The following is a 57,671-nucleotide window of genomic DNA, read 5'->3' on the forward strand; positions in this document are numbered from 1 at the left end:
CGGCGCACCGATGGTCGATCGGGCCGAAGGCCCTTTACCGAACCGACGCGCTATTGACAATAGGCAGAGGTGAGGTAAATCGACCAAGCGGGGATGCCGGCGACAAAAAAAACAACTCTTGAATGACGAGCGGTATATAATCTGATCGGTTTTCAATGCAATATCTTGATCTAAAATAGCAGCTGCATCTGCTTTGTTGCATAATTCGATAAACTATCAGGTTATTGACCATAAGGACTTTAACAACCACAGAGAGCACAGAGAAAAATCAAGAAAATGCACATTCCGGTACCTCTGTGCTCTCTGTGGTAAAAACTAATAATGAGCATGTTAGATAAAAATGAATTATGCAACAACGCCAATTTGAGGTATTATCGGAGTCGAGATAATATATTAAAGTGAAGTATCCCGGCTTTGAACGATCATAATCTACCCACTCTTTATCACATCGCGCTGCAAGAAACTTCAATTTTAAAACAGCTGCAAATCGAAGAGGCGCTCCTTAGAACGTGCGATCAAAATTATATGATTACAAATACGGGCTCTTCTCCCGCTATTGTAATGGGCATTTCAGGTAAACCCGATGAGCTGATTGATCTCAAGGAGGCCCAAAACCTCCATATTCCGATCATCAAACGCTTTTCCGGCGGAGGAACTGTTGTCGTAGATGACAACACGCTATTTGTCAGCTTTATTTTTAATAGTGCCGCTCACCCCTTCAAACCCTTCCCCCAACCCATCATGGAATGGAGCTCAACCCTCTATCACTCTTTTATTCCCAATGCAATGCTTCGAGAAAATGATTACGTCATCGGCAATCGCAAATTTGGCGGCAATGCACAATACCTCAAAAAGGGGCGCTGGCTTCATCATTCCACTCTTCTTTGGGATTACAACCCCACTTTAATGAACCTCTTGCGACATCCCGCTAAAACCCCCGCCTACCGCCTCGCCCGCTCACACGAGGATTTTATTACCCCTCTAAAAGAATACCTGTGCGATCGCTCTTTTTTCTTTACGTCGGTTCTTAAAGCACTTTCACAAAACTTTACGATTGCGCCTCTCCCGCTTACCGCTATCCAATATCGGCTCGCAAATGAGCACCGCCAATCTACTCAACTCATTCCGATAAAAAAGATCTTTTTTTGAGCTTAAAATTTCTTTTTATGCATAATCCCGTTATGATCTTTTTTTTCATAATGAGGTTGTCATGACAACAAGCTCCACCCTGATCTCTCAAAGGTATATTTGGGCACGCGTCCATTCTCTGATGGGACTTGGTATTGTTTTATTTTTGATGGAACATCTCATCACCAATTCCCAAGCGGCGTTGATGATCGGACAAGATGGAGCGGGTTTTATCCGCATGGTCAATTGGCTCCATGATGTCCCTTACTTACATGTTGTCGAAATTCTTCTCATTGGCATCCCCATTTTGTTTCATGCCGGATTCGGAGTCTACTATGCTGTCTTAGGGCGTTTTAATTCGATGCGATCCAATGGATCCCGTCCTATCATGCAATATAAACGCAATCACGCATACACCTGGCAGCGACTAACTTCGTGGATTTTGCTCATCGGCATCGCTTTGCACGTGTTTTATATGCGTTTTCTCATTTATCCTATTGAATCAAAGGATAATAAACAGACCTATTACCTAACACGTATGAATATGGATGAAGGGCTCTATTCTCTTTGCGATCGCCTGAATGTGCGCCTCTTTAATATCAGCGCTATTTCAAATGAAAAAAATGCCCTTGCGGCTATGGCATCGAAAATGTCTCTTGTCGATCAAAAGCTTCAAGAGATAAAGCATAATAAACTAGAGGCCGACCACTTCTCCTTTGACCCCGAATCGGCTAGCATTTACGATAGCCTTCAGCGCTTTCAGGAAAAAAAAGAATGGGTTAGGTCTTTAGAAGAGCGGCCTATTGATCAATACCAAGTGATTGCCGCAGCAAATAGCTTTGGAACAGCGACTCTTCTCAATGTCAGAGAGTCATTTAAAAGCCCCATTAAAAGTAGTCTTTACACTGTTTTTGTCATTGCGGCCGTCTTTCATGCCTTTAATGGCTTTTGGACATTTTTAATGACCTGGGGCGCCATTTTAAAAATGGGAACTCAACACGTCTTTACTAAAATTGCCTTAGCGCTAATGATCCTATTCGGATTTTTAGGATTAGCAGCCATTTGGGGCAGTTACTGGATTAATCTTAGGAGTTAAGCGATCATGGTGCAAAATGTGAAAAAAGAAGTCATTGTCGTCGGTGGTGGCCTAGGGGGATTGTCAACAGCAATGAAACTCGCTGAACTCGGTTGCCATGTCAAAATCGTTTCCGTGACCCATGTTAAGCGCTCCCACTCCGTTTGTGCCCAAGGAGGAGTGAATGCCGCCATGAATATGCGCTCAGAACACGACTCTCCTCTTATTCACGCTTATGAGACCATTAAGGGAGGAGATTTTCTTGCAAATCAACCCCCGGTTGTTGAGATGTGCCTGACAGCACCCAAAATCATTCAAATGTTTGATCGATTTGGTTGTACATTCAATCGCTCGCCTGAAGGCGGACTTGATTTCCGACGCTTTGGCGGAACTTTTTATAACCGGACAGCTTTTGCAGGCAGTTCAACGGGCCAACAAATGCTCTACTCTCTTGACGAACAGGTGCGCCGTTTTGAAGCCTTAGGACAAATTGAAAAATTTGAACATCACGAATTTATGCGGCTGGTGATCGATGACGATGGCCTCTCAAGAGGCATTGTCATGATGAACTTATTTAATCTCGAACTCATGCTTCTCAAAGCCGATGCCGTTGTGATTGCAACAGGTGGTCTTGGCTATATGTTTAAAGCGACCACGAATTCCACATTTTGTACCGGAGCTGCGAATGCCAGGCTCTACATGCAAGGAATGAAATATGCCAATGGCGAATTTATTCAAATCCATCCAACCGCCATCCCGGGATATGACAAACTGCGCCTCATGACCGAAACATTGCGCGGTGGCGGTGGACGCATTTGGGTTTATGGCGATTCAAATAAAAAAGCGATCAACCCGGAAGGCAAAGAAGTCGTCTGTGGACAAACGGGCGAACCTTGGTATTTCTTAGAAGAATTCTATCCCGACATTGGAAATCTCGTCCCCCGCGATATCGCTGCACGAGAGATTGTAAAAATCGTCTCGCTTGGACTTGGCATTGACGGACAAAAACAGGTCTATTTAGATGTCCGCCATTTTTCTGATGAGCTGAAGGAAAAATATGCTTCCGTATTGGAAATCTATCGCAAGTTCACCGGAGAGGATCCTTCCAAAGTACCTATGAAAATTTTCCCCGGTGTCCATTATTCTATGGGAGGCGCTTGGGTTGATTGGCCTGCAGCCGATGACCCCGATCGCTTTGAGCGTTTCCGACAAATGACAAATATCCGCGGGTGTTTTGCCGTTGGCGAAGCCGATTATCAATACCATGGAGCCAATCGCCTCGGTGGCAACTCACTGATGTCTTGCGTCTATGGAGGTCTCGTCACGGGGATTGAAGTGAACCGCTATCTGGAAGAAGCCGTGACAAAGCACTATTCGGATCTCACAAAAGATTGTTTTGAAGCAGCTGTTGCCAAAGAACAAGCATTCAAACATGAAATCTTATCGAGAAATGGCGATGAAAACATCCACCTCTTGCACGATGAACTGGCCCATATTTTGGTACGAGATGTCACGGTGGTGCGCAATAATAAGAGCTTAGAAGAAGCCATCCAATCCATTAAAGAGATTAAAGAGCGCTATAAGCACATCACGCTCGATGACAAATCCACAACGCTTAATCAGACCTATGTCCTTGCAAATCAATTTAAAGCCATGCTCGAACTCTCTCTCATTATCACAAAAGGAGCCCTGCTCAGAAACGAATTTCGCGGCTCGCACTACAAACCCGAATTTCCTAACAGAGATGATGATAATTGGCTTAAAACAACGATCGCCGAATACGATCCAAAACAGGGGGAACCTAAAATCTCCTATGAGCCGGTTGACTTAAGACACGTTGAACCTGTAGAAAGAAAATATGTCAAAACACATCAAGGCATTCCTGAATTTAAGAATATGCCTATAAATATTGAATTACCCATATAACCGATTTGTAAGGCGGATCACATGAAGGGAAAATTTACTCTTAAGATCTTGAGAGGTGAATCGAAAAAACAATATTTCGAAGAATTTGAACTCGATAGAAAACCGCTTTATAACATGATTAGCGCCTTGATGGATATCCAGAAAAACCCCTACACTAAAACAGGGGAAAAAGTAGAGCCCATTGTTTGGGAAATGGGATGTTTAGAAGAAGTGTGCGGATCTTGCTCCATGCTGATCAATGGGAGACCAAGACAGGCATGTACTGCCATTATCGAAGATATTCTCAACGAAACAAACTCCGATACGATTACATTGGCCCCCCTATCAAAATTTTCCCTTGTACGCGATCTCTTTGTTAATCGAGAAGTGATGTTCGATCACTTAAAGAAAGTCAGAGCTTGGATCGATACGGAAGGCTCTGCAACAAACGGTTTCGGGCCTAAAATCAGCCAAGAAAAGCAGATGAAGATGTATACTCTTTCGACATGCATGACATGCGGCTGTTGCTCGGAAGCGTGCCCTCAAGTGAACCCCAAAACTCAATTTATGGGTCCGGCTCCTATCTCGCAAGTGCGCCTCTTTAATGATCATCCGACAGGACAGATGCAAAAGAGAGATCGCCTCCATGCCCTCATGCAAGAAGGGGGAATTGAAGGATGTGGTAATTCACAAAACTGCGTTCAAGTCTGTCCTAAACATATTCCATTGACCGAGTCAATCGCCGTCGCAGGACGAGATACCACCAAACAGCTCTTTTCCGATATTTTTTCTATTGAAGACCGCTCCGAATAGGGCGGGTTAAATATTGAAAAACTGAAGCGTGTTTTTCTCAGTGACCGATGCCATTTCCCCTAAACTACACCCTTTGATATCGGCTACGGCAATGAGCGTTTCCCTTAGAAAGGCCGGCTCGCACCGTTGCCCTCGCTTAGATTGTGGCGCAAGATAGGGGGCATCCGTTTCAATTAAAATATGTTCAGAGGGAACCATTTTCAAAACATTGCGTAGTGCTTCAGAACGTTTAAACGTCACAATCCCGCTAAAAGAAATCCTCCACCCCTTTTCTATTGCTCGCTTCGCTTCACTTTCCGTTCCGGTAAAGCAGTGCAGTAAAATTCTCGCTGTAGGATCGGTCGATGCGACAATCGAAAACAAATCATCAAAAGCTTCTCGACAATGAATAATAACGGGTAGGTGGAGTTCTTTTGCTAAAAGAAGATAGCGTTCTAAAAATTGTTGCTGGATTTTTTTAGGCGCATGCTCGTAATAATAATCGAGTCCCGTTTCTCCGATTGCAATGAGTTTCTCTTGCCGTGCTGCCTGTTCAAAGGCATCAAACTCTTTGTCTCCCAATGCTTCGACATCATGGGGCGTGGTCGCTCCGGCATTATAAATCATTGGGTAGCGCTCACTTAGCTTTAAACCGAGCTGTAGCGTGACAACATCCGTGCAAATATTAATGAGCCGGCTCACTCCGGCAGCTTTAGCCCGCTCAATCACCTGCTCGCTGTCATCAATGAATGCTTGCGATGAAAGGTGTAAATGGCTATCAATATAAGTGATCAAAAATAAACTCTTTTGTAAAACTTTATCGCTGACGGCGTAAAACCCCCGGCTTTAGCCATGGGGAGCTGTCAAAGGGTTTTAAACTCGACTTTGAACAAGACGAGCCTACGGCTTGGCCTCCGTTCAATGGTACTAAATTTGAACTGAATTGTCTAGGAGTCGTATGTCCTCTCTTTTTATCCTATTTGATGCCTTTACCCATTCCGACTCGATTGGAAAGTTTATTTTTATCATTTTATTTTCCCTCTCAATTGTCACATGGACCATCCTCGTGCAAAAACTCCTCCTTTTTTCCAAAGTGAGACGCACTTGCGCATTCATTTGGGAGAAACTACAACAACCATCCTCCAATCTTTTACAAATAGAGGCATTTCCAAATCAAATCCCCTATGGACACCTCATCCATATCTTAAAACAAAAAACAACGGAAGTATTAGAAAAGAGGCGATTTTTTTCTAAAGAAGACAAAGTTTTTCTCTCAAACCAAGATATTACACTGATTGAAAACCATCTCGAAATAACAACGGATATAGAACTCAAAAAACTAGGTAAAAATTTATATGTTTTACACACCATTGTCTCTCTTGCCCCCTTTGTCGGAATCTTAGGCACGGTTTGGGGGATTTTACTCTCACTCTTTGAGATGAAATCCAAACAAGGCGCCCTCTCCAATGAAGTGATCATCGGCGGACTCTCAACGGCCCTTGGAACAACCGTGATCGGATTGCTCATTGCGATCCCCGCACTCATTGCATATAACTTTTTAAAAAATGCACACCGCGGATTTTACTTGGACATGCAAGATTTTTCCCATTTTTTGCTATCTCAGCTGCGCATGCAATACCAAAAAGTAGAGTCATAGTATGAAGCGCCTCCCCTCTTCCCTTGAAACAGAGTCCGATCCCATTAATCTTACGCCCCTTCTCGATGTTCTATTTGTCGTTCTCATTTTATTCATGCTGGCTGCCCCTTTACTTCAAATCGACCATGTCAAACTCTCAAACGGCGCTCCTTCTAAAGAGAGTTTTTCCGATATCACCCCTCAAATGCTTAAAATCACAGTTTCGCGCGATAATCACATCCAATTAAATAACAAAGAAATCGCCATCCCCCTCCTCATACCCACCTTGAGAGCAATCAAAATGAAATTCCCTACATTTACCCCCATTGTCTATCACGATGAAGCGGCATCGTTTGGTACATACCAAATCCTCAAAAATGCTTTGGAGGAGGCCGGCTTTGATGAAATGGACATCATTCTTCAAGCAAAATAATTTTTGTGTTTTTCTTTTTGTTTTAACCATCCATATTGCCTTGCCCTTTGCGCTCATTTTTTTTTATCGTCCCCCCCTTAAGGTGCCGGAGCGCAAAAAAATTGTGGTTACAACCAAAGTATTACCCCCCCAACCTATCATCTACTCCCCACTACCTGCTCAAACTCAAATGATATCCATACAACCTAAGAAAAAAAAACATCCAACGCGCAAAGCCCGCGCAAAGCAGCGCTCAAAGAAATCACCATCGAGAGCCTCGATGGATCAGCTTTTTGCTAAAATTGAAGCACTTCAAACACCACAAGCTCAAAAAGAATCTCCCACCATAACAATTCAACCCGAAGAAATGACACTCCACGCCCCCCAAAATCAAAATCCTTTAGGCGAACAACTTCTCGATCTGCTTTATCGCTTAATTGAACTTCCCAAAAAAGGAAAAGTGCAAGTACAATTCACAATCATGGACAGCGGCGCATTATCACAGATTAAGATTCTCGAATCCGATGAAGATGAAAATGCTCGCTATATCTTGAAACTTTTAAACTCGCTTTGTTTACCTAAATCTTTATGCGAAGAACTATCGCTTAATCCTCCTATGACGGTGACGCTATATGGCATTGATTAAATCATGGATAGCCCTATGTTGCTTTATTTTCTCTTGTGCAAGTGCAGAAGACAATCTCATCCTATATGTCAAAGCAAAAACGGCTTTTTCAAGCGTGTATCTCTCAAAACTCATCACTCATACAACAGAGCTTCCCTCAGATTATCTCGAACAACTCTATCAAGTTTTGTATTTTGACTTTGACAATAACGGCTATTCTGAAATCAAAAAAGGCGATGCCGAGATCGACAAAATCATTACCTATAAGCCCCACGACATTGCAAATAACCCACCTGCAAAACACACGCTTCGCTTTGAGCTTGTCGGAAATATTTGGAAAACCACTCTTTTTTCTTTGATGATGAGTCTTGGTGAGGCAATGGATGATGTCTTTTTAACCGGGTCTTTGCATGACGATGTGCATCGCATCCATTTGCTCGCCGATGCCCTCCACCAAAAGATGTATAAAACACCGGGGATCGCTTCTCAAAAAATCTTATACTCTCATACCGATGAATCGAATTTAGATCTTGCTGAAGTTTTTTTAAAATACCCCGATCTTTTACCTGCTTCACAATTGACTCATGAAAAAACATTGTGCCTCAACCCCGTTATTTTACCCTCCGGAAGCCATTTTATTTTTTCTTGTTTTAAAAAGGGACAACCTAAGCTCCATGTGGCCAAATTTGATGGAAGTGAGAGCCGGCCATTTATTCAATTGCGGGGAAATCAATTACTCCCGTCGACCTCATCCCTTGGAAATTTAATCGCATTCATCTCCGATGCGAGCGGCCACCCCGATTTATTTATTCAACACCTTTCAAAAGATTTACAGGCCATTGGCAAACCTCAACAAATTTACTCGCATCCTACAGGCGTTCAATCTGCCTCCTCCTTTAGCCCCGATTCTTCTAAACTCGCTTTTGTCTCCGATCAATCAGGAACACCCCGCATTTATATCTTAAATCTCACAGAAACGCTCAAATCACGCAAATGCCCCCAAATTGAATGCATTTCCAATCTAAATCGAGAGAATACATCCCCTTCGTGGTCACCTGATGGAAAAAAATTAGCCTATAGTGCTAAAACAAATGGCATACGCCAAATTTGGATTTATGATTTAGCGGCGAAAGAAGAATACCAATTGACAACAGGTCCGGGTGATAAGGAAAATCCCGCTTGGGCAAATAATAGTTTGCATTTGGTCTATAACACAACATCGCCTAATTACGATTTATATATGATCAATTTAAACCAAATCAAAAGTGTTCAAATCACATTTGGCCCGGGGATTAAACATTACCCTTTTTGGGAACAAAGTAGTCACAGACATTTCATGAGGAATCTATGAAAAAATTATTTGGATCAACACTCCTTTCTCTGAGCCTTTTAACAGGTTGCAATACGACCTCTTCAACAGTGATGTGGGAGAACACAAAAGCATTTGGCAAATATCTCAATGATAAAACGCAATCGCTTTTTTCAAAACCATCCGATGAGCGGGCAATCGTTGTCACTCAGGACGATTTGATGCTACCCCAAGAAGATGACTTTATTCCCTTGCGCAATGAAGATCTAAAACCACAGTATTCTGAGATGATTGCACCTCAAGCAGCACCCGAACAAGAGCTGCATATTGAAAAATTTAGAACACCAACACACGATTTAGCAGCTATTTTTAGAATGGTTCATTTTAATACGGATGACCACAAACTCCGTTTAAAAGAATACTTCACAACCATTGCCCGCGTTTCCGACTATTTAAAAAAACATCCCGATCTATTCCTCTTTGTTGAAGGACATTGTGATCACAGGGGATCTGAATCTCATAACCAAGCCCTTGGCTCTCGCCGCGCAAACTACATTCGCAACCAACTCATTAAAGCAGGCATTAGCGGAGATCGCATTTTCACTATTTCCCGTGGCAAAGACCGCCTACTTATCCAAGGCAAGTCCCGCGTAGCCATGTCAAAAAACCGACGCGTTGAATTTAAAATTTATGACCCACATCAAGGATAACTTATGCGACGACTACCCTATCTCAACTTTGCATTACTCTCCCTTACGCCATTTTTATTTGCATCATGTGCATCAATCCACTCGACAAACCGCGGAGAAAAGCAACAAATTGAAATGAGCATGCACCGCATGCGGACTGAAATTGAGGAATTAAAACACGACCTCAATACGCAACAAATGCAACTTGGTATTTATGAAGGGAAGCTAGTGCGCATTGATGATCAAATTGACTCGCTCAAAGTTGAATCCAGTGAAAAGCAAAAATCGACGCTGGAAGAGCTACAATATCACATTGCCATGCTCGAAAAAAAACTCGATAAATTTGAAGGAAAGCAAAAAGAAATCCTCTCTGATTTGATGCAGCTTGAAACCCATGCCAACCAGACGATTAAAGCCCTCGGTCAATATAAGGATAAAATCAAAGATCTTGAGCAATCCATTGCCTTTCACAATGAGGTCATTGCAGAAATTGGGAAGCTAAAACGGCATTTTAAAGAAATTTCAGCTTTGCACCAAGAAGGGCATGGCTTGCGTGCTTATACTGTGAAATCAGGGGATTCTCTACAAAAAATTGCAAAAAATTATAACACGTCAATTGATGCCCTAAAAAAAATCAATGAACTGAATGATGATTTGATCCTTGTGGGTCAAGAACTCATGGTCCCAACTGCCAATTAAATTTTGTTGATTTTTCACATTTGGTATAATACCATTGATCAAAAATATGTTAATATAATCTTCATCTCGTTTGGGGTGATACTAGAGGATTAAAGCAATGACGCAAAAGAAAAGAATTTTATTGATTGAAGACGAAGAAGATATTGCAGCTCTTATTAAGCTTCATGCTGAAGCAGCAGGACATAAATTACATGTTGAAGTTGATGGAATTAATGGGTTTAGAGCCGTTGAACGAGAGAAACCCGATCTCGTCATTCTCGATATTATGCTCCCCGGTCAAAACGGTTTTGATGTTTGCCGCAAGATCAAGAGTCATTCCGAATTGCGCCATATCCCCGTCATTATCCTCACAGCAAAAGTAGAGGAACTCGATGTGGTCTTAGGCCTTGAGCTTGGGGCGGATGATTATATCTCTAAACCATTCTCGCCTAAAGTGTTATTTTCACGTATTAAAGCTGTTTTACGGCGCGGCTCAAAAGAGAGCGAAAAATCTAATAAAAATATCAGCTTTGGGGACTTCACATTAGAAGTCGACCGTTATCTCCTTAGAAAAAGGGATAAAGTCATTACCATTACACTCTCTGAATTCGGTATCTTGAAAAGACTCTTATCCAATCGCGGTAAAGTCTTAACCCGCAATCAACTCCTCGATGATATTCACAATGACGATGCCTTCGTTGTAGATCGCAATATCGATGTCCATATTGCAGCCCTCAGAAAAAAGCTAGGCCCCGACTTCAACTGGATCGATACGGTGAGGGGTGTCGGCTATCGTTTTAAAGAAGACGCCATGCTCTGATTTTAAGACCCCTCCCCTATTTCATAGGGGAGAGTGGCCCACTTAGCCTCTGTTCACTCGAGATTCTATTTTTTCAATTTTGCATTCTATTAGTTTTATGATAATTAAAAAATATTATAAAAACTTCGTTATAATTAGAGGCTTTATGAAAAAACTTATTCTATTATCCGGATTGGGAGCTACTCTCTTATTTTCCGGCTGCTCTACAAACGCGGGGACCGGAGCGCTTGTTGGGGCAGGACTTGGTATTGGTGCCGGTGCCCTTATCGATGGGGGAACAGGAGCGATCATCGGAGGCGCTATTGGGGCTGCTGCAGGTGGACTTATTGGGGCTTCAATAGATCAACAACAAAGGGAACGGCTTGAGCGCGATAACCCCCAAACATTAAGGCGTATAGATAATGAGCAACAACTCAGTGTAGATGACGTCATTGCAATGACACAAGCAGGGGTTGAGAGCAATACGATTATTGAGCTCATCAAACAATCCAACAGTAAATTCTATCTCACCTCTCCCCAAGTCATTAAATTGAAAAATGCAGGCGTTAGCAATAAAGTGATTGATTACATGATCAGCACCTAATCGAGGTCAGACGCTTCAGGGTAAGAAGTAGGCCCTTCCGGAAGGGGCCCACTTCTATTTTGAGAAGATGAATTTATTTCTTGCAAATGGTACGCTCTCAAATTTGTAATATGAAGGATTATGCATGAGCGCTAGCGTACATTTATCAAACGATCATTCGACGACCCTTTCGGAAGAAAGTTTTCCCCGGCAATTTGCATCTATTTTACGCCATTATGTCTATTTTCATTGGATGATGATGGGAACACTCGTCATTGAAATTCTAGCCCTTTTTTTTACGATGAATGTCAATCAGCGATCGTATTTCATCGCAATTGAACTCGCCCTTTTTTTAATTACCTTATTCACCTACTTTATTGTTAATTACTACCTGCAAACAAAAAAACCCGAACAGCTGCTCCTCCTTAAAAATCAATATCTATCCTATTTAAGAGAATCGGTTGGTGACATGCATGATCATTTAGCGATTGCAAAAGGCCTTCAAAAAATGATCCAATTACTTGATGAAAATCGCTTCCAACTCTTTGAAACGACCTCTGTTTTTAATGTTCTCAATCGATTGGGACAATATCTAGTGTGGAGAGATGAATTTTTTATTAAAGAGATCTTATTTTTCACTGCTCTAGAAGAATACCATGCCAAAATTATTCAACATCCCACCGATCTTAAAGTACACACTGCTCTTGCAAATTGTTATATGACATTTAGCAAATTGTATAGCCCATCCAATCAAAATTCATCAGATCTTCTCAACCGCATGCAATCCAAACCTGCAATGATCAAGAGCTATGAACGCGTGATTCGGCTTGCTATTGAAGAGTTAACGATATTAGATGATTATGCTCCAAATGATCCATGGATCCATGCTCATTTGGCTCATTGCTATCACTTGCTCGATCAACACGAAATGGAAATCAAAGAGTATGAACTTTTAAAAAACCTGTGCCCAAATGATCCCGAAGTGCTTTTTAAGCTTGGGAAGCTCTATTTTGCCCAAAATCTAAATGCAAAAGGAATGCGCCTTTATGAAAAGCTCAGACCAATCGATGAAAACCGCGCTAAAGCGCTAATCATATCTTATGACAACTCTGTTAAATCGCTCTTCAACATAAAAATATAATTTTTTCTTTTATTTTTTCCGCAAACAATACATAAAAGGAAATTTAGAACAATTTTGATGTTGAATGCAGATTATGCATTAACCAAATACTTGTGTACCGTGAGTGATTCAAGAGCGGTATATACAGAGATATAATTACAGCAAAGGTATTCATTATGCAATGGGTAAATGAAAGCAATAAGTTTCGTTTCTCAAAACTTCCAATTGTGATTTGTGTAGCTCTCTCGGCATATCAAGGCGGGCTTTTTTCTTTAGATAACCAAGAACTCCCAACAACCATGGAAGTTAAAAGTGAAGACGAAGCTTTTCTTGTTAGGCGAATTGCCGAATTTTGGAAGGATAGAGATTATGTTTTAGTGAAAAGACAGGTTCACTCATTCCTTGAAAAATATCCCTCATCGCCGATCAATGATCAGTTAAGAGGAATTTTAGGGGATTTGTATTTACAAGAAAAAGACTATACAGCTGCCCTTGCAGCCTATTCTCAGATTTCAGATCCTTATATTCAAGAAAAAGTCATTGTCAATACTTTGCAGTGCTATTATGAGCTCAACGAGTACGCATCTCTGGCAAAAGTAGGTAAACCTTACCTTCAAATTAACTCTAGCCGGATCGGAGATCGCAAAGAAGAACTCTACTTCTTAGTTGCAGAATCTCTATTTAGACAGGCGCTTGATACAAGTGATCCCTCTATGAAAGAGGATTTAGCATCACAGGCTCGCCCTCTTTATGAAGAAATTAAGGAAAGTGGATTTAGCAAACATTCTAAATTAGCTTTAGCCGAAATTTATAACATCACAAAAGATTATGAAAAAGCATCGGGATATTATTTAGAAGTTGCCCATGCTTATCCTGATCAAAGCGAAGAGTTGCTTTCACAGGCGGCCCTTTCACAAGCTGCCTATGATCCACAGCTCGCGATTCACACTTTCTCTCAAATCATCGATATGAAAGGGGAGAAAGCCAATGAAGCTTCAACTAACAGGCTCATCCTGTTCTTCCAAGAAGAAGAGTATGATAATGTCATTAAGTACTATCCTGAAGTTGTTCTATCAATGGGTAATGAGAAAAAATCAACGATTGATTATGTCGTGGGACGCAGCTATTTTGCCCTACATGACTACAAAAATGCCTCTGATTTTCTCAATAATTTCATCGATTCACAAACGATACCCACCCCCCATTTGAAAAATGCCTTGCTGATGCAACTCAATTGCACACAGCAAAATGGCAATGATAACCTCTGTGATAAAACCATCTCTCGATTTAAGCAACATTTCGCAGATGACAAAGAGTACAACCAAGCTCTTTTTATTCACGCAATGATGCTCAAGGGGCGCGGGGATTTAAGAGGAGCGGAAGATGAACTCGCTCAAATTATAAAAGATACTTCCTTTGAAGATAAAGAAAGCCTTTATCTCGAATACGGTCTTGTCTGCCACGAAAACAATAAATGGAAAGAGAGTTATAATACGCTCAAAACATATATTGCCTCTTACAAAGACGGCGAGCATAAAAATGTCGCTTGGAAATATTTCCTTTCATCGTCACTCAATCGATTGAAACACCTCGATGAAAATGAAGGCTATTCAAAAGCTCAATTTTATGATGATTTGGCTCTTGTCTTGAATGAACAATCCATGACAAAAGAAATCCTCAACCCCGAAGAGGAAAGGGATTGCCGCCTGCTTTCTGCTAAAACAGTATATGAACTCAAAAGATATCCTGTGGCAGCCATGCAACTCGAAGCCTATATTCAAGACTACCCCAATGACCAAAACTTAGGTGAAGCCCACCTCATTTTGGGAATTTCACACCAAAATCTCGATTCAGATCCTGAACTCTTCTATAGTAATATTGAAAAAGCTTTGGCTCTAAATCCCGATTTGACAGATCAATCATCGCTACATTTACAGCTGTATAATGCTTATCTTGCGAAAATTGATTTGCTATCACAAACCACTGCTAAAAACAGTATGAATCCTGAAACAACGGGAAAATTATATGATTTAGCGGCTGAACACCTCTATAAAGCTGTTCAACTTGATAATAATAAGATTAAGCATGAAAATAAATTATGGCTCGCCAACCACTATTATCTTAAAACCAAATTAGATGATCACACTGTGGCAAGTGCAGAGTATATCAAGCGCTCACACGATCTTTACCGATCTCTTCTCACAGAAAACAGCAACCGTCTCATTGTTCTCAATGACGGTAATATTTTCTTAGAAGCGGAAGTGCTCAAATTTGCTGAAATCCTTGAGATGAAGCAGGATCATTCCTTTAAAATGCATATGTTAAAATCTCTTGCCGAACAGCAAACTCGCAATCATGGTCTTTCTTGGAATTATCAATTGCAAACACTACTTGAGCTCGCTCAATCTTACGAAGTGTTAAGAGATAGAGAAAGCGCCCTTGATACGTATGTATTCATTCAAAATGCATCTAGAGGAGCACCTTCTTATATCAACGATTTTGCAACACTTCACGCTTCACGCTTGAAGTTCAATTTGATGGAGAACGATTTTAAAAATGAGAAGAACGAGCAAATCCTTAGCATGCTCAATCATCTCAAAGATCTACAGATCAAAAAATCCCCTGCATCAGAGCCTCTACATCTCGAGGCAGCTCTAGAGTATGCATACATTCGCTCTCATATTTGTGAGGCGCAAAATAAAGAAGAGCAATATCTCTTCTTCTTGAATCGCTTGAAGGAGGATTTCCTCTCTCAAGATGATGCCATGGTTCGCGAATACCATTCAAAACTGGCTCAAGATCCTAAGGCGCGCGCGCTTTACTCCACATATATGACTTATGTTGATGCAGAAATACTGCGCACAAAAGCCAAAATAGAATATAAGAAAAACCGTTTAGCCGTAGCTGAAGATCTCAATTCGCAAGCGTTGAGCAAACTCGCTGAGGTTAAAAATAGCGATGTAGCCACTCCTTATCTCAATGAAAAGGTACAGGAGAGCATCGGTCAAATCGACTATCTCAATCACTCCTAAGATTAAATCAGTCGATTTTTCATCAAAAAGCCCCCTCTACACAAAAGTGGATGGGGCTTTTTTTATACAGCTCATGATTAAAAAAAGAATATACTATAACGATAAGTCTTGTTGTTAAAATCTCAAATTATATATTGTCCGAAGATTAAGCTATATGATTAGGATGCTCTAACACCAACGCTCTCACATGTGAATTTTTCATAGAACTTATAAGGCTTTGATTGATATGAAATTGAGTGGCTCGCCCTTGATTCATGTGTTACTGGCTTTAGGCCTTAGCACACACTTTAGCATCTATTCTGAGGAATTGATTCAAATCGATCTCCCTCAGAATATCTCGCATAAGATCGCCTTAAAAATAAGGGATTCGATCGATACCGCCTTTGTCCAACAATCCTCCATTGAAACGGCTATCCTCCCTCTTAAAGATCTTTTTGATTTGATTGTACTCGCTCCTTCATCTCAGGAAATCAGCACACTTCTCCATAACGTCGAAGAAACATCTAAACATCTGCGGCTCATTCCCAATAATAAAATCACCATTTCATCCCCTATCGAGCTGATAAACATCGCCCTTTCCAAATCCCGTGTGAGCTTTTCTCAAGCAGATATTCCGAACCATTTGTCGGATAGCATCTATGAATGGCGCCTCGACTCTTTTAAAAATGAAGAAAAAATAGCGCCTCATCATGAAGAACAGGAATTTGTTCCGAATGTAGAAAATTTATACTCATCTTTGCCATTCAATTCCGCATCAAATATTGCGATTTTTCTCTATAACTTTATGAGAATCGATCCAAGCGCCTCAACAGATTTTGCCGTGATTCACGCCAATCAATTCCCCTCTCATGATGAATCCCCATCGATAACTCTTGCAAAACAAGTGAATGAACCTATTCTCACTTTTTCTTCTTCTAGTGTTAACCCCTTAAAAGATGTTTCTCAGGCGCAGATTAAAACCTACCCTTATCCCTCTCTTACATTTCAATCCCCTCTTACATCGGTAGACCCACAAAAACAAGAGGACTCTTTCAACGATCAAATGGAGTTCTCTCAACCATCTCATGCAGTCAATCCAAAACAGACCCTCAGTAGTGACGTCTCATTTCAAAGAACCAAACACCCTTTCTTCACTGTTTCTCTGTATGATGAAAATCTCGACCATATCGATCTTCCCTCCTCAATATCCCATGAAAAAGCTGCCGCCAACTCGAACTTCTCGCAGATTCAGGTTCATTCTCCCCGATTAAAAAGCCGCTTCCCAAAACATTACTATAATGCCTATGCTCTCTTAAATTCTCTTGATCCTGAAGAAGAGGAAGATCAAATCCATTCCATTCCCCTCACATATAATGCACAAATCAAAAACGAAACGCTTCCTGCACGCGCGCTCCATTTTGATTCTCTGACACAATCAGCCTTACCATCCGATTCTGATGTAGAAATTCAAAGTGATATCACTTTTCCTAAAAGTGACCACCTCATTGCAAGCCAAATAGATATACCACTCATTGCCCCCGCAATCAAACTTGCAGCTCAAAAAGGGAAAAAAGAGCTTAAGTCGCACTTTAAACCCAAAGAAGAAGAAAAAAATCCACAGAGTGAAATTTCTTCTCAGCGGAAACTTCTAATGCTCGAAGCACTTAAATATCTGCAACCACACCTTGCCGAGACAAGCGTTTTCTCGTTTGACCAAATTAAAGCCAATCCCCCTTTGCTCGTGAATAAAGAAGGGATCAATCAAAAAGTCGAACTTCCACCGGCGTCTTCACTCATTTTACCTACTGAATCGGTTCACAATGAAGCCCATATTGATCTTAAACCAATTGACTGGCGCAAACACTTCGCACTACAAGAAGAGATACGGGAAAACGGCGACTTCATAGTTGAGAATCACCCTCTGCAATTGTTTGTTGAATCCTTCTCTGAAAACCATATTCTCTTCCGCGAACCCTCTGAAGAATTCCCAATTTTTGGATTTGAAGAGCCTCTCTTTAATGCCGGGGATGTGAAAGAAGAAGTGAAGGAAGAGTGCAATCAAACTCATTTTGCACAGCAGTACGATCACCGTACACAAGCGCTAAACACCTATGCACCGACATTTCGCTTCCTATCTATCGAGAGATTTAACCTCCCCACTTATCACGTTGCAGTGAAGAGTGCCTCTAGCGAAAATGCCTTTCAAACCCTTTATGCAGATCAATACCGCAATGTCTCAGAAGATATTGCTCAATTGAAATTAGCCACTCATGGAGCGCTTCACATCTTCTCAGCCCACGATTTCAAGTATTTAGCAATGCCCGGGGAGCAACCGGATCTGCTCAGAGAGATTGAAGATTTGGTCCCTGACAAAGTCTCTCTTCAGATGCGCAATAATCCTGCCCATACCCTCTCGTTTATTCATAAAATCAATCTCCCTAAACACCGCAACTATGCACTGGAATTTAAAAAACCGTTGACTCACAAGTTTCATCTCTCAACAGAATCTCATCAACGCGATTTGATCCATTCAAGCCAAATTATCACGTCTCTTCCCTCCTACGGAATGCAAGAGAGCAACTTCATTGGCCTTTTGGATCAGAATGAAAATCAGTTTATTCCCGATGTGTCGGATGTCTTTATTTCCGGTCAATTCGATTTTAGCCCCCTATTCAAGCGGGTTTTCGATCTCGTACGCGATAAACAACAAAAGTATGCCCATAAATCAACGCTTCCATCGCTTTATGAACTCAATACACAAATCCTCTCAACCGAATTTAAAACAGATGTTGAAGTGATCGCTAAACCCAATAAAAAGGGCTATTTCTTCTCGCTCAAACTCTCTCCTTTCTTCCCCGAAGAATTACGGCGCATAAGACAGAATATTTTCTTTGTAATGGATCAATGCCGCAGCATCAATAAAGAACGCTTTATAGCCTTTAAAAAAGCGATTCTAAGAGCCTTGCCCTACCTAGATCCCGATGACACTTTTAATGTCATTGCATTTGACAACCATTTTGAGAAATTAAGCGGTGTCAATCTTTTCTACTCCTCCGATGCGCATGAAAAAACAAAACGCTTCCTTGAAAACGTCAGTTACGGATCTCTGGCTTCTCCACAGGACTACAGCAAAATCATTTCTTATCTCGCAGATACGTTCAACCCGGATCCTCAAGAAGTGAATGTCATTGTCCTTTTAACCGATGGAGCCGCTTATAAAACCCATCACTTGCAAAAAGATAAAGTCGATCATTTTACAAAAGTGAATCAAGACCGTTTTTCCATCTATACTATTTCAGCTTCTCAACATAACTATCTTAGCGCACTTGATTTAATGAGCTTTCTCAACCGCGGCTCAATGCTCCATAGCAAATCGCATGCCGCACTTCCAAGACAACTTGCGCTTATGATCAAAAAAATGCGCTATCCTATCGCCACAAATCTTCACTTAACATTGATCAATTCGACATCACCTAATGTGAAATTCTACCCCGGATCCGGCCATTTCGAAAATTTCTATGGGCATAAGCCTTTTGTCATCTACGGAGAAGCGGACAGCCTATGTGAATTTGATGTGATGATCCAAGGAAAAGCTGAAGATGAATGGATTAACATCACCCAATCAGTCAACTTGCAACAAGCCCTTCCGGGCGATCGCGAACTGCTCCGGGATGCCACCCTCGTAGAAAACAAAACCCACAATTTCTCAGAAAATCCTTCCGAGCCGGATAGCTACGACCTTCCAGAATACCAATAACTAAAATCGGCGTTGTTGCATAATTCATTTTTATCTAACATGCTCATTGTTAGTTTTTACCACAGAGAGCACAGAGCTCACAGAGGTGCCGGAATGTGCATTTTCTTGATTTTTCTCTGTGTACTCTGTCTCGACTTTAGGCTTTCTGAAAAAAAGAAAGCTTATTCAACAATTTTAGAATCTTTCCCTTTACTCTCAGATGAGATTAAGACTCGAATTATTGAGAGACACATTAATGACCTTACTCCTTATGAAGCAATTGCTGTAAATATGCTTTCTAGTGTATTGATAGTCACTGTTTCTTCTATAGCTCTTGATGCACTTGTTTGTATAGCCACTCAGGCAAAACTGATATATCAAAGGCCAGAAGCTTTCAAGCGCCTGCTTGCATTGTTCTATCCTATATTCACTAGCCGCTTGATTGATATAGCTAAAGTCAATGCTGTGGCAGCCGGGGTCTTAGCCACACTGACTTTATTTTTAGTAGAGGCATGTCATCGCCTCTCTGACCCTACTACTTATGAGGATATATTGAATCCATCTATTGCAGAAGAGCTGAGTCATAAATACAATACACTCACTCATCGAATAGAAGTTCTGCAGGAAAACATTGCTAATCTGCAGGCAGCCCTAATAACAATTTAACCCGCAATTTCTATAATTTGATACCGTGATTATAGGCGACTTCTGACTTAGATCCATCCCTGTCAAAGGTGATTTTTTTACCATGGATCTCATCATTCACAAAGGTTTGCACGAGCTTAGGTGCCCCATCATCATAGTATTTGTTAAATATCCCATCGCGCTTACCCTCTTTGTATTCTCCTTCAAAAATAAGAACACCTTGAGGATTCCAGTTTTTTGTAGGCCCATGTAACTTTCCTTCATTTAAATTGGAAAGCATTGCAAGCTGGCCATTTTCAAAAAAAACTTTTTCCTCACCGACCTGGACATCATCGACAAATTGTTGGATCTTATGCATTTTCCCATTAGGAAAGTATGACGTGGTTTTACCGCTGCGCTTATCATCTTTGAACGCTACTTCCATCATCACTTTTTCATGAGGGCCAAATAATTGAGAAATCCCTTCCTTTTTCCCATTAACATAATGCGTTAGAGAAACTTTATCTCCATTCTCATTATATTCTAGAACGTCCCCAAATAATTGATTGTTTTTATAAGTAGCTTCAATCGCCTTGACTTTTCCTAAGTGCTCATTTTCAGGGTAATAAACCTCATACGGCCCTTCTTTTTTATTATTTTCATAGAAGGTGATGATTTCTTTTCCCGATTGGTCTCTCTGGAAAAACCGCCCTTCTAATTTATCCTCTTCATACCAGGCCTCTTCGATTAAATCGCCCTGTTCGCTCCATAAGGCCTTCATCCCATGTAAAGCTCCGCTATGATAGGTTAAAAGGGTTTGAACAACTCCATTCTCATAATAGGTTTTCTGCTCACCATCGATTTGCCCCTGATCATCATAGTTCATTACTTTAGAGATCATCTTTTTATTTTTATCTTTTGAATCAAAATACTCTTCTTGTTGCCCAATAAAAACGCCTGATTTGTATTGGCGATGGAATGCAGGAGAGCCACTTTCATGCCATCCAAGCATCTCTTTATCGGGTTGATCATCCTTATAATTCATTTGGATTTGCAATTGCCCATTCGGATAATAAGCGCAATAAGGGCCTTCCTTTACGCCTTCTTTGAAGCAGATTTTTTCTTTGAGTGATCCGTCAGCATAATATGATTCGCATTCCTGATCGAGCTTCCCGGAAACATACTGCGCTTTCAAGATTAGTTTCCGCTCATCGTTATATTGTATATAATTGCCATTGAGCTCCCCATTGATATAGCAAGAAACCAGTTTTTCAGAGCCATCTTGAAACCATTCATAGTGGGATCCATTTAATCCCCCTTTTTCAAACGTCTTGAGTGATTTTTTTGACCCGTCTGCATAAAATTCTTTTACATCCCCATCAATCTGATCATCGACAAAATTAACTTCAAATGTGAGTTGGCCATTTTCCGCATATTCAGTGAAATGTCCATTTTTTTTATTGTTTTGATAGTAGGCTTCCCGTTTCAATTGACCATTCGAGAAGTATTCTCTTTGCACACCCTCAAATTGACCTTGTTGATAGACATAATCATTTTGAAGCGCCCCATCATCATACCAAGTTTGGAAAGAACCATCTCTTAAGTTATCTTTTGTCATCGTATAACGAGCGATCAATTGCCCTTTTTCATTATACTCAACAATGGGCTTTAATAATTGACCCTCTTGATCAAATTCAGCGAGATAAGCCATCTGTTTATTTTCGTGCATACGATAATGTTTGCCAACGGGATCCCCTTCAATATATTTGCCCTCACCAATCTTTTCTCCCTTAGAAGAGAAAATCTGACAAATTCCATGCATTTTGCCATCTTTAAATTCCGTTTTAGCCTTTTGCTGCCCATTATCATGGTATGTATAATGGGTTCCCACTGCCAACCCTTTATTGAAGTGTTTGATCTCTCGAATTGAATTATCCTCATCATAAACAATCACAGCAGGCGTTGAAGCTTCGGATTGAAGTTGATTGTGCACATAATTTTCAATCTGCTGAATATTACCGCCTTCAAACCAAGTTTGAACTTTACCTTCTATTTTTCCTTTCACGTAGGGAATTTCTCGCTTGCGATTCCCATTAGGATAATAATAGGTGATATCGCCGTTTGGCTCGTCATTTAAAAACTGCCCTTCTTCAGCTAACACCCCATCTTCGTAATAAACAAAGGCTTTTCCAAAGCGCTTTCCTTGATTAAAGGTCATTTTTTGTTGAATTTTTCCATTAGGATAATACTGAGTAAACGGTCCATGTAAGACGCCGTGATCATAGACGGCAACTTTTTCGATTTGACCACTCTCTCTGAAATAAACGCGAAGGCCATGGGGAACAACAGTTGAATTCCAATTTTTCTCGCTTTCGCTTCCCTCTTCAACTTGAGTGAGATCAATTTCCTCTTGAATTTTACCATCCGGGAAAAAATGGATTCTTTTCATTGCTAAAGATTGACCCTCTTCTCCTTCATCATATAGGACGGCAATTTTTGGAGCTCCATCCTGATATGATTCCAGTACTTTGGGCCTCCATTCGGGCTGTCTTAATTTCAATTGAGTTGCAACAGGTTGAACATCCTCATTGGGATAAGAATAAAAATGAACAGCCAATAGACAGATAAAAAGAGAAACCAATTTTTTCATAATGAACCTAAAATCTAAAAAAATTTTTTTTAGGGTTATATTAACACGAAAAAGATTTGATTTCCAACCAAGAAAAAAGGCCACCTCTGATGAGGTGGCCTCAAAAACAATTTAGCTTTTTTGCTCTCTAGCTTTATCCAAAGTATCCTAAGCAGACAAATGCCCATCCGAACGCAAATCGGAGAATTCCGATCATAATTCTGTTAACCATATTGCCCCAGAGTGATTGAAGCGCATCTCCTAAAAAGAGAAGTAATACGCCTTTAATAAAGCAAATCCAACCATAAAGTGGAAGGAGGGCTCCTAATCCACCATACCAAACAACTTGTGGCGCATTGATGATGGCTAGTCCAATAATCATTGAAACGACTGATTCCATCCAATATGCCCCATGTGCTCCGGCGAAATTCTTTGTAATTTTTTCTAGACTGTCTCTAAAGAAAATTTTAAATAAGCCAAAGAGTATTAAGGTTGGTCCAAAAATTTTTGCCAAAAGTGTCATATCCATACGTTAGATCTCCTATTTGAAATTGTTTCATTCATTAGAAGTAACCAACACAAATGAATACATAACCAAAAACTAACCTTAAGGCTCCCAAAATAATATTATTTATTTTGTTTCCCCAAAGCGAAGAATACGTTGGATTTGGTAAGAAAAGGAGTAATACCCCCTTTAAAAACGATAGCCATCCGTAGATGGGAATCATTGCATACCAACCAGTACTCCAATCATTGGCTCCATTAATAATAGCCAAACCAAAAATCATCGACACAATGGCTTCTAACCAGTAGGCGCCATGTGAACCTTGAAAGTTCTTCGCTACTTTTAAAGCGTGCTCTCTATAGAACACTTGAAAAAGCCCAAAGAAAACGATGCAAGGACCGAAGACTTTTGCAAAAAATGTTATATCCATATGTAAGTTCTCCTATTCCTTGTTAATCGTTCTTGATTAGAAGTAGCCAAGGAACATGAATACGACACCAAAAAATATACGTAGAACGCCTACGACAATTAAATTAGCATGGTGACGCTTGAACCATTCGCAAAACTGTTTTGGGAAGAAAAGTGATAAAAATCCGCGGATAACCACAATCCATCCGAAAACGGTCACTAAAACGCGCCAGCTTGGTGTCCACTCTGAGTACACGTTAACGATCGCAAGACCAATAACTAACGAAATAAATGCTTCCATCCACATTAAAGCACCATTAGCATGAAAATCATCGCAAGCTTTTTCACACTCATGTCTTAGGAAGACTGCATAAATTCCTGTTAAGATGAGAATCGGCCCAAAAATCTGAGCAATATATGTTACATCCATAGTAATCTCCAAAAAAAATTTTCCGGTTATTTAACCAACTATAATATTAAATATTTAATTTCAATCACTTTGGGCTAAATTTATAAAAAAAATTTTAATAATCGGCTTATTTTCTGGTTTTACATTTACAAGTTGATTTCAAATAAGGTCTTAGAAGATCCCAATGTTTGATGAAAAGAAGAGAGGTGTGCATCTGCTTGGGTTAAAAGAGCCTTGATTTCACTCAAGCTCCTTTCTTTCCCGTTCCCGGTCAATATAAACATATTGAGATCTGAAAAACGCCCCACATGAGAAGAAGAAACTTCTGCAGTGACTGTTTCAAGTAGCAGTAACTTTGAAGTAGACTCAACGCTGTTTTTTAAATTTTTTAGAAGTTGAAGGCATTTTTCATCTGACCAATCATGTAGGATGTTGCGCAGCAGGTAAAGATCATATCCTTGTGGGATAGATTCAAAAAAATCACCTGAAATATAATTGAGATGGGGCGAAATAGTCTTTGCCTTAGCCACAACCGAAGGGAGATCATAGCCGCGGATTTGAAGATGGGGGTATTTTTGCTTGACGTATGAAAGGAGTGTTCCCATCCCACATCCAATGTCTATAATAGAGTGATGATGCGTAAAGTCATAAAAATCGAGGATTTTTTTACTACTGGTCTTTTCATAATAGAGCATCGCTTCATGGAAAATATCGAACTCTTCTTGGTTTTGTTCTAAAAAATCAAATAAGTCGAGTCCAAAGGCATGTTTTAATGGAGCTTCCCCTGACTTAAGCCCTTCATACAGACATGCATTGGCTCCGGATAGCATCCTAGATCCTTTAAAAAGAGCAATAGGATAGAGCGACTGTTCATGATCCGATATGAGGAATGCCCCTTCTTCTGTGAGCTCAAAACAATCACACTCTGTTTCTTTGAGGATATTGAGGTGAATTAGAGCATAAAGAAATCGCCTAAGCCGGCTATCGGGAATATGGAGTATAGATTCCAGTTCATTGAGAGATCGAGGACCATTTTTGAGATAATCACAGAGTTTAAGCTTTGCACAGGCCGAGACGATTTGAGAGACTTGGCCTCCGTGGATTTTTTTGAGTAAATCTAGTTTTGTTCGTTTCATCAGTTTAGACTATGTTTTATTTCCGTATCATTCTGCACTTTTCACATGCAGATAGGGGTAGGACGCGCTATCGATTTGAATAAGATAGGAATGGCCGGAATCACTCTCTACACCAAAAACAAGCTGTACAGCTGCTTTACAAATCTGAGGCGTCGGGATCGTCAACGGTGATTTTTTTAAGCGCAAATGAGCAATTTCCGCTTTTTTGTCCTTCCCCTCAAATTGAATCCCACTCTCTATATTATATAGATGTAGAGGCTGATTTGTATGAACCAATATCGATTTTTCCATCGCCTCGGAAATCAGATGCTGTAGTTTAAAAAGAGCGTGATCCTCAGAATTACGCCTTAAAATATCAACCGCCTTAAAAGCGATCAAACTCCCTAATAGAGCAAGCAAAGTCATCGAAGCAAAAATCTCTATGAGAGTCATTGCCATTCGTCTTTGATATAATCTCGGCTTTGTACATTTTTCGGCGCGATTTTCACAATCTTTTGACATACAATCGGTTACCAATTCCTGTAATGGCGTGTTCAAGCCGATTGCAGGAATTGGTACCCGATTGTATGTCAAAATCTTGCAAAACTTGCGTCCGAAAAATGTCCAAAGTCGAGATAATCCCTCAGTTTTTTTTCTCATCAGTCAGTTCCATCCATGGACACTTTTCACAAATAGCTGCCGGTTTCATCTTTTTTTTAGTGCGTAGATAATTTATATAATTTGCCGATGTTACTTTAAACTCTTGATTCTCCGCATCATAACGAACAACATAAGGCGCTCCCCACCCATCTTCCATTAATTTACCGGCATCATGCGGCAAACCTGACCTCTTTAAAATGCCAATGACCTCTTTATGCGTCGATGTCTCTTTTAAAATAGTAGGATCTTTTGCAAGTTCAAGATCTAAAATATCGCATACTTGCTTGGATCCCTTTTCCGTTTTAAAAGCCTTCCCCTGCTCTAAACTCCCCTTCATATTGACGCCGATAACGGCCCCTATAATTCCAATAATAAAAATAACAACCATGATTTCAAGCAGCGAAAGAGCATATTTATTGCGTTTTTTCTTCATCATATCCTCAGTTTAAAAATGATGTTACATCTGTCAGGGGCAATAAAATTGAGAGTAGGACAAGCCCCACGATGAGTCCAAGAATGAGTATCATAACAGGTTGAATCAATGAAGAAAATCTCTGAATATTTTTATCGAGATCAGCTTCATAGATTTCAGCCAGCGAAGCCAACATTTGATCCAGTGTTGCCGTTTGTTCCGCAGTCGCAATCATTGTGGTCACTAAAGTGGGGATGAGTTTGCTCTGAGCTAACACTTCTGATAATTTCTTCCCTTCAATCAGCCTTTCTTTAGCCTCGATCATTAAATTTTCAAATTGGAAATGACCCATAACACGAGAGGCCATATCCAATGCCTTAACAATTGAAACCCCATTTGCAAGTAAGACAGAAAATGTTCTACAAAACTTAAGCATGATTGATTGTAATTTCATTGACCCAATAATGGGAATTTTAATCACTACCCTTTGCCAAAATTTCTTCCCTTTGGGATGACGAAAAAAGAGAATAAGCAATAGTAAACCCATCAATAGACTAGGAAGAAAGATCCACCTATTTGCCACCATCCAATCGCTTAGAGATAAAATGGATTGCGTGAACGGATGCAGATCTCTTCCATCTAATAATTCTCTTAATGACGGAATAATGAATGTAAATAATGCAGTGATCACTCCCATACAGAAAAAACCGAGAAACATCGGGTAAATCATAGCAGAGAAAAGTTGCTTTTTTAACTTGTCTTCTTGAACAAGCATACGCAAAATTTCTTTGAAGACCACCGCAAGAGTCCCACTCTCTTCGGCAGCCGCCACCATAGAAATATAAATTGGAGAAAATGATTTGGGATACGCTTGCAGCGCTAAAGAAAATCTCTCGCCTTGTTGAATTTTATCGCAAAGATCAACAAAAATCCCATGGAATTTTAAATGTCTTGATTTTTCAACAATTGCCTTCAAACTTTCATAAAGAGGAAGTGATGCGTTGAGCAATTGATTGAGATCGCGGGTGAAATTTAAGACTTCTTGTCTTGATAAGACACTCTTATTTTTTGAATGAGAGCTTTTGATGTGCTTTACTAACACATTTTGTTGAAGCAAAATTTCTTTTGCTGTTTGCATGGAATCGGCATTCATGACGCCTTTCATCAACTTTCCATGCAGATTAAAAAATGTATACTCAAATAATGCCATGTTTATTTAATTTTCCGTGTGACACGCAAAACTTCCGAACTTGTCGTTACTCCGTCCAATATTTTATCAAAACCACATTCTCTCATCGTTCTCATCCCTCTTTCAACGGCAATTCTTTGGAGATGACTTGCATCGGGGTTCATCAATAATTGCTGTTTGATATAACTATCCACTTCTAATAATTCATAGATCGCTTCCCGACCTTGATAGCCAACATTAAAGCAATGACTGCACCCTTTACCGATATAAAAAGGTCGAGCATCTTTTTGAAGACCAAGCTCTAAAAATTCTTCATCTGTCGGTGAATAGGCCTCTTTACAATGAGGACAAATTTTTCTGATCAACCTTTGGCCTAATACCGCTAAAAGGGAAGATGATAATAAATAGGGTTCAATCCCCATGTCAATGAGTCTTGTGATCGCCGAAGGGGCATCATTTGTGTGTAGAGTACTCAAAACCAAGTGACCGGTAAGGGAAGCTTGAATTGCGATATCAGCCGTTTCTCGATCTCTAATTTCTCCGATTAAAACAACATCGGGGTCTTGCCTCAAAATATGTCGAAGCCCCTTCGCAAAAGTGAGCCCAATTTTGTGGTTCACACCAATTTGCGCAATTTGCACTAACTTATATTCAACGGGGTCTTCAATCGTCATGATATTAATATCATTGGTTTGAATGTCGGCAATTGCACTATAGAGTGTTGTCGTTTTTCCTGATCCGGTGGGGCCGGTGACTAAAATAATCCCCTGGTTTTGCCGAATAAAAGAGCGGAATTGTTTCAGCATACTCTCTTCCATGGCAACATCATCGAGCCGCAACATGATATTGGTTTTATCGAGAATCCTCAAAACAATACGCTCTCCATACACAATAGGAACCGTACTCACCCTGAAATCGACATCTTTCCCTCCCCGCTTCAACTTAATACGACCATCTTGTGGCATGCGATGCTCAGCAATATCGAGTTTTGCGATGACTTTGATACGGGTAATGAGTTGTTGCTGCATGTCTTTGGGAGTATGGTGCCTTAACTGAAGGACCCCATCAATGCGATAACGAACAACTAATCCATTCTCTGTCGGTTCAAAGTGAATATCCGATGCTTTTTGCTGCAATGCTTCTAATAAAATCATATTGAGAAGTTTGACAACTTTGGCACCCTCATTCTGAGCAAGCAAATCATACTCTTGTTCATCACCAAAATCAATTTGATCGGACCGAGCACCTTTTAAATTTTGGATGTAGTCAGTCGCCATATTTTCTTTTTGGCGATAGCAGGCTTCGATAGCTTTGTCTAAAGTTTCTTCTGTTGTTAGAACCTCTTCAATGACCGCTCCCGTAAGAAATCTCACTTCATCGAGCCCATCGCTCTCTCGAGGATTGCAAATCGCCACGAGGAGCCGATTGTGGTCATCTTCGAGAGGCAAAATCTTTTTTTCTTTCGCAAGAGCGTAAGGGATCTTTTGTATTTTATCTTGAATCAAAGGGAAACGAGAAAGGTCATCGCAAAAAATCATCCCATAACGATCTGCATATTCCCGGAGCATATCAGCAGATAGGGCGTTGTTTTTGAGATTAGTCATTCATATTTCCAAAGATAAGTTTAAAACTTTGAGCAAATAACTTTTGTTTTTGAGCTTTCTGCGCTTCAAGCAATCGACATAAATATTCGGGACAATCACCGGCTCGTCTTTTAATCTCTTCCTCTTTAATTTTTTCCATATCAGTATAAGGATCGTTAATCACTTTGGGCGTGATAAAAATAAACATCTCAGTCAACTCATCTGTCATTCTAGAAAATCCGAATAATTTTGCAATCCCGGGGATTTCTCCAAGGAATGGGACTTTTTCATTAGAGTCATCACTTGTTTTCCGGCGAAGGCCCCCTATAACGATTGTTTGGCCATCAACAACCCGAACTTGATTTTCCAAATGCCTTCGATCCACTTTGGGCTGATCATTGATATCACTTTTTTGCGTATCAAATGTGATGTTCGTCTTTAATGTCACGTGTGTTTGTTGATTTTCGTCCCCCGGATCCGGCTCATGAATGGTCGGTGTCATATAAATCGTAATTCCATATTGTTTACGAATATATGCCTTCTCAAACGTAATATTTTGATTATTATTGATCGGCGCAGCTCCGGAATTGACCGATAATTCTTCAACTAAAGAAATTGTGGCCGGCGTTTGATTAATCATTGTCGTTGAAGGAGAAGAATTGATCCGAATATCATCCTGCGACATTAGAAAATTATATGTGATATCAAATGCGGGGATTGAAGATCTTGTCTTTGGGCGAGAAATAAAAAATGAGAAAAGTCCTTTAGGAATTGCACTTGCAGAAGCATCAAAATCGATTCCCGTTTGGCGTATATTCGATGCTGCCGAACCGAGCTTCAATAAATTGAGCCCCGTATTTGTGTTGTAAGTGACTTTCTTCTCACAAAGAAGCACCTCAACATGAACCATTTTCTTTGGTACATCCAATTTTTTTAGCAATTCTTTAATCTGACCGAAAGTATCCCTTCTCACGACCATCATAAGGGCACCGGTTTTGGGATAAGGGATAAAATTGCGCGTATGCGCTACCTTAGATTTCTTTGTTTCTTCAGTAGAAAGCGCTGCCGGAGGATTGACCGGATTAGGCGCATTGATAATATTGTCCTCAATATAGGGCGGCGGTGGGTATTCGGGATCGGAAATATCGATATTGACATTTTGTTGCGCATCGATTTTTTCATTTTTTTTATCATTTAACGAATAGCAAATTAACGAGGAATAAACCTTTTGCAATACCTCGGCAAGGTCATTGGGATCACTGTGTTTACAGTTATACCACTCGAGTGTCATCTCACAAGGAATTTCAAATTGAGTTTCCGTATCTTGAATAATCTGCTCTGCTTTTAACACTAAATCTCGACTTCCTACAATAGCAAGCGAATGTTCATTGGCAAGGGGTAGAATGGAAATGTCATTAATCCCCTTTGCCATTGAATAGCGATCGGACTCCATCACACTACCGAAAAACGCTTTCAGAATTTTTTGCATTTCTTCCGTTTTGATTTTGCTACATCCAACAATACGCGTGATCTTTTCATCGCCCTTTTCCCATACGGATTGATAGAGTTGAACGAGTTTTAATACCTCTTCCTTTGTTGAAACAAGGGAGATTTTATTTCCCACTGTGTAGACAAATGTTCGAGACGGATCTCTGAAACGCTCGAGAAAATGATACGCATTTTTAAAGTGCTCCGGAAGCGGCGAAAAGATATAAATCACGCGCGTTAAATCGGCCAAACTCAATAAATGCTCGTAGTCATTTGTAATGATTGAAGCGGAAACTAAATCTTTCTTTAAGGAAAACAACTTCCGAGTATAGGGATTAACCTGCTCAATTCCTATGCCATTATGGGCAAGAATGATTTCAATCAAATCACTCCACGATTCCCTTGGAATGGGAATCCCTGAGTGAAGATTTAGTTTGCTTGCCGCTAAATCAGGGGGAATCACATAGAGATAATCACTTGATCCATACTCCAAAATCAATTGCGATACTGTTGTCTCTTCCTGATCCCATAAACCATACCCCTCACCATCTTCACGCGTATTTTGGAGTGCCTTTTGCCTCCAATCCGATTCGCTTTGATAAAGTTGCTCTTTGACTTGATTGATTTGAGAGAGTAGAGCTTGAAACTCATGATCATGAGCATGGTTTTGAATTAAGAGATCAATCTGTTGATACTGCGCCTTAAGTTGCTGTCGCAACTGAGATAACTTTGGATTGAGCTGCTTAACTTCTGCTTCAATATCAAAGCCCTCTTCGATTTCATTTGAACCGAGCTGCCCCATTTTTTCATCAATCGAAATGGCGGATAAAACTGACAAAGAGATCAGCGAGATTACAATAATAAATGCTCTGCCAATTTTTATTTTCATGTATCACTCAAGCTTTTCTTAAAAATCAAAGTCAAAATAATCAAACTCCATATCCGAATCATCAAAACTCATGTCATTGATCATCTCATCGGGAAATTCTTTTTTCGTATCTCCTAAAATGCCTCTTTTTTTCTTTTCCGAAAAATTAAGTGCTACTTGTTGCGATATCGATCGCGTCTTGTCAAAAAGATTTCCAATCACAACGGATTGCCCCTCTCTTTTTTCAAGAGCGTCGAAAACAAATAATTCGCCGATTAATTTACCCGTTAAGTAATCATTGAAATCATTAGGTGTTTTAATAATCTTCCACCCAAGTTTAGTGTGCAGTACCCAATCGCCCTTTTTTAGAAGCGTATTTTTATTCCCAAGCAGACACGATATGGATGTACCGGTTCGTTTGCGGATGCGTTTGATCACATCTTCAAAATTAAAATCGATTACCGAAGGTTGTTCCAAATTCAAACTAACACGGGTTTTTTCTAAACCATTTTCACTCCACACCTGGAACCGGGCTTCACGCCCTTCAACTTGCATCAATTGAACAACCGGCCCTGATCCCTTTTCAAAAGACAATCGCCCCTCTCGAAAAAATAACGGCTCCTTGAAGGATATGAATATAACATCTTGCTCATTTTGTGGGTCAATTTGTAATCGATATTTTCCCTGTTTATCCCGATGCGCATCATCTCCATATTTTTCATAAAGTTGATCGGGATTCAATAAGGTGCTACGCATTAAATACTTGGCGCAAAGCTGAGTTGTTAAATCACATACCGACTCTTTAGAAATTGCCACACCCATCGGGTAATAACGGCGACTTTCAACAAGTCGATCCCCCATCTCATCAATCACGTCAAGCCCCACTTCCAATATGACTCCTTGATCTTCTTGATCCAAGCGAATCCATATTGGAGACGGGATATCCTCAAAATAGAGTTTCCCCCTATCTAATTCACTAAATCCTAAATAAACTCTTTCATGCGGCTTAATGGTACGGCTTTGATCCGTATTTTGGATTCCAATAACATACTGCATAGAGTCCCGATCCGCATCGGGCCTGTCATTGAGCGCTAATAACTTGAGATGATTAATAATATCCGGAATAGGAATATCCGTCTCATTTCTACTAATAGCAAGGGGGCCCAAATTGAAAGATTCAATCTTTGCAACACTTCGATCAATTTCCCTGTTAATGTGGCACTGATCTTGGGATAATTGTTCCATCTTTGGACTTGAAAAAAGAGAGACACATAAAAACCCCAAAGCAAGGCAAAAAGAAAATCCGGCTAAAATCCGGCCAAACCTTAAATAATATAGAACTTGAAAATAAGAAATTTTATCCATTCAATTGCCAAAACCAACTCATATTAAGTCGTCGCTAGAGAATAAAATAGCAAATCAAAAAAAGCAAAAAAAAATAACTATACCGAGAGTGATTAAAAAATCCCCCCCATGAATAGGGGCGATTTTTTAACGGTTAAGGAATATTGGCTATCACATCGCCCGGCCGCGTGAACTCCCAGCTGAAGCAGGGAGATTGCAGCTTAGCCCCCGTTCAAGAGTTATTTTCTCACCTTACGCAAAAATGAAGGGCCTTCAGCCTGATCGAGCATCGGCGCTCCGGATTCTAAACTCGACTTTGCAACTTTTTGGGCCCGCCTGCCTCGTCTATTTGCTCTCGGACGCTCGACCGTAGGTCGAGCTAGGAGATTATTAAAACCGGGAAAACCCCTTCCCGGTTTTAATAACTCCCCCGAAAACAAATATCTCGAGGCCTTCGGGTCCAAAAAGTTGCAAAGTCGAGCTAAAAATTCCAACTATTGAATTATGAACGGCATACAAATAACTAATTATTAAATAATTAAGATTGTAAAAAATTTATTTGATATTATTGATTAAAAACCCCAAAGCATATATTTTGAAATTAAGAAGAATAAGAGAGGTCAAAATCCCCATTTCATGGGAGAAATAGGCATCTTACCTAAGGGGTGGGATATCTATTTCGAATGCACCTCAAAAGTAAAGGTCGTGTTATGGCAAAAAATCAGGATGGCAAGCAAGGCTTTACAGTACAAGAGATTGAGAATGTAGCAAAAAAGTACAAATTTGAAGCTTTCTTCTGCCTCTCATTTCTATTAGCTGCTCTTTTTAGTTATATATGGAAAATTGAAGGTTGGAGCATTTTTATCTGTGCCCTTGGCGGCGTTATAGGCATGCTTGTCCCACAATATACTGAAAAATTTATGGGATTTATCTTAGGTTTTACCTGTAAACAAGAAAAAGTCACTCAAATTGTGATTGGGGTGATTCTTCTTGTTCTCTCTGTACTGATTGCACCTGTCGTTTTCCTTTTCCTTGGATTAATGGGAGGAAAATCTATCCACAAAGATACCGCTCATCATAAAGGGCTTCATTTACATGGCCATTTAGATGAAACGCATAAAGAATAGAAAGGGGGCTTTTGCTCCCCTTTTTTATAACCTGAGTTGCGAGTTTACAGCAAACCCAAGTCACGTTGGCTGAGGGGATAACGTTTTTTGTCTCATAGAAATAAAATCTAAAAGAGACACCTGTCCCGATTGAAGGTGCTTTTGAAATTTAGTCATTGATTCTGCAGGCAAATTGAAATTCTGATATTGCTCATTTTGAGATAAATACCCATTGAGCTCTTCTAACGCCATTAGCTCTTCCTGCACCTTTCCAAGCTCGCGATACATCAAAGCAATTCTCAATTGATTGAATAATAAAATTTGAGCAAACATAGCCTGTTTCGACTCTTTAGCGTTTGATAATAACCGCGTTTTCAAATCAAGCGCAGCCTTTAATGCAGCAGGAAATGAGCCTTCTTCTATTAATAGTGATGTTCTTGAAAAATCCTGATAAACTTGCGTCTTTTCAGAGGCTGATGAGAGCAGCTTTTCAGCATGCAGCAAAGCCTCGGGCATCTTATTATTTTCGATGCATGTTTTGGCCATTAAATGTTCTATTTGCATTTTTAATTCAGGGTATTTTTTCCCAAAACCTTCCAATTGTTTGATTTGTGAATCATTTTGAGCCTGAAACTCGTGTTTTAATGCCTCAAAGGCAATAAAATCATTTTCTTTATGTGCACGACTAGTGAAAAGAAAATAAAAACCGGAAATACAAATTGCCGAAAACAAAATTCCCGCAAAAATATAACGCATACTTTCTATAATCATCTCTTTGATCCCCTTTTGAGGTTCAGTGAGAGCATTGATTAAGCGATCATCTAAATGAGACATAGGCCACCTCTAAATTTAAGAACGGTATTAGACTAATTGATTATCAAATTGGAGACAAGTCTCTCTTTAATCAAGCGATGCCCACTTGGAAATGGAATATCATTAAGCCGATCTAGCGGTATCCATTCAAATTGGGGCATTAATTGGACCTGAACCTCTTTTTTGAATTGGCTGATTTTCCAAATTGAGGGATATAAGGTGGCTCTATAACGCGTAAAACCATGCTCAATGGTTCCCATTTGATCTAAAAAATCGATTTCATGTCCATATCGCCGGACAACCTCTTGCCTTAATTCATTGATCGTATATTGCCGATCACTTTCAAAATAAGGAAAACACCATAAATTCCTCATCAATTTTTCATTCTGCTTGATTAACAACACCTTCTCATCCCATAAAAGAGCCACTGTTTGTCGATGAAGGTGCGTAATTTTAGCTTGCTTCTTTTTTTGGGGGAGATGCATCTGTATCCCTCGCTTATGAGCAATACAATGATCGACTACGGGGCAGCGATGACACTGAGGCGTCTTTTGACAAACCAAAGCTCCCAGTTCAATTAAACTTTCCATGATCTCCCAAGAGCGATTGGGCTCTAATAGATCCATCAATATTTCTCGGAAGGCTTGCCTAGTTCGCGCAATCGATATATCAGCCTCCACCGCGAATAATCGCGATAAAACCCTCATGACATTCCCATCAATTGCATCAGCTTTACAATGAAAAGCAAAGTTGAGTATGGCTCCGGATGTATATGGCCCTATTCCCGGAATAGATTCCAATTGAGCTCGATCATTTGGAATCTCCCCTTGAAATTTTCTGACAATTTCTTGAGCTCCTTTTAATAAGCCCCTCGCCCTTGAATAATACCCAAGACCTTCCCATATTTTAATCACCTCCTCCTCTGAAGCCCCAGCGAGGGCCTCAACGGTTGGAAACCGATCCAACCATTTTAGATAATAGGGGATTACAACATTGACTTGCGTCTGCTGAAGCATAACTTCGGAAACCCATACAGAATAAGGCGTTGGATTTTTCCTCCAGGGGAGCTCTCTTTTATGTTGATAAAACCATTGGCGTATGGCATGTATGAAATCAGATAAAGCATTCATAATAACTTCTACCATTCAGATTTAATAAAAAGGTGTTCCTTGTCTAATTCAGCCTATCACAGTAACGAGTCAGACGGTTCTTTGCAACCCATCGATCTCTTTAAAAAAGAAATCTCTTTTTTAAGAGAAATTCTCTCACTTTATGCCATTGAAGAATCCTTTATTTTAAAGGGTGACATGGAAGGATTGGCAGAAGTTAGACAAAGAATAGAACAGATCAAAAATGAGATTGTATCAATTCATACTCAAGTCCTTTCATTAGAATCGGATGATGAATGTGATACCGCCTTTTTTCTCAGCCAAATTGATGCCTTGAATCAAGAGATGAAAGATAAAACGTCCTGCTTAAAAAACATCATATCGCCCCCTCAAGTCCCCGTCAAAACACAGAAAATGAAGCAACAGATATTGACTAAAGAGATTGATTCCAATAAAGCTGCATGAAAAACAGATTGAGATCAGATGATGACAACTTTTCAAATGAATCCTTTCTTAAGTTAAGCCATATTGCAGCCTATCTCATTGGGAATTATATGCACCATCTCGATCACCTTGCTCCCCTTGCATCTCTGCTCGACATTCCACTCATCATTGACGATGCGTCACTCGTGCTTCAAGCCAAAAAATATTATCCCCATCTGAAGATTTTTACTCTGTATGAACAAAGCACGATTCGAAATGCCCTGCCAAATCTTCTTGCTGTGATTACATGTCACCCCAAAAAAATGGCTCAAGTGAGCCTATTCCCACTAGAGCATTTAATAGGACACCCCCTCCAGCCCATCTGGTGCCCACATGGAAATTCTGATAAAGGAGCGCATTCATTTTTTATGGAGGCTCTTGCCGATGACGATTATTTGTTGGTTTATGGGAATAAAATGATTGATTTTCTTAGAGATAAAAATGCACTTTCACATCATGCTAAAATAATCCAAGTGGGTCATTACCGATATGAATATTTTAAGAACAACCAACTAAATGTTCAGATTCGATTGAAAGCAGACGCAAAAAAACAACTCTTGAATTCCGAGAAACATAAATACCGTATTTTGTATGCGCCCACTTGGCAACCCGCCTCAGAAACCCATTTGCTGATTGAAGAGCTTAATGCATTCAAGTGCCTTTCACACTATGATATCCTAATCAAGCTCCATCCAAATACACTATCCCTGTCTGATCCACATCTTCTGAGTGTCCTCTATCAACTCGAAGACCTTCCCCATATTACCTTTGTCAATGACCTTCCGATTATTCACCCTATTCTAAATTCCGTTGATCTCTATATTGGAGATACATCTTCGATAGGCTACGATTTTTTGGTTTTTAACCGGCCCATGATATTTATCGTTCACTCTGAGAAACAACACTTAGATAAAGGCCCTCTATATCTTCATCGCTGCGGTTACTGCCTTCACTTTGGCCAATGCGCTGATTTAGAGTCACTGATTGATAAAGCGTTAATGTCAACACACAACGATCCATTTTACGCCATTCGACAAGAAACTTATGCCTATACTTTCACTCCGCTACCGAGCGGGATGCGTCTGAAGGATTGGATAGGGGGGCAATTGTCGAATATACGCCTTCATGTCTAATTGTTCTTTTGCCTTATGTCTAAAATCGCTATTGGCATTTGATTTGTTATATATATACATAACTTCCGGAATGAAGAAGGCGTGTTCCCTAGCCATATCAAGCATCGGGAGCATAAAAGCTTGATCTGCAGATGCCGAAATAAATTTCTTCTGATGCATTAAGTCATTTTTATGAATTTTTTTGAATAAGCCGGCATAAAAGGTACGTAGATGGGAAGTCTTCCAGACTTTTTTTCTCAATTGGGCATGCCTCAGTTCTTCTATTGAGCACGGGGCATTTAGACCGATCCGTCCGGATGGCCATTCTCGGTATTGTCCATAGGTAAGCCAAACATTATCTGATTGGTAATAGGAGTTGAGATTCTTTAATACATCCGGATGGGGGAACCAATCATCTCCATCAAGGATCACAACAATTTCCCAATTTCTCATCGAATGGACAGCTCGATATGTATTAAACATTCCCCCCAGATTTTGTGAATTGCGGTAAACCTGAACCTTACAAGGGTTGTGTTTGTTCCTAACCATCTCCATCATTTTGCAATAGGTCGAATCTGATGAGTGATCATCGACATATATCACCCTAAAATTCTTATATGATTGAGAAAAAACCGATTCCAGATTTTTTTTCACATAGACTTCATTATTATATGAGCAGATGAGCACGACAAAGGGGCGATACTGATGAATAGATAAAGAGCGCTTTGCAGTATTATCGGCAAAAAATCTACTGCAACTCAGTAAAATACAGAGAAGTAAAATAGGTTTACATCGAATCAATGCAAAAATCTCTTTCAAGCTTTAATGAGGGTAAAATTTCTACATAACGAATATCTTCTAAATTGATCAACGTCGACTTAGCTTCTAAATGAATGGCAATATCAGCTTCCCTCACTTTCTCGACTTCAGTGACAATAGCAACATGAAATCCTTCAGGGAAAATACCATCCATTCCCGTTGTGACAAGTAAATCCCCCTTATCTACGATATCGCTAACTTTTTGATGCCGATCGGCAAGCCCTAAATCTGCGTTAAATCCTACACCCTTTAATGTCATTTTTTTCCGTCTGAAGAGCGAAAAACTCGAACCAAAAATCTCGCCCTTTGCTAATTTGCAATCCCCTACATTTTGTTTTAAATGCGCAGATAATTTTTTCATGGAATCTAATAGGATCTCCTTCTCTTCATCCCTGATCGATAAATCACTACGATTAGCAAGGAGCTCATATGCCCTTTCAATGTGTTGAAGCAGATTCAAGTTTTGCTCGCTTCCACGCAGAACTTGGACCGATATCGGCAGCCTTGAATCAGTGACTAGTTGCACTCGACTTTTATACTTTCCTATATAGTCGACAACGCCAACGACATTTTCACCAAGGACAACAGGGCTATTCGTTGATAAAACACCTTCCCCATTTTCACTCCCGCGGTTGATCCAACAATAACTCCCCCAAGTCCCCGGCTCGCGATAGACAACTTTAGCTCTTATGAAGCGCATTTGACTATTGATTCGAGACCCCAAATCTCTAGCCTGCTGCCTTAATGCTTGTGCCGACTTGTAATCCGATGAGTCTTGTTGACTAATTTCAAAAAACCTTTCGATCTGATGGGATAAGAGACGATCAGATAACTGTTCTTCATTTAATTGACTCATCATCTCAGTTAAAAGATGCTTTTCAACCGATAATTCATCAATTCTCGCTAATAACTGAGCTTTTTCACGATCCACTTCGGGCTTGATTGATGAGATAACAGCACCTATTTCCCCTCCAACAGCATGAATTCGATCATGAGCCGCCCGACCTAGGCTAAATAAAATCAAAAGGAATGCGGCTATCATTAGATAAGTTTTTACATATCGCATTTGAAGTTCTTTTTTTCTATAACTTGCTTAACGGCATCGATAACAATAGAAAGATTAGAAGCATTGAGACCCGAGACATTGATTCTTCCCTTTCCCGTCATGTAAATCCCATATTCTTCTCTCAATTGTTTAACGAGGTTCGGCTCCAATCCGATAAAGGAGAACATTCCATGTGCCAAAGACAATGATTCCCAATTTCGTTCCGGAATGGCCTGTTTGAGAGCATGAGCTAACTCTCGACGCATTTTTTGAATTCTCTCTCTAGCATGACTCAATTCCACTATCCACTCCGCCTTTAGAGTTGAATCCGATAAAATGGTCTTAATAACCTCAGCACCAAAACGGGGGGGATTGGAATAAGTCCCACGAATAATCGACTTGATATTAGATTCAACACGAGAATAGGAAGAGGGATCGGAGAGTACGATAAATAATGATGAAATACGCTCACAATAGAGTGAAAAATTCTTGGAAAATGATAGCGTCGATAAAAAAGAGTTCCCTTCCTGAATAAAATATTGGATTGGAAGAACATCTTCTTCTAAACTCACTTTAAATCCCTGATATGCCGTATCAAATAACGCAATGGCCCCTCTTTTTTTCATCTCTTCACTGATCCATTTCCAATCCTCTATCAATGGATCATGGCCCGAAGGATTATGGCAACTTGTCTGTAATAGGACGACATCCCCTTCCTTAAGCAGAGAAAAAGTGCTTTTTAGTTCATCTATTAACAACTTGCCTTTTTCGATACTGAAATAAGGATAGGTTTTTAGCTCAAATCCAAGATATTTAAAGATTTTAAGATGGTTTTCCCATGTAGGATCCGGAACATACATTGTACGGCATCCCATTGTCTGCAAAAACTTACCCGCAATATGAAGAGCACCTGTTCCACCAATGCCCTGCGCTGCAATGATTCTATCGCGATATGTCTCAAAATGCGCCCCAAATAATAACTGTGATGTCAGTTTGAGATAAGTAGCATCTCCTAAAAAGGGCAAATAATTTGGACTTTCATTTTTTTGCGCAATGATTGAAATTGCTTTGCGGATGACATCCATGCTTTTACATTTAAGATGCTCATCTCGATAAACACCCACCATTAAATCCACTTTATTAGGCCTAATATCATCATTAAAGGTTTGAACAAGCCCAAAAATTGGATCGGGAGGAATTAATTCAGCCTTATCAAAAATATTCATACCGATTCCATTTCATACTACTCATGACTCAAAAGCCGGTGTAAAAAAATCTTCTCCACGCATAGGGCGAGATTTTTGACTCTCAAGGACTATTGGATTCGTTTATGTATACCGAAATGAGTTGAATGCTTCAACTCTTTTCGGTATACTTTGTGCAGATCGATCCTTCTTTTGGGGCGTTAGCTCAGTTGGTAGAGCGCAACAATGGCATTGTTGAGGCCAGCGGTTCGAATCCGCTACGCTCCATGACCCCTTTATCTATACCGCTCGTGACTCAAGAGATCTATTTTTTATCGCCGCGGCATTCCCGCTTGGTCGATTTACCCCATCTCTGCCCTATTACTAATAGCAGATCAACCCAAAAACTCTACCTCTTACGAGGCCATCATTAGACACAAGACATTGACAATGAGTGATTTCTGAAGAAAATATAACTCGAATAAAAAAAGGGCAACTTTTTCAAGCTGCCCTTTTTAGGGTAATAATCAGATAATCTGATTAAAGGTAGGTAATTTGATAGTATTATTGTAACATGAATAAAGATTTTTCTAAAATGTTTTTTAGAATTTTTTTGAACCACGCGGCCAATGAGATGATGGCCAACATTCCTCAACTATCCAAAAACCTCCTCTATCTACAGAAGTTTTTTAAGCCACTTAAAACAAGCAACTTACATATCTTTGACCTTTTCAACAGCTTCTAAAAAGGCTTGAAGTTGTTTAGATCTTGTCGGATGGCGCATTTTTCTCAGAGCTTTAGCCTCAATTTGCCTCACCCTCTCTCTTGTCACTTTAAAGCGAATCCCAACTTCCTCGAGCGTTTTCGGCTTTCCGTCTAGCAAGCCAAAGCGTTCAATGAGAACGGTCCTTTCACGATCTGTGAGAGTATCCAAAACTTCATTCATCTTATCTTTTAGAATGGTATAACCGGTTGCATCAGCAGGAGATTCAACTCCCGTATCTTCCAGGAAGTCCCCAAATTGAGACTCACCACTATCGCCCACTTCAGCTTGAAGTGAAATAGGATGCTGAGCAATTTTATAAATTTCCCGAACACGCTCGGGAGTCAAGCCCAATTCTTTAGCGAGCTCTTCCGGAGAGGGTTCTCTACCGGTTTCCATCATTAATTTTTTAGCGCCCCTCAAGACTTTGTTGATCGTCTCGATCATATGGACCGGAATTCGGATTGTTCGCGCTTGATCGGCAATCGCTCGCGTTACCGCTTGACGAATCCACCAAGTCGCATAGGTTGAGAACTTATATCCACGGCGGTACTCAAATTTCTCAACGGCCTTCATCAACCCCATATTTCCCTCTTGAATCAAATCAAGGAAAGAAAGGCCTCGGTTAGTATATTTTTTCGCGATCGAAATCACGAGCCTAAGGTTAGATTCGACCATTTCGCGCTTTGCTTCTTGGCTCTTGTCCATCCACCTTTGAAGCATTCTGACATCTTTCTTAAATTCATCCAGCGTTCGCCCGGCCGCCAATTCTCTTTTGCGCAATTTGCGTTCAGCTGCAAGCAATTTAGCTTTTGCAAACCTATTTTTATCTGCTCTTGGAGTCAGTTCTTGAATTTGCTTCTCCAATTGAACAAAGCAATCGTAGGCTGTCAAAATAATTTCACCGAAGTCCTCAATGAGAGAGTATCGAAAATGCATCTGTCTCAAATATGACTGAGTGCGAATGCGATTTTTTTCTATCTCTTCATTGATTCTCAAAGTATCCATTTTAGTACTGATATTTCGATGAAGCTCTCTGAGTAAATTTTCTAAAATAAGATCTTCTTGCAAAAGTAATTCAGCTAACCTAGGAAGCCTTTTAAAAAAGCTCTGCTTATCATGAATTTCTTTTTCCGCAACAATGCGGTCAAATCTCTCTTTACTGTGAATCAAATAGTTAATAATCGAAATCGTTTCTTTAGAAGAATAGCGGAAACGCATAATGATTTTTTCTATCTGCATTTGCGCTTTTTCAATGCGCTTTGAAATCTCAACTTCTTCTTCCCGTGTCAGCAGGGGAACTGATCCCATTTCCTTTAGATACATCCGGACAGGATCATCCGATGTCCCTTCGGATCGTCTTGGGAGTGCCTCAAGTTCTTTAATTTCTTTTTTGCGCTCTTTTTGTCTTTCGACTTCCACTTGGTTCAGGATTTGGATATCCATGCCGCTGAGAAAAATCAGCACCTGATCAATTTGTTCAGCAGAATCAAATGACATCGGAAGGACATCATTGATCTCTTCATAAGTAATAAATCCTTGATCTTTAGCAATTGAGACGAGTTCCTCAACTTTTTGTTGATATTGAGGATCGAATAAAGAATTGTCTTGAGACTTTGTCATATCGTTATTTAAATAAAAGCTCTATACGTATAGCATTTAAAATTCTCACTCTTATCATTCTAAAAGTCAAGTCAAAAAATAAAAGTGGGTTGAATCTCATATGATTGACAAAGCTTTTTTCAAAGACCGGATTGTCCAAGCTAAAGAAGCTAGAAAAGAAGACCTATTTACATGTCCGGAATGCCTCTCACCAATGAAAGTCAAAAAGGGACTCTATAAAAGAGCTCATTTTTATCATTTTCATCCATCCTCCTGCTTTCACGCATCTAAGTCAAAAGAGCATAAAGCCATCCAAGAATACCTAAAGCGTCTGATTCGAGGCGCCCAGCTCGAATTTCCTCTCAAACAAATTCGAAGAATAGCTGATGTCATCTGGCCCGAAGTTAATATTATTTTTGAGGTCCAATGCTCTGCGATTTCTTTGGATCACCTAATGCAACGGACTAAAGATTATGAATCGCTTAACTATCAGGTGATTTGGCTATTTCATCTTAACCAATTTAATTTTAAGAAAATTAATCCGCATGTCCGCCCCTTTTCAAATTTAACTTATTATTTTACTGATATGAACCGATTTCAAAAAGGCTATTTTTATGATCTCATTCCTGATTTAAATCACTATCGTCAAGGACCGCGAATTGATTTGACCATGCCTAAAGAAGCCTCTTTTACCTATAAATCCCTTCCAAAACCATTAAGAGATCGAATAGCACGTAAATATTATTTTAAAAATGATTTAATAGACCTTCATCAAAATGGAAGTTTTCGATATACGCCCCCTTCCCTTAAAGAGAACATCCAACCCTATTTTGAAACCTTCTTAACATGGTTATCCAAATAAAAAACTAGGCCATATCCGTCTTGAACATCGAGTGGACATACATCCTAAACCAAACAAAATAAATAACTAATCCCATAGAGAGAAGCGCCTGAACGAGTAATTTAATTGAAAATTCCCTTTGAATGACCGAAACGTGGGGACGGGATTTGACAACCCAAACGGGCCATTCTTCAACCTTGTATTTATCAAGAACATACTGAGCGCTATGGGCATTATTAAAAACCGGTGTGGCAAAGCTTTGCTCTCCTACAAAAATATGCCCATTATAGTGATAGCGGTATTGAGCCTTCAAAATATACTTTCCGGCAGATGCCTCCTTGATGTTCCACGTTAAAATTTTTCCTTCTACCCTTGTTGACAACCGGGAGAATTGATAGAGATTATAAGCAGACTTGCCTACAGCCCAAACCATCCCCATCGAAGAGGCAATCATAAGCAATAGCCAAACAAAATGGAATGCCCCATCCCTTTTATCTCTAATTTTTTTGAAAACCCCCTGAAACAAATGTAAGCCCATTTTTACACCCTTTTTACTCTTGCTATTAACTCTTACTTTACGAAATTTATCTAATAGTGGTATAGTAATAACCTGAGTTGTGATTTTTTCCTCCAGAAAAGTCACTGCAAGTTTGTAACTGAACAAGTTGTTGTTATAAGAGAAAAGACGATGCGTTTGGCAGATCATTTCTCGATGATCAGGAGGAAAAGATCACAACTCAGGTTAATAGTCAGTCATTATAAGACGAGAACTTTATAGAGGAAAAATGGCCAACGAAAAAAATGGTAAAAAACAAAAAAGACCTACAGCTTTAAAACGAAAAATTCAAAGCGATAAAAAAAATCTACTCAATAAGTCTTTTAAATCGCGTATTAAAACGTCTCTAAAAGCCCTCAAAGCTTATGTCCAATCCGGTGATAAGGAAAAACTTCCACAAGAACTCAATCGGATCAACAGCTTGATTGACAAAGGCGTTAAAAATAATATTGTTAAGAAAAATAAAGCAAACCGAGTTAAATCATCAGCAGCTAAGCTCATCAAAACTGTCTAGCTTATTTGTTGTGCTCAGTTTATCAATCCCACTTAGCTTTCCACTATAGAAATGCTTTTAAGTGGGATTTTTTTTGATTCTCTATCGCAGTTCATATGCAACAATCAAAAGGTATTCTCTGTTATTCAAATCAAACCATTGAATGGATGATTCCTTGGTGGATTGACAACATCCAAAAAACAAATGTTTTTCCCATCGCCATTATAGATAACGGCCTCAGCCCTAAAATGCGATCTTGGTGTGAACAACGAGCCCAATTAATCCCCTTTAATCCTCCTGCATTTTCGATTGCCGGGCAATCGGAAATCACTCAGGAACGTATTGCTTTATGGGAAAGGCAATATAATGGTGATCTTTGGACTGCAAGACAGAGTTGGTTCTTGAAACCTTTTGTCTTGCAATTGACCCCATTTCAAAAATCTCTCTATCTAGACCTTGATTGTGAAGTCAAAATGCCATTAAATTCTTTATTTAATATGGATACACCATTTGCAGTTGCATTGGAGACAACAAGAACTGACCTTTTCAATTCCGGCGTGATTCTTTATGAGAAAAATTCTCCTATTCTACACGCATGGAAGGAAGAAGTGCAAACTAAAAACCACCTCCATATGGGAGATCAAGACATCTTATCAGCCCTCATCGAAACCCAACAGTTTAAATGGGATTTACTCGATAAGACATATAATATGCGGCCCGCTTTTACTGCTGATTTGGATCATGCAGCGATTGTTCATCGAGTTGGTTTAGTTGGTAAAAGAGATATCATGGCTCAGATGATAGAGCGGATCACCCACTAAAAACTCATCTCCATGAATAGGGAAATTTTGTGGACGGTTTTCGCCCGGGCCGCGTGGAGAGCTTTCTCCCTTCAATCTAATGAGAAAATCTGAGACCCGATTGCCTTAATGAGGAGCGTTGAATGGCTCCCTCGAGTGTTCTTTGACTCGCATAAATTTGAATGGAGCGCCTAGACCGAGTAATTCCGGTATAAATAGATTCTCTTCCAATTCCCTCCATTTCATCATCTAAAAGCATGATGATATCTTGGTATTCGCTTCCCTGACTTTTATGAATTGATATCGCAAAAGCCAAATCATGAGCTGGCAATAACATTTTTGGAATCGATCTAAAACCACTTATTTCAGAAAAATAAAAGAGCTCTTGATCTCCATCTTTAACCCAAATCCCCTGGGTTCCGTTCATTAACCTTAGCTTCGGATAGTTTTTTGTCAAAATAATGGGAATCGCTAAAGATGTATCATCCAAAACCTCTTTTAATAAATATTGCATAATCATTCGATTGATGTGAGTCGATCCATATAATCCTCGATTATGGGAACACAAGATTTTCTTCTCCATAAAAGCAGATTCAATCTCTGAAAACCGGGCATTTGCGGGATTAGGAAAGAATAAATTTTCCGCATAACTCTTTAGAAGCTCACCATGAACGTCATGAAGAGAATGAAATGAAAATGTTTGATTATTTTCCCCTTGGATCTTCTTCAATAACTGACTTGCACGCGGCTCGAAAAATAAATGTGCCAATCTCAATAAATCCTGAGATTTAGTTCTTAAACACTCAGTTAGAATGACCTTTTTTATGGGCGAATATAAACAGAGATCATTAAAAATTGTACCCGATTCAACAGGGGGAAGTTGATTGGGATCTCCCAGCAAAATCAATTGGGATGAAGGATGGATTGAAGCTAACAATTGAGAAAATAGCTTTACATCTATCATTGAACATTCATCTACCAGAATAATATTAGCATCAATAAATGCGCTGTCTTTTTGCTTATAGCATTGCGGATTGAATTTTAAAAGAGAGTGTAATGTCCCAAAATGAATATCTAAATCACCATCCCCTTGAATTGATTTTTCAATATTCTGAACGGCCTTTCCCGTAGGAGCACAGACTTCAATTTTTATTGGCACTTTCGATAATTGCTGAAAACATTCAATGATCTTTTTTGCTACATATGTTTTACCACATCCCGGACCTCCCGCAATAATCAAAATAGATTCTTCAAATGAAGCCTTAACCGCTTGCCTTTGAAGTTCATTTAATCCCGCTATCCGATCGATATGTATTTCATACTCATGACTGCATCGGTTCACCTTGTTCTTATTTAACCGATTCACATGAAACTCTATCTCTCGTTCATACATCCAATTGCGATGAAAATAAATAAATTCCCTATCTAAAATCATAGGTTTAGCATCACCGGCAATTGCATCTGCCTCACTCATAATTGAGGGCGGAAGATAATTCACGACTTCAGCTAACCGCGCCTCCAGATCCCATTTCATGGAATCGTCTAATTCCAATGCAGATAGATCAACCTTTGGTTTTACTTTCATACATACATGCCCATTGCGTGACATTGCCATCAAAATTGCAATAAAAACTTTTTGCTCTTGGCTCAACTCCCCGGCAAACTGTTCCAAGTTTTCTGCAAAATAAAGATCAATCAATTCAATAATTTTCCGATCAAGAAGTAGCCGAGTCATCTCCTCCATTATAACTTTACCTCATGAATTGACTTAGAAATTCTATTTAGATCAGGTAAAAAATGATAAACTCCCTTACCGTAGGCGAGCCCCCTGAGAAATAAATAGACCGCTCCACCAAATCGCATTTTGGTCGGCGACTGATTGCGTCTTTGAAGTTCTTTATGAATGACATCAGCATAAATCGCAGCTTGCAGATCATATTGATGCTCTATCATGGCGGCCTCTAAACAACTCGTATCATAACAAGTCGCACCTAGTCCAAGATCATTGGACTTCCAATCAATAAAATATATTGCATCCCCGTACTCAAAAACCAAATCAATAAACCCTTTTATGTAGGTTTGATCCTCATACCGATAAATAAATTCAACCTCTTCTAACATAGAAGCAGGAGGGACATCACAAAGACAGAATCCATCTGCTAAAGTCATATGAAAAGCCCGATCAATCAGCACAGAAACTTGCTCAATATAGGGAGCTAAAATTGTAAATTCACAATGTCTCTCTATCATTCGATCGATGCTTTTTCTTTGGTAGGGATAGTATAGAGCCTTTTGAATGATTACCTCAAATAACTCATGAAGGAGCTCTCCAACAACAGCTCCTTGTGGAAATTGAGGTTCATTTGATAAAGGTTTCTCATTGGGAGGATGCTCATTTCCGGTAAATAGGTGATCTTGCTTTGAAAGAGCAGCAATGTGTGAAAAGGAAAAAAACCATTTAGGTCTCCAATCAATATGGGAAACTTTTGGCTGGGGAATATTAATAGCTGCAGTTTTAACCTGATATAGGGGCATTTCCTTTTCAGATAACACGATAAAATCTAAACTACATTGATTTTTTAAGTTGAATAAATGCGGCTTTAATTGATCCCAAGTAAGTTCATCTATTTTACATAATAAATCAGCATGCGAATGCACTTGAAAAAATCTTTTTAAAAGAAAAATTTCAATTGGGCTTAATCGACTCTCTGCATTTTTTTTACCCCTCATATCCATTGGTATAAACACAAAAAGTTTTTGCTTGGCTCGAGTGAGAGCAACATATAATTGCCGTAGTTTTTCACTATCCTCATCAAGCGTTTCAAGATCGTTATCATTTGATACTGTTAATATCGTTCGTTCATCAATGTAGTGTGAGCTAATTCCTTCATTCATTGTATTTCGCATTGATGGCCCAAGAGCAAATACGGCTTCGAATTCGAGTCCTTTACTCATGTGGGTCGTCATAATTTGTACGCTATTGCTATGTCCGAGCAATCTGCGCTGAGCCTGGGCCGATACATCGGCATTTTTTGTTCTTAATCCCTCTAAAAAGCGAGATAATCCAATTAAATCAGGCCCGACCCCTAAACTTTCAGACAGTAGCATTTCAAGCAGGACGATCAAGTCACTATAATCATCTAACGAAGTGGTGACAGTTAATTGGGAAAGAAAAAAAGCATCGTCGTAGGCAAAAAAACAATTAAATAGCGACGCAAGCCCTCTCTTCAATCCTATCTCTCGCAATTGAATTAACCGCTTCTGCCATAATATAAACTCTTCTTGATCAATGAAGATATTGTGAGCTCCTTTCATAAAAGGATGGCTTATCCATTCTTTGATTTTTTTCTCATCAAATGGCGCTTGCAACACTCTTAAAAATAGAGATAAAAATCGATAGGAAGCCGTTTTTGCAATATGGCTCGATCTAAGGGAATACGAAGGGATTGTCACCTTTTGTAAATATGACTGAAGCCTTTGGGCTTGATATCGATCTTTGATTAAAATGGCGATTTCTCTGAACTCTATTCCCTGTTTATTTAAAGCAATGACTTGCTCAGCAATATGTGGGAATATCATTTTTTCTTCCGACACATATGAGGGATAAGCGCTTTTTTGATAGACCTCCTCTTGCACAACACAACACTGTAGCCGGGGACCGGTTAAGCTATCATCCCCTTTTTCTTTACCGGAAAGAATAGATTCAAATTCGATATGCTGACTACTTTCTTCAAAGGTAAAAAGTTGATTATCACTTCCAAAAAAAAAGTGAAGCGATTCTAAGAGCATGGGGTGACTTCGATAATTTGTATTGAGGACAAACTGAGCATTCTCTCCCAATTGCTGTTTTGCCCTTAAATAAGTCGAAATATCAGCCTTTCTAAAGCGATAAATGGATTGTTTTGGGTCTCCGACTAAAGCAAATAGCGATAAATTCAGATGGGAGTAAAAAATAGAGGAAAGAATATCCCATTGCATTTTGTCCGTATCTTGAAACTCATCAATAATTGCAGCACAATATTTACTTTGAATTTCAGTCAAAAACGGTTTCAATTGAATGGCTTTTTTCATTTGATGCAAAGAAACATCAGGAAATGCCTCGCTATTCTTTTGCATTTCAACTTTTATTTTCGGATGAATTTGTCGAATCAAATGAAGAAGAATAAAATGGGGGTTTTTTGCCTTCTTTAAAATCGGGATTAAAACTTCATGGAGATTATCTACTAGGTGGGCATACGACAGGGGTGGTTTTTCTTTCACCGTTTTTTTTAGATTGGCATCAATCATCAATTCCAAAAAATGTGTCTCATCGTGGACCAATTTCTCAAACTCCAAAGGGGTGATCTCTCTTCGGACAAGCCAATCCACACAAGATAGGAGTTGCTCCTCAAACATCAGGTGAAGCTCTTTATTGCGATTCATGAGTTTTTGATATAAATGGCACTGAGCTTTTAAATCCGCCATCAATTGATCCCTATCCAACGCAGGCAATTCCTTTAATTCCCTATTGAACATATGGCGTAAGTCCTCAAAAGACTGAGTCATTTCTAACTCCAGCTCATAATCAATAAGGCTGAGGATTTTCGATAACAAGCGCTTAAAATCATGACGAAAGGACTTTAAAAGGATTTTAAATTGAACCGGTGAAATTTCAGTATGAGAAATAGATCTCAACGCATCTAAAATAAAACTTTTGGGATCAATCTCATTAGGAGATTCATCTAAAAAAGCTTGTTTTGCACTCAAAGCGAACTCTTGCAACATGCGGAAACAAAAGCTATGTATAGTAAAAACCTGCATCGATTCTATAGCATCAAGAGCGTTTCTTAATCGCCCTATCGATTGGTCGATATATGAGTTGTGATCTATCAGCTCATCGAGGTAATCAATTCCACTTTTGCGACGATACAGCAACAGGTTATAGGCATTTTCTAATGTGCGAGCAATGCGAATTTTCAATTCCCGTGTTGCAGCCTTAGTGAAAGTAACAACCAATATGGAATCAATTGAGATGGGTGAATGATCATAACCCAAGATGAGTCTAGTATATAAATTTTCAATTGCAAATGTTTTGCCCGTTCCGGCAGAAGCCTCTAAAAAAATATGATGCGTCTCTAGCTTTTCTTTAGATAAGCAATTGAATGCACGCATATTTATTTTTCCTTATACCATTCAATAAAATGAAAAAAATGCTCTTTCATTTCACTAGACAATTTTTCATATGACACTGTCTCTAAAAACGACTCTTTTGTTTGGAAAAGCGCTTTAAAATAAGGATCGTCAATTTGGAACTCTGACTCATCATATAGCGAATTGACTTCTTTTTCAAAGTGGGTTTGATCGCGAATGAGAATAGATTCTGCTAAACTGGGGACCAAAAATGAGATCCGATCTTTAAACGTAATATAATAATGAACATAAGATTCTAAAGCCTTTTGCCAGTCCGGAAAATTAACCTCTCGAACCTTCCCATCCTTTAATGTGATCGCATTTTTATTTTGCAGAACCGAATGATCTAAAGCTTGGAGCAGCAGTAGCTGTGGCCAAAATTTGAATAGGTCGGAAACATGATGTTTACCCATTAAAAGGGCCCCTTGCGATGAGAGTTGATCGAGTTTTCCTACCAGCTCATATTCCTCATTATCCACCTCTATTTTAATACTGGGGTGCTCAATAACACCCCTATCGATTTCTTTCACCACATCAGTAAATCTTGAAAAATGAATAGAGAATAAATCCTCTTTATCCAAATGATACGCTTTTAAAAGCTCGTTGATTTTCCCAAGATCTGCAGTTAAGTCGATTTGAGCAATTTTTGAAAAAAGCTCAGAAGAAAACGGCATACGTTGTTTGGAAAATAATTCCGTTGGATCTTTAAATGACTTCAGAAAAATCTGACGCGCGCGCGCCTTATCAAGTGCACTTAAAACAAATTCTTTGAGCCAAAGCTCATTTTTGTCATTAGAGTCGAGATAAATTTGATATTTTTCATTAAGAATAAACTGAATCGGATGGCGACTCATTTTTAATAACTGAGAAATATCAATGATCCGGTTATTTTTTCCCATGGGATTTGCCGGATGTCCATTCAATATGGAAAATAACTGATGCGGAATTGCTTTTTCATCATAATAGGCCTTCGCAAGTCGGAATGATTGATTTAAATACGACTCCTTAAGCGCCTCAATCTCAAAAGAGAGTTCCTGAACCTCTTGAACTAACCACGTTTTTGCTTTTTCACTTGGATGGGGGGAAATGCGATCAATATGAGACAACAAATCATTCACACAAATTGAAAAGTCTTCTTGTTTTCCTTCATCATCTTTTGAAAGAGCCGAAATCACAAGAAAATAATTTGCTTGAGTGATTGCTTCTAAGAAGAAATAGCGATCGATTTGGGCTGTTTGGGGATAAAAAGGAGGCTGATCAAGGTGTAACAGCTCATCCATCGCAAGTTGAGGAGAATAACGAGGAAAGCTAGACCCTTGCATTCCTATTAAAATGACAACATCGCTTACAAAAGTCTCTCCGGTTTGAATCGAAGCGAAGCGAACCATTGGTTTATTACCAACCTTAACAATCCCCTTTTTCTTTTCTACAATCCTTTTTAGCCCTTTTGAAATTGTAGGCCAGTCAAAGGCAAAGTCGCCTATTTTATCCTTAAAGCGAAAGATTGATCGGAGGTCCTGCATTAATCGATTAAAATCATCTCTTTGATCAGATAAAAGAGAGGGCAAAGAAAACAATGTTTCAAATGCGGTGATTAATATTTGACACCAAGAGTCTAATGATTGTGTCGTCTTTTTGACACTATCTCGAAACGACTTAATCTCTTGAAAACAGCTCATCACTTTTTCTAATAATTGAGCTTGAGAAAACTCAATCTCAAATGGCGGTGTAAAACTGCTTGACATTTGCGATAAATCTGAACTCATAGCAAGAGCAAGTAGACAGCAAGAAAATACATCTGATAACGTCCCACTTTTTTGTAGCTCTTTTGGGTCGACTTCAATAAATTCAGCACGATGCCCTAGATCAAAACCCCACGTTAAATGGCATTGCTCAAACCACCCTTTAATTTTAGAAACATCCTCAATTGAAATGCCCCACTTAGATTGAATAATGGACGATTCAATCAATTGAAAGACCTCATGTTTATCCCATCGGCTCTCAACCATAGTCAGGATCAAATCGGCAAGCATATAGACATCACTATGGGCTTTTAAATTGACCCCCTCAATACAATAACCAATAGGGGAATCTTGGTTGCCAAAAACGAACTCAATCAAGGGAACATATTCATTGATATCAGGAGCCAATACCACAATGCGATCCGGATCGAGATCAAATTGATCCCAAAGCTTAAGCAATTGATTAAAAATGTTTTCCACTTCTCTTAAACGAGTGGGCGCTCTGAAAATTTGAAGAGAAGAATCCATGGTGAATCCTTGCTCATTTTGTTTGTCATATGCATCATATGACTGCAATTCAAACAAATCAGTTTGGATCCTTTTCAATAACGATGGCTCATTATTCCATTGAGGATGTAAATAATGATCTTTAGCCACAAAATTTCGATCAATTAAGTCGCAAAACAAGGATTGTCCAAGTTTACATAGGTTCCCGAATAGGGGATTTGGACTCGGTTGATCTAGTTCGGAATCGATAGCCCTCCTTTTCCTTGTTGAATAAAGATCTCCCCAAAACAAGTCTGAATAAGACATTAGATAAATCGAAATACTTAAATGCAAAGATGCCTTTGTTAAAAAATCCAAATAGATAGAAGGGATGTGAGGAAGGGCAAAAATATGAACGTCCACTTGTCGTTGGGGGGATTGTAGGCTTTGTATTTTCGGAATGAAAGTTGAGGGAAAATCAAAAACGGCATTTAATTCTTTGATTAAATATTGCTGCCAACCATTTTTTTCTACCCATTCTTCCCATTTTGAACCAAAATACTGACCATAATTCAAGAAAAGTCCCGCTAATAGATCACAAAAAACTGCCTTATCATTTAAACTTGTCTCCTTAAAATAGTCTTCCAATTGGGACAACTCACTCCCCTTTGATCCCTCTTGATCCGTAATTGATCGAATTAAAAAGGAGAGATCCCTCTGCGATGCAAAGACATGGGATTGCCCAAAAAGCGATAAAAGCTCATCAAGAAGAAGGTTGAGATTCAAAAACCGAACCCCTATTAAAAGCCCCATTCTCTCATCATCACAAACCGCTCTTTCAATTTTTTTCTTTATGCTGTCACAAGGTAAAACAAGGAGTTTTCTTGTGCAATTGGAAGAAGACGTGTATAATTCAGTTTTTAAATTTTCAATAAGTAACTCAGATGAATTGCTTAAATGAAGTTTTGGAAGAGAACGCACTAGTTGATGCCCTAACACTTGATCTTGGGGATTAAAGATAGTTCGTCCCTCAAGATAGCATAGAAACAAGGTTTATGAGTATGAATTTATTAAAAACGGAAAACAAAGTCCGAATCACTTCCGGTCAAAAAAACCGCAGATCTGATTCCCAGTTTATCCGATCTATTCTTCCCCTTAATATTGCCCAATTACTCGGAGCACTCAACGACAACATCTTTAAATTTCTCTGTGCTTTTTTCTTGATTGATCTTTATGGAATTGCACGCTCATCTGAAGTGATGATTTGGATCGGTGCAATTTATGTCCTCCCTTTCATTTTATTTTCTACGTATGGGGGAGCTCTAGCAGATCGATATAGCAAACAAAAATTAGTCATCGGTCTAAAAGGGCTTGAAGTTCTCGTGATGGGATTTGGAATCTGGGCTTACTCAATGAAATCGCCATGGGGATGCTTTATCCTTCTCTTTTTAATGTCTTTTCAAAGCGCTCTTTTCGGCCCCCCCAAATATGGCATTATCCCGGAATTAGTTGAAGAACAGCATATTAGTAAAGCAAACGGTCTGATTACGGCATCAACATATATTTCAATTATTGCAGGCTCTTTTTTAGCGACCTTCCTCACGCAAATTAGCAATCGAAACTTTGTATTTGGTGCTATTATATGCACGCTCATTGCAGTCGTCGGTTTTGTTGCAAGTTTTTATGTTCCTAAGACAAAGCCAATGAAAAATAAACGAAAAATGGCCACATTCGCTATAGCAGACGTCACAAGAACACTTTCCTATTGCAAGCCCTTTCCCTTTCTTGTTTTAACGATTTTTGCCTCAAGTTTCTTTCTCTTTTTAGGGGGATTCATTCAACTTAATATCGTCCCTTACGCTATTTCAACATTAAATATTGGCGAAGTCGGTGGGGTTTATCTATTTTCCACTTGTTCGATCGGCATTGTTTTAGGGGCCTACGTATCCGGAAAAATTAATCGTAAAAGCATTAACCTCGGCCTAGCCTGTCTAGCTTCACTGGGAATTTCTTTATTTTTCATATTGATTCCCGCTATTTCCTTCTCAGTGATTGGGACCGCTATTGTACTATCCTGCCTTGGTTTTGCCGGAGGATTATATATCGTTCCTATTGAAAGCTACATGCAATCCAAAAGCCCTGAAGAAAAACGGGGGCAAATTATTGCCACAAATAGCTTTTTGAGTTTTTGTGGCGTCCTATTTGCGCCTGCCTTTTTATATCTTTTTAGCTCTGTTTTGAATATCTCCGCTTCGCTTGGATTTATTTGCATGGGCCTTATTAATTTTATCTTTTTTCTCTACCTCTCTCGGCAGTTATCCGGCCCTTTTTTCAACTATTTTTCCCGCAAATTCATTTGTCCTTTTTACCAAATAAAAATTAATCCCCAAACTTTTGACTTAAAACATGCTCAAGGGGTTGTTCTCCATATGCGGCGGCTAGCTCACTTGCTTTTGCTCTTTGCTTTTTCAAATAAAATCCATCTTTATATTGTTCGAGAAAGACCTAAAATCTTTGATTTTTTCTTCCGGATTTTTAAAAACATCCACTTTATTTATGCTCACAACTCATTCTTAATTGCATCGAATATCTTTAAATATGTTGTTGAGTCAAATAATCGAAATGAGCAGCTCCCCTGTTTAATTATCCCCCATTCAATCGTGAACAAATACTATGGGGAAGATGATTATGTAAAAGGCTTGAGTTTGATCCGTAATAAATGTGACTTTATTACGATTCAAAAAAATATGAGCTTTAAACCCTCCTTTAAGAAACCACTTAAACGGACGCAAATCTCTATTGCATTTGATCCAAAATTAATCGTGCGCAGCTCAAAACCCGATTATGCATTTAAATCCTAGCGTCTAATTCTTCTTTTACGCTATGATCGCAATCCGTTTTTAGAGAAGTTCATTGAATTTTATAAAACTTAGATTGCAAACTTTATTCCCCCTATAACCTATAAAATTCCTTGAACCTCTTATTCCAACTAGACGCGCTCTCTATCCCTTAGGAGGTTTTTTGATGAAATTTAAGAGCTATTTTTTCTTTCTTCTTTCCATATCAAGTGTGTTTATCGCACCTATAGTAGCTCAAGGCGAATCTGAAATCTTCTTAGATCCATCTTCGGCCTTTCTTAATGAAGAAGATGTCCAGGCATTAAGAGATTGGATTGCCACAAAAAGACAAGTTACGATCAAACAAGTTGGTGGTGATCTTTCGATCAGCGGCGAAGTCCGAATGGAAATGCAAAACATTAAAGAAGTCAAAAATGGCAAAAAACAGCGCGGCGCAGGAAGTGCAAACGAAACGAAGCCCGGAACTCAATACGATATCGAAGTCAATTTAATGCTCGACTATCGCATGGAAAACAATTGGGCCTCAATCAAGCTTGAATTTGATAATAACGCGGGATCTGACCTCAATATCTTTGATAATATTGCAATTGAGCGTGCCATTTTAGGAATGCGCATTATCAATGGAGAAACCGTCACAATTGATCTGGAAGGCGGGCGTCGCAACATGGGAACCATGTATGACTCCAAAATTGAATTTGGCTCTTTTCTTGACGGATTCACACTTAAATATGACCTCGCTTCGGATCGATACGGGAATTTTTATGCCCGTTTTTCCCCCTTTCTCGTCAATGAAATAGATTACATTTGGGGATTGGTTGGAGAAATAGGTATACTCAATATTTTTAATACCGGATTTTATGCCAAATACTCAATTATCGATTGGGATACAAAAAACTTCGGAGGAAATAAAGCCGTATATAACCGCCTTTACGGCTTTGTCAATTCACAATGGATCTTGGGATATAAATTCGTTCCAAAATGGATCAATCAGGTGACAACTCTTTATTCGGCATTTTTAATCAATACTGCTGCAAGAGGGATCGCCCTAACACATTATAAAAAAGCTAACCTAGCGTGGTATGCCGGATTTTCAATGGGTAAAGTGAGAAATAAAGGAGATTGGTCACTCGATATCAATTGGCAATATGTTCAAGCTCAAGCCGTCCCCGTTATCGATGCTTCCGGAATTGGAAGAGGAAATTCATCAGCTATTGGATTTTATACACAAAAAATTACTAATACGAATGAGATCATCGAATTTTCTACTGCTGTAGGTAAAGCGAATTACAAGGGAATATCAATCCAACTCTTGTATCTATTGACAGACACAATTACAATCTTTCAAAGCTACCAACAAGCTGTCAATGCCAACAAGAATATAGGAGCCAAAGCCTTCTATCGTCAGTATGAAATCGAACTCATTTACGCCTTCTAACCATTGGCTTATACCTTTTTGATATTGGGAGATAGGGTATCAATTGTCATTCGGTTTGCAACGTATTCTTCCGGATGATTATAGATAATCCATGGCTCCCCATTTTCTTTAAAAGACTGTTTCCAATTAATCATTGGGTAAGCTTTAAGACCATCGAGCGTAGATCTCCATAAATCAAGCTCTAGTGTTATCGGATTGATCCTAAAACTAAAAAAATAATCAACCCAATTCGTATCTGCAAAGTAGAGCGATTTTGGATAAATCATTTTATGGCTTTGAAAAAGCTCAATCAAATCAGACAACTGAATGTGGCATTTATCTCCTAGTAAGATGAGCATATGGACTAAACTATCATACGCAATCGGATCATCCAAAATCAGAGAATTAAACTGCGTTTGATCAAAAATATCAGGGTGTCTTGTAACGAGTTGATAGATGTTTTCCTTTGATGAAAATGGAATTGATCTGACGAGCACACCATGCAAGAATGTTTTCAAAACAACCTCATCAAATGTGAGATTTG

47 protein-coding genes and 1 tRNA gene (1 of these 48 running past the window's edge) are annotated in these 57,671 nt (G+C 39.4%); 25 read left to right on the forward strand and 23 right to left on the reverse strand.

Features of this window, described 5'->3' with window-relative positions:
• Nucleotides 1-414: 414 nt before the first annotated feature.
• The 4 genes from K9M07_00925 to sdhB all read left to right on the forward strand — a co-directional run bounded on the left by K9M07_00925 (nt 415) and on the right by sdhB (nt 4,921).
• The gene (locus K9M07_00925) at nt 415-1,149 is read left to right on the forward strand and encodes a lipoate--protein ligase family protein (protein ID MCF7851785.1); all 735 of its coding nucleotides are present in this window, start codon (nt 415-417) and stop codon (nt 1,147-1,149) included.
• A gap of 61 nt (nt 1,150-1,210) precedes the next feature.
• Nucleotides 1,211-2,224: a succinate dehydrogenase gene (locus tag K9M07_00930; protein ID MCF7851786.1), complete on the forward strand. Its 1,014-nt coding sequence runs from the start codon at nt 1,211-1,213 to the stop codon at nt 2,222-2,224.
• 6 nt (nt 2,225-2,230) lie between these two features.
• Nucleotides 2,231-4,129, forward strand: coding sequence for a succinate dehydrogenase flavoprotein subunit (gene sdhA, locus K9M07_00935; protein ID MCF7851787.1), 1,899 nt, complete (start codon nt 2,231-2,233; stop codon nt 4,127-4,129).
• Between the two features lie 21 nt (nt 4,130-4,150).
• Complete coding sequence (sdhB, locus tag K9M07_00940; GenBank protein MCF7851788.1) at nt 4,151-4,921, forward strand: succinate dehydrogenase iron-sulfur subunit; 771 nt, start codon at nt 4,151-4,153, stop codon at nt 4,919-4,921.
• A gap of 6 nt (nt 4,922-4,927) precedes the next feature.
• Here the strand turns inward: sdhB and K9M07_00945 are convergent, their stop codons facing one another.
• A complete protein-coding gene (locus K9M07_00945) occupies nt 4,928-5,695 on the reverse strand; it encodes a TatD family hydrolase (protein ID MCF7851789.1) in 768 nt (255 codons plus the stop codon).
• A 163-nt stretch (nt 5,696-5,858) separates the two neighbouring features.
• Between K9M07_00945 and K9M07_00950 the strand changes: the two genes are divergently transcribed.
• From K9M07_00950 to K9M07_01005, 12 genes are all read left to right on the forward strand, one after another.
• Complete coding sequence (locus tag K9M07_00950; GenBank protein MCF7851790.1) at nt 5,859-6,557, forward strand: MotA/TolQ/ExbB proton channel family protein; 699 nt, start codon at nt 5,859-5,861, stop codon at nt 6,555-6,557.
• Nucleotide 6,558: 1 nt separating this feature from the next.
• Nucleotides 6,559-6,969 carry a biopolymer transporter ExbD gene (locus tag K9M07_00955; GenBank protein MCF7851791.1) on the forward strand — a complete coding sequence of 137 codons (411 nt, stop codon included), beginning with the start codon at nt 6,559-6,561 and terminating at the stop codon, nt 6,967-6,969.
• The gene (locus K9M07_00960; GenBank protein MCF7851792.1) at nt 6,938-7,594 is read left to right on the forward strand and encodes a hypothetical protein; all 657 of its coding nucleotides are present in this window, start codon (nt 6,938-6,940) and stop codon (nt 7,592-7,594) included. The genes K9M07_00955 and K9M07_00960 overlap by 32 nt, the downstream gene beginning before the upstream one ends.
• Nucleotides 7,581-8,924, forward strand: coding sequence for a hypothetical protein (locus tag K9M07_00965; protein MCF7851793.1), 1,344 nt, complete (start codon nt 7,581-7,583; stop codon nt 8,922-8,924). The genes K9M07_00960 and K9M07_00965 overlap by 14 nt, the downstream gene beginning before the upstream one ends.
• Nucleotides 8,921-9,592: an OmpA family protein gene (locus tag K9M07_00970; protein ID MCF7851794.1), complete on the forward strand. Its 672-nt coding sequence runs from the start codon at nt 8,921-8,923 to the stop codon at nt 9,590-9,592. Before K9M07_00965 ends, K9M07_00970 begins: the two co-directional genes overlap by 4 nt.
• A gap of 3 nt (nt 9,593-9,595) precedes the next feature.
• Complete coding sequence (locus tag K9M07_00975) at nt 9,596-10,270, forward strand: LysM peptidoglycan-binding domain-containing protein (protein MCF7851795.1); 675 nt, start codon at nt 9,596-9,598, stop codon at nt 10,268-10,270.
• Nucleotides 10,271-10,367: 97 nt separating this feature from the next.
• On the forward strand, nt 10,368-11,069 hold the full coding sequence (locus K9M07_00980) for a response regulator transcription factor (protein ID MCF7851796.1): 702 nt from the start codon (nt 10,368-10,370) through the stop codon (nt 11,067-11,069).
• 145 nt (nt 11,070-11,214) lie between these two features.
• Nucleotides 11,215-11,652 (forward strand): hypothetical protein, encoded by a 438-nt coding sequence (locus K9M07_00985; protein MCF7851797.1) that lies wholly within the window; start codon nt 11,215-11,217, stop codon nt 11,650-11,652.
• A 124-nt stretch (nt 11,653-11,776) separates the two neighbouring features.
• Entirely contained in the window at nt 11,777-12,772 is a 996-nt protein-coding gene (locus K9M07_00990; GenBank protein MCF7851798.1) for a hypothetical protein, read from the forward strand.
• A gap of 155 nt (nt 12,773-12,927) precedes the next feature.
• The gene (locus tag K9M07_00995; protein ID MCF7851799.1) at nt 12,928-15,783 is read left to right on the forward strand and encodes a hypothetical protein; all 2,856 of its coding nucleotides are present in this window, start codon (nt 12,928-12,930) and stop codon (nt 15,781-15,783) included.
• Nucleotides 15,784-16,009: 226 nt separating this feature from the next.
• A complete protein-coding gene (locus K9M07_01000) occupies nt 16,010-19,519 on the forward strand; it encodes a VWA domain-containing protein (protein MCF7851800.1) in 3,510 nt (1,169 codons plus the stop codon).
• A 93-nt stretch (nt 19,520-19,612) separates the two neighbouring features.
• Nucleotides 19,613-20,164, forward strand: a complete 552-nt coding sequence (locus tag K9M07_01005) for a hypothetical protein (protein MCF7851801.1) — start codon at nt 19,613-19,615, stop codon at nt 20,162-20,164.
• A gap of 10 nt (nt 20,165-20,174) precedes the next feature.
• On the opposite strand, the gene K9M07_01010 is transcribed toward K9M07_01005, so the two are convergent.
• From K9M07_01010 to K9M07_01060, 11 genes are all read right to left on the reverse strand, one after another.
• On the reverse strand, nt 20,175-22,772 hold the full coding sequence (locus K9M07_01010) for a toxin-antitoxin system YwqK family antitoxin (GenBank protein ID MCF7851802.1): 2,598 nt from the start codon (nt 22,770-22,772) through the stop codon (nt 20,175-20,177).
• Nucleotides 22,773-22,905: 133 nt separating this feature from the next.
• A complete protein-coding gene (locus K9M07_01015; protein ID MCF7851803.1) occupies nt 22,906-23,280 on the reverse strand; it encodes a hypothetical protein in 375 nt (124 codons plus the stop codon).
• A 34-nt stretch (nt 23,281-23,314) separates the two neighbouring features.
• Complete coding sequence (locus K9M07_01020) at nt 23,315-23,686, reverse strand: hypothetical protein (protein MCF7851804.1); 372 nt, start codon at nt 23,684-23,686, stop codon at nt 23,315-23,317.
• Between the two features lie 36 nt (nt 23,687-23,722).
• Complete coding sequence (locus K9M07_01025) at nt 23,723-24,094, reverse strand: hypothetical protein (protein ID MCF7851805.1); 372 nt, start codon at nt 24,092-24,094, stop codon at nt 23,723-23,725.
• Between the two features lie 125 nt (nt 24,095-24,219).
• The gene (locus K9M07_01030) at nt 24,220-25,209 is read right to left on the reverse strand and encodes a hypothetical protein (GenBank protein MCF7851806.1); all 990 of its coding nucleotides are present in this window, start codon (nt 25,207-25,209) and stop codon (nt 24,220-24,222) included.
• Between the two features lie 27 nt (nt 25,210-25,236).
• Entirely contained in the window at nt 25,237-25,710 is a 474-nt protein-coding gene (locus tag K9M07_01035; protein ID MCF7851807.1) for a type II secretion system GspH family protein, read from the reverse strand.
• A 121-nt stretch (nt 25,711-25,831) separates the two neighbouring features.
• Entirely contained in the window at nt 25,832-26,284 is a 453-nt protein-coding gene (locus tag K9M07_01040; protein ID MCF7851808.1) for a prepilin-type N-terminal cleavage/methylation domain-containing protein, read from the reverse strand.
• A 4-nt stretch (nt 26,285-26,288) separates the two neighbouring features.
• Nucleotides 26,289-27,470, reverse strand: a complete 1,182-nt coding sequence (locus K9M07_01045) for a type II secretion system F family protein (protein MCF7851809.1) — start codon at nt 27,468-27,470, stop codon at nt 26,289-26,291.
• Between the two features lie 2 nt (nt 27,471-27,472).
• The gene (gspE, locus tag K9M07_01050; protein MCF7851810.1) at nt 27,473-29,053 is read right to left on the reverse strand and encodes a type II secretion system ATPase GspE; all 1,581 of its coding nucleotides are present in this window, start codon (nt 29,051-29,053) and stop codon (nt 27,473-27,475) included.
• Nucleotides 29,046-31,358 carry a hypothetical protein gene (locus tag K9M07_01055; protein ID MCF7851811.1) on the reverse strand — a complete coding sequence of 771 codons (2,313 nt, stop codon included), beginning with the start codon at nt 31,356-31,358 and terminating at the stop codon, nt 29,046-29,048. The genes gspE and K9M07_01055 overlap by 8 nt, the downstream gene beginning before the upstream one ends.
• 69 nt (nt 31,359-31,427) lie before the next feature.
• A complete protein-coding gene (locus K9M07_01060) occupies nt 31,428-32,753 on the reverse strand; it encodes a hypothetical protein (GenBank protein MCF7851812.1) in 1,326 nt (441 codons plus the stop codon).
• Between the two features lie 689 nt (nt 32,754-33,442).
• Between K9M07_01060 and K9M07_01065 the strand changes: the two genes are divergently transcribed.
• The gene (locus K9M07_01065) at nt 33,443-33,859 is read left to right on the forward strand and encodes a hypothetical protein (protein MCF7851813.1); all 417 of its coding nucleotides are present in this window, start codon (nt 33,443-33,445) and stop codon (nt 33,857-33,859) included.
• Between the two features lie 60 nt (nt 33,860-33,919).
• On the opposite strand, the gene K9M07_01070 is transcribed toward K9M07_01065, so the two are convergent.
• Nucleotides 33,920-34,672, reverse strand: a complete 753-nt coding sequence (locus tag K9M07_01070) for a DUF2225 domain-containing protein (GenBank protein MCF7851814.1) — start codon at nt 34,670-34,672, stop codon at nt 33,920-33,922.
• Nucleotides 34,673-34,704: 32 nt separating this feature from the next.
• Nucleotides 34,705-35,781, reverse strand: a complete 1,077-nt coding sequence (mutY, locus tag K9M07_01075) for an A/G-specific adenine glycosylase (protein ID MCF7851815.1) — start codon at nt 35,779-35,781, stop codon at nt 34,705-34,707.
• A 39-nt stretch (nt 35,782-35,820) separates the two neighbouring features.
• On the opposite strand from mutY, the gene K9M07_01080 reads away from it, so the two are divergent.
• Both K9M07_01080 and K9M07_01085 read left to right on the forward strand, forming a co-directional pair.
• A complete protein-coding gene (locus tag K9M07_01080; protein ID MCF7851816.1) occupies nt 35,821-36,225 on the forward strand; it encodes a hypothetical protein in 405 nt (134 codons plus the stop codon).
• Entirely contained in the window at nt 36,222-37,376 is a 1,155-nt protein-coding gene (locus K9M07_01085) for a CDP-glycerol glycerophosphotransferase family protein (GenBank protein MCF7851817.1), read from the forward strand. Before K9M07_01080 ends, K9M07_01085 begins: the two co-directional genes overlap by 4 nt.
• Here K9M07_01085 and K9M07_01090 read toward each other — a convergent pair.
• The 3 genes from K9M07_01090 to K9M07_01100 are packed head-to-tail and all read right to left on the reverse strand — an operon-like array spanning nt 37,308 to nt 40,445.
• Nucleotides 37,308-38,156, reverse strand: coding sequence for a glycosyltransferase family 2 protein (locus K9M07_01090; protein MCF7851818.1), 849 nt, complete (start codon nt 38,154-38,156; stop codon nt 37,308-37,310). The genes K9M07_01085 and K9M07_01090 overlap by 69 nt on opposite strands.
• A complete protein-coding gene (locus tag K9M07_01095; GenBank protein ID MCF7851819.1) occupies nt 38,143-39,240 on the reverse strand; it encodes a hypothetical protein in 1,098 nt (365 codons plus the stop codon). Before K9M07_01095 ends, K9M07_01090 begins: the two co-directional genes overlap by 14 nt.
• The gene (locus tag K9M07_01100; protein MCF7851820.1) at nt 39,228-40,445 is read right to left on the reverse strand and encodes an aromatic amino acid transaminase; all 1,218 of its coding nucleotides are present in this window, start codon (nt 40,443-40,445) and stop codon (nt 39,228-39,230) included. The genes K9M07_01095 and K9M07_01100 overlap by 13 nt, the downstream gene beginning before the upstream one ends.
• A 173-nt stretch (nt 40,446-40,618) precedes the next feature.
• Between K9M07_01100 and K9M07_01105 the strand changes: the two genes are divergently transcribed.
• A tRNA-Ala gene (locus tag K9M07_01105) sits at nt 40,619-40,691 on the forward strand.
• A 424-nt stretch (nt 40,692-41,115) separates the two neighbouring features.
• Here K9M07_01105 and K9M07_01110 read toward each other — a convergent pair.
• On the reverse strand, nt 41,116-42,789 hold the full coding sequence (locus K9M07_01110) for an RNA polymerase sigma factor (GenBank protein ID MCF7851821.1): 1,674 nt from the start codon (nt 42,787-42,789) through the stop codon (nt 41,116-41,118).
• A gap of 100 nt (nt 42,790-42,889) precedes the next feature.
• Between K9M07_01110 and K9M07_01115 the strand changes: the two genes are divergently transcribed.
• Nucleotides 42,890-43,630: a hypothetical protein gene (locus tag K9M07_01115; GenBank protein MCF7851822.1), complete on the forward strand. Its 741-nt coding sequence runs from the start codon at nt 42,890-42,892 to the stop codon at nt 43,628-43,630.
• 4 nt (nt 43,631-43,634) lie between these two features.
• Here the strand turns inward: K9M07_01115 and K9M07_01120 are convergent, their stop codons facing one another.
• Nucleotides 43,635-44,147, reverse strand: a complete 513-nt coding sequence (locus tag K9M07_01120; protein ID MCF7851823.1) for a DUF3592 domain-containing protein — start codon at nt 44,145-44,147, stop codon at nt 43,635-43,637.
• A 247-nt stretch (nt 44,148-44,394) separates the two neighbouring features.
• Between K9M07_01120 and rpsT the strand changes: the two genes are divergently transcribed.
• Nucleotides 44,395-44,679 carry a 30S ribosomal protein S20 gene (gene rpsT, locus K9M07_01125; protein ID MCF7851824.1) on the forward strand — a complete coding sequence of 95 codons (285 nt, stop codon included), beginning with the start codon at nt 44,395-44,397 and terminating at the stop codon, nt 44,677-44,679.
• A gap of 95 nt (nt 44,680-44,774) precedes the next feature.
• Complete coding sequence (locus K9M07_01130; GenBank protein ID MCF7851825.1) at nt 44,775-45,479, forward strand: hypothetical protein; 705 nt, start codon at nt 44,775-44,777, stop codon at nt 45,477-45,479.
• Nucleotides 45,480-45,555: 76 nt separating this feature from the next.
• On the opposite strand, the gene recD is transcribed toward K9M07_01130, so the two are convergent.
• The 3 genes from recD to K9M07_01145 are packed head-to-tail and all read right to left on the reverse strand — an operon-like array spanning nt 45,556 to nt 53,836.
• Entirely contained in the window at nt 45,556-47,193 is a 1,638-nt protein-coding gene (gene recD / locus K9M07_01135; protein MCF7851826.1) for an exodeoxyribonuclease V subunit alpha, read from the reverse strand.
• Nucleotides 47,194-47,201: 8 nt separating this feature from the next.
• Nucleotides 47,202-50,609, reverse strand: a complete 3,408-nt coding sequence (locus K9M07_01140) for a UvrD-helicase domain-containing protein (GenBank protein ID MCF7851827.1) — start codon at nt 50,607-50,609, stop codon at nt 47,202-47,204.
• Between the two features lie 2 nt (nt 50,610-50,611).
• Nucleotides 50,612-53,836, reverse strand: a complete 3,225-nt coding sequence (locus tag K9M07_01145; protein MCF7851828.1) for an exodeoxyribonuclease V subunit gamma — start codon at nt 53,834-53,836, stop codon at nt 50,612-50,614.
• A gap of 80 nt (nt 53,837-53,916) precedes the next feature.
• Between K9M07_01145 and K9M07_01150 the strand changes: the two genes are divergently transcribed.
• Both K9M07_01150 and K9M07_01155 read left to right on the forward strand, forming a co-directional pair.
• Entirely contained in the window at nt 53,917-55,716 is a 1,800-nt protein-coding gene (locus K9M07_01150) for an MFS transporter (protein MCF7851829.1), read from the forward strand.
• A 163-nt stretch (nt 55,717-55,879) separates the two neighbouring features.
• On the forward strand, nt 55,880-57,148 hold the full coding sequence (locus K9M07_01155) for a hypothetical protein (protein ID MCF7851830.1): 1,269 nt from the start codon (nt 55,880-55,882) through the stop codon (nt 57,146-57,148).
• 8 nt (nt 57,149-57,156) lie between these two features.
• Here K9M07_01155 and K9M07_01160 read toward each other — a convergent pair whose 3' ends face one another.
• Nucleotides 57,157-57,671: the 3' end of a hypothetical protein gene (locus K9M07_01160; GenBank protein ID MCF7851831.1), read on the reverse strand. The gene runs 2,275 nt beyond the window's last position; the window shows 515 of its 2,790 coding nt (coding positions 2,276-2,790); its start codon lies beyond the right edge, outside the window — the gene reads right to left on this strand; the stop codon is at nt 57,157-57,159.

The organism is Simkaniaceae bacterium (assembly GCA_021734805.1).
Taxonomy (GTDB): domain Bacteria; phylum Chlamydiota; class Chlamydiia; order Chlamydiales; family JACRBE01; genus Amphritriteisimkania.

Excerpts from the sequence above, each read along its gene's own strand:
- K9M07_00930 (MCF7851786.1), top strand. The coding sequence starts at position 1,211 with ATGACAACAAGCTCCACCCTGATCTCTCAAAGGTATATTTGGGCACGC.
- sdhA (MCF7851787.1), top strand. The coding sequence starts at position 2,231 with ATGGTGCAAAATGTGAAAAAAGAAGTCATTGTCGTCGGTGGTGGCCTA.
- sdhB (MCF7851788.1), top strand. The coding sequence starts at position 4,151 with ATGAAGGGAAAATTTACTCTTAAGATCTTGAGAGGTGAATCGAAAAAA.
- K9M07_00950 (MCF7851790.1), top strand. The coding sequence starts at position 5,859 with ATGTCCTCTCTTTTTATCCTATTTGATGCCTTTACCCATTCCGACTCG.
- K9M07_00955 (MCF7851791.1), top strand. The coding sequence starts at position 6,559 with ATGAAGCGCCTCCCCTCTTCCCTTGAAACAGAGTCCGATCCCATTAAT.
- K9M07_00960 (MCF7851792.1), top strand. The coding sequence starts at position 6,938 with ATGAAATGGACATCATTCTTCAAGCAAAATAATTTTTGTGTTTTTCTT.
- K9M07_00965 (MCF7851793.1), top strand. The coding sequence starts at position 7,581 with ATGGCATTGATTAAATCATGGATAGCCCTATGTTGCTTTATTTTCTCT.
- K9M07_00970 (MCF7851794.1), top strand. The coding sequence starts at position 8,921 with ATGAAAAAATTATTTGGATCAACACTCCTTTCTCTGAGCCTTTTAACA.
- K9M07_00975 (MCF7851795.1), top strand. The coding sequence starts at position 9,596 with ATGCGACGACTACCCTATCTCAACTTTGCATTACTCTCCCTTACGCCA.
- K9M07_00980 (MCF7851796.1), top strand. The coding sequence starts at position 10,368 with ATGACGCAAAAGAAAAGAATTTTATTGATTGAAGACGAAGAAGATATT.
- K9M07_00985 (MCF7851797.1), top strand. The coding sequence starts at position 11,215 with ATGAAAAAACTTATTCTATTATCCGGATTGGGAGCTACTCTCTTATTT.
- K9M07_00990 (MCF7851798.1), top strand. The coding sequence starts at position 11,777 with ATGAGCGCTAGCGTACATTTATCAAACGATCATTCGACGACCCTTTCG.
- K9M07_00995 (MCF7851799.1), top strand. The coding sequence starts at position 12,928 with ATGCAATGGGTAAATGAAAGCAATAAGTTTCGTTTCTCAAAACTTCCA.
- K9M07_01000 (MCF7851800.1), top strand. The coding sequence starts at position 16,010 with ATGAAATTGAGTGGCTCGCCCTTGATTCATGTGTTACTGGCTTTAGGC.
- K9M07_01005 (MCF7851801.1), top strand. The coding sequence starts at position 19,613 with ATGTGCATTTTCTTGATTTTTCTCTGTGTACTCTGTCTCGACTTTAGG.
- K9M07_01010 (MCF7851802.1), bottom strand. The coding sequence starts at position 22,772 with ATGAAAAAATTGGTTTCTCTTTTTATCTGTCTATTGGCTGTTCATTTT.
- K9M07_01015 (MCF7851803.1), bottom strand. The coding sequence starts at position 23,280 with ATGGATATGACACTTTTGGCAAAAATTTTTGGACCAACCTTAATACTC.
- K9M07_01020 (MCF7851804.1), bottom strand. The coding sequence starts at position 23,686 with ATGGATATAACATTTTTTGCAAAAGTCTTCGGTCCTTGCATCGTTTTC.
- K9M07_01025 (MCF7851805.1), bottom strand. The coding sequence starts at position 24,094 with ATGGATGTAACATATATTGCTCAGATTTTTGGGCCGATTCTCATCTTA.
- K9M07_01030 (MCF7851806.1), bottom strand. The coding sequence starts at position 25,209 with ATGAAACGAACAAAACTAGATTTACTCAAAAAAATCCACGGAGGCCAA.
- K9M07_01035 (MCF7851807.1), bottom strand. The coding sequence starts at position 25,710 with ATGTCAAAAGATTGTGAAAATCGCGCCGAAAAATGTACAAAGCCGAGA.
- K9M07_01040 (MCF7851808.1), bottom strand. The coding sequence starts at position 26,284 with ATGATGAAGAAAAAACGCAATAAATATGCTCTTTCGCTGCTTGAAATC.
- K9M07_01045 (MCF7851809.1), bottom strand. The coding sequence starts at position 27,470 with ATGGCATTATTTGAGTATACATTTTTTAATCTGCATGGAAAGTTGATG.
- gspE (MCF7851810.1), bottom strand. The coding sequence starts at position 29,053 with ATGACTAATCTCAAAAACAACGCCCTATCTGCTGATATGCTCCGGGAA.
- K9M07_01060 (MCF7851812.1), bottom strand. The coding sequence starts at position 32,753 with ATGGATAAAATTTCTTATTTTCAAGTTCTATATTATTTAAGGTTTGGC.
- K9M07_01065 (MCF7851813.1), top strand. The coding sequence starts at position 33,443 with ATGGCAAAAAATCAGGATGGCAAGCAAGGCTTTACAGTACAAGAGATT.
- K9M07_01070 (MCF7851814.1), bottom strand. The coding sequence starts at position 34,672 with ATGTCTCATTTAGATGATCGCTTAATCAATGCTCTCACTGAACCTCAA.
- mutY (MCF7851815.1), bottom strand. The coding sequence starts at position 35,781 with ATGAATGCTTTATCTGATTTCATACATGCCATACGCCAATGGTTTTAT.
- K9M07_01085 (MCF7851817.1), top strand. The coding sequence starts at position 36,222 with ATGAAAAACAGATTGAGATCAGATGATGACAACTTTTCAAATGAATCC.
- K9M07_01095 (MCF7851819.1), bottom strand. The coding sequence starts at position 39,240 with ATGCGATATGTAAAAACTTATCTAATGATAGCCGCATTCCTTTTGATT.
- K9M07_01100 (MCF7851820.1), bottom strand. The coding sequence starts at position 40,445 with ATGAATATTTTTGATAAGGCTGAATTAATTCCTCCCGATCCAATTTTT.
- K9M07_01110 (MCF7851821.1), bottom strand. The coding sequence starts at position 42,789 with ATGACAAAGTCTCAAGACAATTCTTTATTCGATCCTCAATATCAACAA.
- K9M07_01115 (MCF7851822.1), top strand. The coding sequence starts at position 42,890 with ATGATTGACAAAGCTTTTTTCAAAGACCGGATTGTCCAAGCTAAAGAA.
- K9M07_01120 (MCF7851823.1), bottom strand. The coding sequence starts at position 44,147 with ATGGGCTTACATTTGTTTCAGGGGGTTTTCAAAAAAATTAGAGATAAA.
- rpsT (MCF7851824.1), top strand. The coding sequence starts at position 44,395 with ATGGCCAACGAAAAAAATGGTAAAAAACAAAAAAGACCTACAGCTTTA.
- K9M07_01130 (MCF7851825.1), top strand. The coding sequence starts at position 44,775 with ATGCAACAATCAAAAGGTATTCTCTGTTATTCAAATCAAACCATTGAA.
- recD (MCF7851826.1), bottom strand. The coding sequence starts at position 47,193 with ATGACTCGGCTACTTCTTGATCGGAAAATTATTGAATTGATTGATCTT.
- K9M07_01140 (MCF7851827.1), bottom strand. The coding sequence starts at position 50,609 with ATGCGTGCATTCAATTGCTTATCTAAAGAAAAGCTAGAGACGCATCAT.
- K9M07_01150 (MCF7851829.1), top strand. The coding sequence starts at position 53,917 with ATGAATTTATTAAAAACGGAAAACAAAGTCCGAATCACTTCCGGTCAA.
- K9M07_01155 (MCF7851830.1), top strand. The coding sequence starts at position 55,880 with ATGAAATTTAAGAGCTATTTTTTCTTTCTTCTTTCCATATCAAGTGTG.